57 protein-coding genes (2 of these 57 running past the window's edge) are annotated in these 57,259 nt (G+C 72.2%); 37 read left to right on the top strand and 20 right to left on the bottom strand.

Translation table 11 applies throughout. The features are described from left to right. The 6 genes from tilS to AC0I8G_RS20035 form a co-directional block, all read left to right on the top strand. Positions 1-117: the final stretch of a tRNA lysidine(34) synthetase TilS gene (gene tilS / locus AC0I8G_RS20060; protein WP_471731519.1), read on the top strand. 837 nt of this gene lie to the left of the window's left edge; only the last 117 of its 954 coding nucleotides appear in the window; the start codon falls outside the window, past its left edge; it ends in the stop codon at positions 115-117. A 19-nt stretch (positions 118-136) separates the two neighbouring features. Further along, positions 137-688 carry a hypoxanthine phosphoribosyltransferase gene (hpt, locus tag AC0I8G_RS20055; protein ID WP_328294475.1) on the top strand — a complete coding sequence of 184 codons (552 nt, stop codon included), beginning with the start codon at positions 137-139 and terminating at the stop codon, positions 686-688. A gap of 50 nt (positions 689-738) precedes the next feature. After that, positions 739-1,365, top strand: a complete 627-nt coding sequence (locus AC0I8G_RS20050; protein ID WP_471731511.1) for a nucleotidyltransferase domain-containing protein — start codon at positions 739-741, stop codon at positions 1,363-1,365. Then, positions 1,362-1,790: a hypothetical protein gene (locus AC0I8G_RS20045; protein WP_471731510.1), complete on the top strand. Its 429-nt coding sequence runs from the start codon at positions 1,362-1,364 to the stop codon at positions 1,788-1,790. Before AC0I8G_RS20050 ends, AC0I8G_RS20045 begins: the two co-directional genes overlap by 4 nt. 314 nt (positions 1,791-2,104) lie before the next feature. Continuing rightward, positions 2,105-2,377, top strand: a complete 273-nt coding sequence (locus AC0I8G_RS20040; RefSeq protein ID WP_471731509.1) for a glutaredoxin family protein — start codon at positions 2,105-2,107, stop codon at positions 2,375-2,377. Positions 2,378-2,386: 9 nt separating this feature from the next. Then, the gene (locus tag AC0I8G_RS20035; RefSeq protein ID WP_471731508.1) at positions 2,387-3,181 is read left to right on the top strand and encodes an alpha/beta fold hydrolase; all 795 of its coding nucleotides are present in this window, start codon (positions 2,387-2,389) and stop codon (positions 3,179-3,181) included. A gap of 18 nt (positions 3,182-3,199) precedes the next feature. Here the strand turns inward: AC0I8G_RS20035 and AC0I8G_RS20030 are convergent, their stop codons facing one another. Further along, positions 3,200-3,955 (bottom strand): SDR family oxidoreductase, encoded by a 756-nt coding sequence (locus tag AC0I8G_RS20030; protein WP_471731507.1) that lies wholly within the window; start codon positions 3,953-3,955, stop codon positions 3,200-3,202. A 75-nt stretch (positions 3,956-4,030) separates the two neighbouring features. Here AC0I8G_RS20030 and AC0I8G_RS20025 point away from each other — a divergent pair, with 75 nt between their 5' ends. After that, entirely contained in the window at positions 4,031-4,522 is a 492-nt protein-coding gene (locus AC0I8G_RS20025; RefSeq protein ID WP_471731506.1) for a MarR family winged helix-turn-helix transcriptional regulator, read from the top strand. 10 nt (positions 4,523-4,532) lie between these two features. Here the strand turns inward: AC0I8G_RS20025 and AC0I8G_RS20020 are convergent, their stop codons facing one another. The 4 genes from AC0I8G_RS20020 to AC0I8G_RS20005 form a co-directional block, all read right to left on the bottom strand. Continuing rightward, the gene (locus AC0I8G_RS20020; RefSeq protein WP_471731505.1) at positions 4,533-5,231 is read right to left on the bottom strand and encodes a TetR/AcrR family transcriptional regulator; all 699 of its coding nucleotides are present in this window, start codon (positions 5,229-5,231) and stop codon (positions 4,533-4,535) included. 68 nt (positions 5,232-5,299) lie between these two features. After that, complete coding sequence (locus AC0I8G_RS20015) at positions 5,300-6,373, bottom strand: medium chain dehydrogenase/reductase family protein (protein WP_471731504.1); 1,074 nt, start codon at positions 6,371-6,373, stop codon at positions 5,300-5,302. Between the two features lie 48 nt (positions 6,374-6,421). Then, entirely contained in the window at positions 6,422-6,943 is a 522-nt protein-coding gene (locus AC0I8G_RS20010; protein ID WP_471731503.1) for a nitroreductase/quinone reductase family protein, read from the bottom strand. After that, positions 6,940-7,407, bottom strand: coding sequence for an ester cyclase (locus AC0I8G_RS20005; protein ID WP_471731502.1), 468 nt, complete (start codon positions 7,405-7,407; stop codon positions 6,940-6,942). Before AC0I8G_RS20005 ends, AC0I8G_RS20010 begins: the two co-directional genes overlap by 4 nt. A gap of 578 nt (positions 7,408-7,985) precedes the next feature. Between AC0I8G_RS20005 and ftsH the strand changes: the two genes are divergently transcribed. The 7 genes from ftsH (at position 7,986) to AC0I8G_RS19970 (ending at position 14,784) form a co-directional block, all read left to right on the top strand. Continuing rightward, positions 7,986-9,965, top strand: a complete 1,980-nt coding sequence (gene ftsH, locus AC0I8G_RS20000; RefSeq protein WP_471731501.1) for an ATP-dependent zinc metalloprotease FtsH — start codon at positions 7,986-7,988, stop codon at positions 9,963-9,965. Continuing rightward, on the top strand, positions 9,962-10,573 hold the full coding sequence (gene folE / locus AC0I8G_RS19995; protein WP_471731500.1) for a GTP cyclohydrolase I FolE: 612 nt from the start codon (positions 9,962-9,964) through the stop codon (positions 10,571-10,573). Before ftsH ends, folE begins: the two co-directional genes overlap by 4 nt. A gap of 11 nt (positions 10,574-10,584) precedes the next feature. Further along, entirely contained in the window at positions 10,585-11,421 is an 837-nt protein-coding gene (gene folP, locus AC0I8G_RS19990; protein ID WP_471731499.1) for a dihydropteroate synthase, read from the top strand. Continuing rightward, entirely contained in the window at positions 11,418-11,831 is a 414-nt protein-coding gene (gene folB, locus AC0I8G_RS19985) for a dihydroneopterin aldolase (protein ID WP_471731498.1), read from the top strand. The genes folP and folB overlap by 4 nt, the downstream gene beginning before the upstream one ends. After that, positions 11,828-12,295 carry a 2-amino-4-hydroxy-6-hydroxymethyldihydropteridine diphosphokinase gene (gene folK, locus AC0I8G_RS19980; RefSeq protein WP_471731497.1) on the top strand — a complete coding sequence of 156 codons (468 nt, stop codon included), beginning with the start codon at positions 11,828-11,830 and terminating at the stop codon, positions 12,293-12,295. The genes folB and folK overlap by 4 nt, the downstream gene beginning before the upstream one ends. Beyond that, the gene (locus tag AC0I8G_RS19975; protein ID WP_471731496.1) at positions 12,292-12,756 is read left to right on the top strand and encodes a DUF3180 domain-containing protein; all 465 of its coding nucleotides are present in this window, start codon (positions 12,292-12,294) and stop codon (positions 12,754-12,756) included. Before folK ends, AC0I8G_RS19975 begins: the two co-directional genes overlap by 4 nt. A 204-nt stretch (positions 12,757-12,960) precedes the next feature. Continuing rightward, the gene (locus AC0I8G_RS19970; RefSeq protein ID WP_471731495.1) at positions 12,961-14,784 is read left to right on the top strand and encodes a hypothetical protein; all 1,824 of its coding nucleotides are present in this window, start codon (positions 12,961-12,963) and stop codon (positions 14,782-14,784) included. Between the two features lie 97 nt (positions 14,785-14,881). Here AC0I8G_RS19970 and AC0I8G_RS19965 read toward each other — a convergent pair whose 3' ends face one another. From AC0I8G_RS19965 to AC0I8G_RS19945, 5 genes are all read right to left on the bottom strand, one after another. Further along, the gene (locus AC0I8G_RS19965) at positions 14,882-15,565 is read right to left on the bottom strand and encodes a class I SAM-dependent methyltransferase (RefSeq protein WP_471731518.1); all 684 of its coding nucleotides are present in this window, start codon (positions 15,563-15,565) and stop codon (positions 14,882-14,884) included. A 56-nt stretch (positions 15,566-15,621) separates the two neighbouring features. Then, a complete protein-coding gene (locus AC0I8G_RS19960) occupies positions 15,622-16,419 on the bottom strand; it encodes an aminoglycoside adenylyltransferase domain-containing protein (protein WP_471731494.1) in 798 nt (265 codons plus the stop codon). Between the two features lie 43 nt (positions 16,420-16,462). Further along, positions 16,463-17,497: an endonuclease/exonuclease/phosphatase family protein gene (locus tag AC0I8G_RS19955; protein WP_471731493.1), complete on the bottom strand. Its 1,035-nt coding sequence runs from the start codon at positions 17,495-17,497 to the stop codon at positions 16,463-16,465. Between the two features lie 12 nt (positions 17,498-17,509). Beyond that, positions 17,510-18,733, bottom strand: a complete 1,224-nt coding sequence (locus AC0I8G_RS19950; protein WP_471731492.1) for a glycosyltransferase — start codon at positions 18,731-18,733, stop codon at positions 17,510-17,512. A 100-nt stretch (positions 18,734-18,833) separates the two neighbouring features. Beyond that, positions 18,834-19,988: an ABC transporter ATP-binding protein gene (locus tag AC0I8G_RS19945; protein WP_471731491.1), complete on the bottom strand. Its 1,155-nt coding sequence runs from the start codon at positions 19,986-19,988 to the stop codon at positions 18,834-18,836. 68 nt (positions 19,989-20,056) lie between these two features. Here AC0I8G_RS19945 and AC0I8G_RS19940 point away from each other — a divergent pair, with 68 nt between their 5' ends. Further along, the gene (locus AC0I8G_RS19940) at positions 20,057-20,563 is read left to right on the top strand and encodes a PH domain-containing protein (protein WP_471731490.1); all 507 of its coding nucleotides are present in this window, start codon (positions 20,057-20,059) and stop codon (positions 20,561-20,563) included. Next, on the top strand, positions 20,560-22,050 hold the full coding sequence (locus tag AC0I8G_RS19935; protein ID WP_471731489.1) for a PH domain-containing protein: 1,491 nt from the start codon (positions 20,560-20,562) through the stop codon (positions 22,048-22,050). The genes AC0I8G_RS19940 and AC0I8G_RS19935 overlap by 4 nt, the downstream gene beginning before the upstream one ends. A 6-nt stretch (positions 22,051-22,056) precedes the next feature. Here the strand turns inward: AC0I8G_RS19935 and AC0I8G_RS19930 are convergent, their stop codons facing one another. Beyond that, positions 22,057-22,797 (bottom strand): FadR/GntR family transcriptional regulator, encoded by a 741-nt coding sequence (locus tag AC0I8G_RS19930; protein WP_471731488.1) that lies wholly within the window; start codon positions 22,795-22,797, stop codon positions 22,057-22,059. A gap of 81 nt (positions 22,798-22,878) precedes the next feature. On the opposite strand from AC0I8G_RS19930, the gene AC0I8G_RS19925 reads away from it, so the two are divergent. Together AC0I8G_RS19925 and AC0I8G_RS19920 are read left to right on the top strand one after the other, a co-directional pair. Continuing rightward, positions 22,879-23,805: a proline iminopeptidase-family hydrolase gene (locus tag AC0I8G_RS19925; RefSeq protein ID WP_471731487.1), complete on the top strand. Its 927-nt coding sequence runs from the start codon at positions 22,879-22,881 to the stop codon at positions 23,803-23,805. Beyond that, positions 23,802-25,181, top strand: a complete 1,380-nt coding sequence (locus AC0I8G_RS19920) for an APC family permease (RefSeq protein ID WP_471731486.1) — start codon at positions 23,802-23,804, stop codon at positions 25,179-25,181. The genes AC0I8G_RS19925 and AC0I8G_RS19920 overlap by 4 nt, the downstream gene beginning before the upstream one ends. A gap of 15 nt (positions 25,182-25,196) precedes the next feature. Here AC0I8G_RS19920 and AC0I8G_RS19915 read toward each other — a convergent pair whose 3' ends face one another. From AC0I8G_RS19915 to AC0I8G_RS19905, 3 genes are all read right to left on the bottom strand, one after another. Continuing rightward, positions 25,197-26,678: a SulP family inorganic anion transporter gene (locus AC0I8G_RS19915; protein ID WP_471731485.1), complete on the bottom strand. Its 1,482-nt coding sequence runs from the start codon at positions 26,676-26,678 to the stop codon at positions 25,197-25,199. A 70-nt stretch (positions 26,679-26,748) separates the two neighbouring features. Further along, positions 26,749-26,919 carry a hypothetical protein gene (locus AC0I8G_RS19910; RefSeq protein ID WP_471731484.1) on the bottom strand — a complete coding sequence of 57 codons (171 nt, stop codon included), beginning with the start codon at positions 26,917-26,919 and terminating at the stop codon, positions 26,749-26,751. A gap of 64 nt (positions 26,920-26,983) precedes the next feature. Beyond that, positions 26,984-27,697, bottom strand: a complete 714-nt coding sequence (locus tag AC0I8G_RS19905; RefSeq protein WP_471731483.1) for a methyltransferase domain-containing protein — start codon at positions 27,695-27,697, stop codon at positions 26,984-26,986. Between the two features lie 304 nt (positions 27,698-28,001). Between AC0I8G_RS19905 and AC0I8G_RS19900 the strand changes: the two genes are divergently transcribed. Further along, positions 28,002-29,138, top strand: a complete 1,137-nt coding sequence (locus AC0I8G_RS19900) for a glycosyl hydrolase (protein WP_471731482.1) — start codon at positions 28,002-28,004, stop codon at positions 29,136-29,138. Between the two features lie 101 nt (positions 29,139-29,239). After that, positions 29,240-30,490, top strand: a complete 1,251-nt coding sequence (locus tag AC0I8G_RS19895; protein WP_471731481.1) for a hypothetical protein — start codon at positions 29,240-29,242, stop codon at positions 30,488-30,490. A 150-nt stretch (positions 30,491-30,640) separates the two neighbouring features. Here AC0I8G_RS19895 and AC0I8G_RS19890 read toward each other — a convergent pair whose 3' ends face one another. Beyond that, a complete protein-coding gene (locus AC0I8G_RS19890; RefSeq protein WP_471731480.1) occupies positions 30,641-31,225 on the bottom strand; it encodes a serine O-acetyltransferase in 585 nt (194 codons plus the stop codon). Further along, positions 31,222-32,703, bottom strand: coding sequence for a hypothetical protein (locus tag AC0I8G_RS19885; RefSeq protein WP_471731479.1), 1,482 nt, complete (start codon positions 32,701-32,703; stop codon positions 31,222-31,224). Before AC0I8G_RS19885 ends, AC0I8G_RS19890 begins: the two co-directional genes overlap by 4 nt. Before the next feature lie 489 nt (positions 32,704-33,192). Between AC0I8G_RS19885 and AC0I8G_RS19880 the strand changes: the two genes are divergently transcribed. Continuing rightward, positions 33,193-34,563, top strand: coding sequence for a YveK family protein (locus AC0I8G_RS19880; protein ID WP_471731478.1), 1,371 nt, complete (start codon positions 33,193-33,195; stop codon positions 34,561-34,563). 173 nt (positions 34,564-34,736) lie between these two features. On the opposite strand, the gene AC0I8G_RS19875 is transcribed toward AC0I8G_RS19880, so the two are convergent. Continuing rightward, on the bottom strand, positions 34,737-35,567 hold the full coding sequence (locus AC0I8G_RS19875; RefSeq protein WP_471731477.1) for a hypothetical protein: 831 nt from the start codon (positions 35,565-35,567) through the stop codon (positions 34,737-34,739). A 236-nt stretch (positions 35,568-35,803) separates the two neighbouring features. Here AC0I8G_RS19875 and AC0I8G_RS19870 point away from each other — a divergent pair, with 236 nt between their 5' ends. Beyond that, the gene (locus AC0I8G_RS19870; RefSeq protein ID WP_471731476.1) at positions 35,804-37,405 is read left to right on the top strand and encodes a malectin domain-containing carbohydrate-binding protein; all 1,602 of its coding nucleotides are present in this window, start codon (positions 35,804-35,806) and stop codon (positions 37,403-37,405) included. A 100-nt stretch (positions 37,406-37,505) separates the two neighbouring features. Here the strand turns inward: AC0I8G_RS19870 and AC0I8G_RS19865 are convergent, their stop codons facing one another. Next, positions 37,506-38,471 (bottom strand): glycosyltransferase family 2 protein, encoded by a 966-nt coding sequence (locus AC0I8G_RS19865; protein WP_471731475.1) that lies wholly within the window; start codon positions 38,469-38,471, stop codon positions 37,506-37,508. A gap of 530 nt (positions 38,472-39,001) precedes the next feature. Between AC0I8G_RS19865 and AC0I8G_RS19860 the strand changes: the two genes are divergently transcribed. From AC0I8G_RS19860 to AC0I8G_RS19800, 13 genes are all read left to right on the top strand, one after another. Further along, positions 39,002-40,099: a glycosyltransferase gene (locus AC0I8G_RS19860; RefSeq protein WP_380258181.1), complete on the top strand. Its 1,098-nt coding sequence runs from the start codon at positions 39,002-39,004 to the stop codon at positions 40,097-40,099. Continuing rightward, positions 40,096-41,244, top strand: coding sequence for a glycosyltransferase (locus tag AC0I8G_RS19855; RefSeq protein ID WP_471731474.1), 1,149 nt, complete (start codon positions 40,096-40,098; stop codon positions 41,242-41,244). Before AC0I8G_RS19860 ends, AC0I8G_RS19855 begins: the two co-directional genes overlap by 4 nt. 249 nt (positions 41,245-41,493) lie before the next feature. After that, a complete protein-coding gene (locus tag AC0I8G_RS19850) occupies positions 41,494-42,321 on the top strand; it encodes a glucose-1-phosphate cytidylyltransferase (protein ID WP_471731473.1) in 828 nt (275 codons plus the stop codon). Positions 42,322-42,353: 32 nt separating this feature from the next. Beyond that, positions 42,354-43,403, top strand: a complete 1,050-nt coding sequence (locus AC0I8G_RS19845) for an NAD-dependent epimerase/dehydratase family protein (RefSeq protein WP_471731472.1) — start codon at positions 42,354-42,356, stop codon at positions 43,401-43,403. Beyond that, on the top strand, positions 43,400-43,945 hold the full coding sequence (locus AC0I8G_RS19840; protein WP_328294512.1) for a dTDP-4-dehydrorhamnose 3,5-epimerase family protein: 546 nt from the start codon (positions 43,400-43,402) through the stop codon (positions 43,943-43,945). The genes AC0I8G_RS19845 and AC0I8G_RS19840 overlap by 4 nt, the downstream gene beginning before the upstream one ends. After that, on the top strand, positions 43,942-45,231 hold the full coding sequence (locus AC0I8G_RS19835; protein ID WP_471731471.1) for an NAD(P)H-dependent oxidoreductase: 1,290 nt from the start codon (positions 43,942-43,944) through the stop codon (positions 45,229-45,231). The genes AC0I8G_RS19840 and AC0I8G_RS19835 overlap by 4 nt, the downstream gene beginning before the upstream one ends. 120 nt (positions 45,232-45,351) lie before the next feature. Continuing rightward, positions 45,352-46,227, top strand: coding sequence for a Rossmann-like and DUF2520 domain-containing protein (locus AC0I8G_RS19830; RefSeq protein WP_380258189.1), 876 nt, complete (start codon positions 45,352-45,354; stop codon positions 46,225-46,227). Continuing rightward, the gene (panC, locus tag AC0I8G_RS19825; protein WP_328294515.1) at positions 46,224-47,078 is read left to right on the top strand and encodes a pantoate--beta-alanine ligase; all 855 of its coding nucleotides are present in this window, start codon (positions 46,224-46,226) and stop codon (positions 47,076-47,078) included. Before AC0I8G_RS19830 ends, panC begins: the two co-directional genes overlap by 4 nt. 19 nt (positions 47,079-47,097) lie before the next feature. Next, positions 47,098-48,633: a lysine--tRNA ligase gene (gene lysS, locus AC0I8G_RS19820; RefSeq protein WP_380258193.1), complete on the top strand. Its 1,536-nt coding sequence runs from the start codon at positions 47,098-47,100 to the stop codon at positions 48,631-48,633. Between the two features lie 43 nt (positions 48,634-48,676). Next, the gene (locus AC0I8G_RS19815) at positions 48,677-48,847 is read left to right on the top strand and encodes a hypothetical protein (RefSeq protein ID WP_471731470.1); all 171 of its coding nucleotides are present in this window, start codon (positions 48,677-48,679) and stop codon (positions 48,845-48,847) included. A gap of 119 nt (positions 48,848-48,966) precedes the next feature. Beyond that, positions 48,967-49,326 carry a histone-like nucleoid-structuring protein Lsr2 gene (locus AC0I8G_RS19810; RefSeq protein WP_380258195.1) on the top strand — a complete coding sequence of 120 codons (360 nt, stop codon included), beginning with the start codon at positions 48,967-48,969 and terminating at the stop codon, positions 49,324-49,326. Between the two features lie 245 nt (positions 49,327-49,571). Continuing rightward, the gene (locus tag AC0I8G_RS19805) at positions 49,572-50,543 is read left to right on the top strand and encodes an ABC transporter ATP-binding protein (RefSeq protein ID WP_471731469.1); all 972 of its coding nucleotides are present in this window, start codon (positions 49,572-49,574) and stop codon (positions 50,541-50,543) included. Further along, positions 50,540-51,367 (top strand): ABC transporter permease, encoded by an 828-nt coding sequence (locus AC0I8G_RS19800; protein WP_471731468.1) that lies wholly within the window; start codon positions 50,540-50,542, stop codon positions 51,365-51,367. Before AC0I8G_RS19805 ends, AC0I8G_RS19800 begins: the two co-directional genes overlap by 4 nt. Here AC0I8G_RS19800 and AC0I8G_RS19795 read toward each other — a convergent pair whose 3' ends face one another. Next, the gene (locus tag AC0I8G_RS19795; RefSeq protein WP_471731467.1) at positions 51,368-52,426 is read right to left on the bottom strand and encodes a LacI family DNA-binding transcriptional regulator; all 1,059 of its coding nucleotides are present in this window, start codon (positions 52,424-52,426) and stop codon (positions 51,368-51,370) included. A gap of 33 nt (positions 52,427-52,459) precedes the next feature. Beyond that, positions 52,460-53,578 carry a citrate synthase gene (locus AC0I8G_RS19790; RefSeq protein ID WP_471731466.1) on the bottom strand — a complete coding sequence of 373 codons (1,119 nt, stop codon included), beginning with the start codon at positions 53,576-53,578 and terminating at the stop codon, positions 52,460-52,462. A gap of 54 nt (positions 53,579-53,632) precedes the next feature. Here AC0I8G_RS19790 and AC0I8G_RS19785 point away from each other — a divergent pair, with 54 nt between their 5' ends. Together AC0I8G_RS19785 and AC0I8G_RS19780 are read left to right on the top strand one after the other, a co-directional pair. Continuing rightward, entirely contained in the window at positions 53,633-54,766 is a 1,134-nt protein-coding gene (locus tag AC0I8G_RS19785) for a citrate/2-methylcitrate synthase (protein WP_471731465.1), read from the top strand. 300 nt (positions 54,767-55,066) lie between these two features. After that, a protein-coding gene (locus tag AC0I8G_RS19780) for an ATP-dependent Clp protease ATP-binding subunit (RefSeq protein ID WP_328294524.1) crosses the window boundary here: on the top strand, positions 55,067-57,259 show its 5' portion. It continues 309 nt past the right edge of the window; only the first 2,193 of its 2,502 coding nucleotides appear in the window; it begins with the start codon at positions 55,067-55,069; its stop codon lies beyond the right edge, outside the window.

Genomic DNA, 57,259 nt, shown 5'->3' with positions numbered 1-57,259 from the left:
GTCGACGCCCTCGAGGCGCTGCTCCTGGACTGGCACGGGCAGGGGGCCGTCCACCTGCCGGGTGGTGCGAGCGGTGTCCGCGCGTGTGGCAGGCTCGTGCTCACCCCCCACCGCTGAACAACCACAGGAGATCCGCGTGGACGCCGCGACCGCCGGGACCGACCTCGAGCACGTGCTCCTGACCAAGGAGCAGGTGGCCACGAGGGTCACCGAGCTCGCCGCCGAACTCGACCGGGACTACGCCGACAAGGACGTCCTGCTCGTCGGCGTCCTCAAGGGCGCCGTCATGGTCATGGCCGACCTGTCCCGCGCCATGAACGTCCCGCTCTCGATGGACTTCATGGCCGTCAGCTCCTACGGCTCCGGCACCAAGAGCTCCGGCGTCGTGCGGATCCTCAAGGACCTCGACACCGACATCTCCGGCCGTCACGTCCTCGTCGTCGAGGACATCATCGACTCCGGTCTGACGTTGTCCTGGCTGCTGGCGAACCTGTCCTCGCGCGGCCCCGCCTCGGTGAAGGTGTGCGCGCTGCTGCGCAAGCCCGACGCCGCCAAGGTCGAGGTCGACGTCGCCTACGTGGGCTACGACATCCCCAACGAGTTCGTCGTCGGCTACGGCCTCGACTTCGCGGACAAGTACCGCAACCTCGACTGCGTCGCGACGCTCGCGCCCCACGTCTACAGCTAGTTCCTATCGCTATGGCGATAGCGCTATCGCTATAGCGATAGGTTGCCGGTGTGGACCTGTCGAACCCGCTCCGGACGATCGCCCCCACGGTCGACGCGGACGTCCTCCGGGCGCTCGCCCTGACGCACCGCCCGCTGAGCGGCGCCGTCGTCGCCCGGGTCGCGGGCCGTTCCTACGCACGGACCCGGTCCTGCTTGCACCGCCTGGTCGAGCACGGTCTCGTGTCCGCTGAGGACGCCGGCTCGGCGGTCCAGTACCGGCTCAACCGGGCCCACGTCCTCGCGGGCCCGGTCCTGGCCGCGCTGAACGCGCCCGGCGTGGTCGAGGAGTGGCTGGTCGAGCAGGTGCGGCGGTGGAGCCCGCCGCCCGTTGCGCTCGTCCTCTTCGGGTCCTGGGCCCGCGGGGAGGCCGGTCCCGCGAGCGACCTGGACCTCCTGCTCCTGCGCGAGGACGCGGTCGATGCCGACGACGGGCCCTGGGGTGAGCAGGCGCACCACCTGGGTGAGGGGCTCGAAGCCCTGACCGGCAACCCCGTGCAGTTCCTGCAGGTCAGCCGTTCGGAGCTGGCAGAGGCGGTCGGTGAAGGTCAGCCCCTCATCGCGAGCCTGCGTACGGACGGCCGTGTCCTGCACGGCCCCGGCTTGCGCGAGCTGCTCGGCGCCGGGACGCGCGCGTGAGCGGCCGGGTGACGCGGACCGCCGCGTGCACGGCGGCGGACGCCCGGACCCGGTTGCGGCAGGCGCAGCTGTACCTGGAGGCGGCCGAGCTCGTGCAGTCCGAAGACCTGGCGGAGGCCGCGACCGTCGCCACCGGCAACGCGGTGCTCGCCGCCATCGCCGCCGCCGACGCGATCTGCTGCCACGCCGCCGGCGTCCGATCCCGGGGCCAGGACCACCGGCAGGCCATCGGCCTGCTGCAGGAGGTCACCGGGGACGCAGCCCTGGCGAAGGCCCTGCGTGAGGTGCTGGACCTCAAGGTCCAGCGCAGGGCGCTGGCTCCAGCGGGGCACTACGGGCTGAGCAACGTCTCGTCGACCAACTGCACCGCGGCGCTGCGCCGGGCCCGGACGCTCGTCGACGCTGCGGGGACGCTCGTGCGTTGATGAGGTGGAACCGGATCCGGCGCCGACGACGGCGGTCCGCGGTGAAGCGGTGCTGCAGACGCTCTCACTCGGGGTCGTCCGCCCCGAGCAGCCTCGCGAGGCGGACGGTGGGGTGGAAGTGCTGTTCGAACAGGGCCCGGAGGTCGAGCGGACCGTCCGGCCCTGTGCCCGACGCCGTCGTGGGGCGTCCGGCGACGTCGTCTGCTCTTCCACTGCTCAGACGTCTCGTAGGACAGGACGTGCACCCCGGCGGGGAGTTTCGTCCGTCCGCTCGGCGACACTGGTGCGGACCGATCGATCCTGGGGAGGTTTCCGTGGAACCCGTCGAGACCCGTGCGGCCGGTGGTGAGGCGAGTGAGCTGGTGGTCTACGGCGCCGGGTGGTGCCCGGACGTGCGGCGCAGTCGGACGCTGCTGGAGGCGGAGGGCGTGGCTCACCGCTACGTGGACGTCGAGGCCGATGCGGCCGCGACCGAACTGGTCCGGCGGTTGCAGGACGGGGCGCGGCGCATCCCGACCATCGTCTGGCCGGACGGCTCCTACCTGGTCGAGCCCAGCGACGACGAGTTGCGCGACCGGTTGGGCTAGGTCGCGACGGTGGAGCGGAGGCAGGTCCACCGCGAGGACGTGACGCTGTCGTACCTCGACTCGGGCGGTGCCGGCCCGGTCGTGGTCCTGCTGCACGGCCTGGCCGGCAGTGCCGGTGAGCTCGCCGCCACGGCGGGCGTGCTCAGCGACGCCTACCGCGTCCTCGCCCTGGACCAGCGCGGCCACGGCGGCAGCACCCGCCGTCCGGCCGACACCTCCCGCCGTGCCCACGTGGAGGACGTCGTCGCGCTGATCGCCGCGACGGGTGGTGCTCCCGTCGCGGTCGTGGGCCAGTCCGCGGGCGCCCACACCGCTCTGCTGCTGGCCGCCTGGCACCCGCACCTCGTCCGGCACCTGGTGCTGCTCGAGGGCGGGGTCGGCGGCGGGGCGGTGGACACGTCGGCGCAGCTGGGGAGCTGGTTCGCGTCCTGGCCGGTGCCGTTCCCGTCCCGACGGGCGGCGGTCGAGCACCTCGGCGGGACGGCGACCGCCAGGGCGTGGGCGGAGGACCTCGAGGAACGCGACGGCGGGTTCTGGCCCCGCTTCGACCCCGACGTGGTGCAGGCCGTCATCGCGGCCGTGGCCGGGACCGCGCGCTGGGCGGAGTGGCGGCAGGTGCAGGCGTCGACCCTGCTCGTCCAGGCCGAGCGCAGCTACCTGGACACCACGGAGGTGGAGCAGATGCTCGCCGCCCGCCCGGGCGTCCGCCACGTCGTCGTGCCGGGCACCGGCCACGACGTCCACCTCGACCGACCCCGGGCCTGGGCGCAAGTCCTGCGCCGCTCCCTGGACGCCCGACCGTGACGTGCGGCGCTCCGGCCGTCAGGCCGGGAAGTGGGCGAGCAGGGCGGTGTTGAGTTCCGTGACGAACTCCTGCTCGTCGGGCCCGGCGTTGCGGCGGGAAGCCGCGGCCGCGTCGACGACGACCTCGTCACGCCCCTCGCCCAGCTGGGCGAGGGCATCGCGGACGAAGTCGTCCACGTGGACCGCACTCTCGAAACCCTCCGCGTCGGCGGGGCCGGTGTTGACCCAGGGCGGCAGGACCTCCTGGACCCGCACGCTCGTCCCGCGCAGCACGAACCGCTGCGAGAGGACGTAGGAGTGCAGGGCCGCCTTCGTCGCGGCGTAGACCGCGCACCGTGCCAGCGGCACGAAGGCGAGCGTCGAGGTCGTGTAGACGATCGTCGCGCTGGGCTGGGCCTTCAGGTGCTCCACCAGCGCGCTGCTGACGCGGAGGCTGCCGAGCAGGTTCGTCTCCACGATCCGGACGGCCTGCTCGTCGTCCAGCGGGGCGGAGGGGTCGTCGGTGCCGGACGTGCCGGCGTTGTTGATCAGGACGTTGAGCCCGGGATGGCGCCGGACCACCGAAGCCGCGGCGGAGCGGATGCTCGCCGGGTCGGAGACGTCGAGGACGGCGGTGTCGATGCCGGGTCGCGATCTCGCGACGTCACGGAGGGCGTCCTCCCGCCGACCGGCGACGATCACGGTGTTGCCCAGGTCGTGGAGGGCTTCGGCGAGGACGCGGCCGATGCCCGAGCCACCGCCGGTGACGAGGATGGTGTTCCCGAATAGTTCCATGCTGGAACCATATCAGCGCGGAAAGAAGTGTCTGGGTAGATTCCACGCCAGGCGACCCTGGGATGGAGCAGTTCGATGGACGACGGGGACGAGCTGGCGCGCGGGCGTGAGCGGGTGCTCGACGCCCTGAACTCGTTGTCGTTCGCGCAGAAGGAGTTCGGGCGCCTCTTCGCCCGCAGTCAGGAGATGCACGCCACCGCCGCGGCGGCGGTGGTCGAGATCCTCGTCGCCGAGGATCGTGGCCGACCGCTCTCGCCGGCCCGCCTCGCCGAACGGATCGGGCTGAGCCCCGCAGCGACCTCGGCACTGCTCAACCGCCTGGAGGAGGCGGGGGACGTCGTGCGCACCCGGGAGCACAGGGACCGCCGCATCGTCACCCTGCACGCGACCGCCCAGATCCACGACCGGACCGACGCCTTCTACGAGCCCCTCCACGAGGCGTTCCGCACGGCGATGGCCGACCGCTCCCCGGCCGAGCTCGACCTCGTCGCGGAGGTCGTCGGCCAGCTCCGGGACATCGTCACCGGGTTCCTGGACCGGCCCGTCCGGGACGACCCCGCCGGCTGAGAACCCGGTGCTACCGGTCGCCGTCCGCCGCGGGGACCAGGTGCGCCAGCGGGACCACGAGGCGGTCGACGATGTCCGCGGGCCAGGGGAAGGCGGCGGTGACGACGCGCTGGTGGGCCAGGCCGTGCAGGCCCAGCCACAGGGCGACGGCGTCCCCGCGGGGGTCGTCGCTGCGGGAGCGTCCGGCGGCGACGCAGTCCTGCAGGGCGGTGGCCAGGACCTCGAGGGCGTCCCGGCCGAGGTCGGTGAGGTCGCCGGCGGTGACGTTCTCCTCCGCCAGCGCCCGCTGGGTGTTCCACAGGCCGCCGAACATCACCCGGTAGCGCTGCGGCCGGGTGGCGGCGAAGTCGAGGTAGGCCGCGCAGACCCGGTGCAGGCGGGCGACGGGGTCGTCCTCGCTCCCGTCGTCCCCGGTATCGGCGGCGGCGCGAAGACGGTCGTGGAGTTCGGTGAAGGCGCCCTGCACGACGGCGAGCAGGATCGTCTGCCGGTCGGCGAAGTGCCCGTAGATGGCGGGGGCGCTGATGCCGGCCCGGCGGGCGACGGCGCGCAGCGTCACCGACTCCTCGGTGCCGGACTCGTCGAGCAGGTCGGTGGCGGCGGTCAGGATGTCGTCGCGGAGGCGTCCCCCCTGGCCGCGCGGGTTGCGCTCACGCGCACCGGGGCGGGCCGGGGCGGTGGCGGCGGTCGTCCGGGGAGTGGTGGTCATGGCTCGTTCCACGTGGGCGGTCGTGGCGAGCGGGTTCTGCCGCTGCCACCTCGGTCGGGGTCAGGGTCTCAGGGGACGAGCACGATCTTGCCGCGGACGGTGTGCGACTCGGCCAGCTCCATCGCCTCGGCGGCCGAGGTCAGCGGCAGGCGGGCGCCGATCTGCGCGGTCACGACCCCGGCGGCGAGCAGGTCCAGCACGGCGGTCATGTCCTGTCGGGTGCGGGCCCGGAAGGCGCTGGGGCGCAGGCGGTGTCCGGACCACAGGTCGTAGAAGGAGGCGCGCTTGCCGTTGGGCAGGACCTGCCACACGAGCACCCGGGCCAGAGCGGCCAGGAAGGGGATCCACAGGGAGCCGGGAGCGTCGATCTTCGCGGCGATGGCGTAGCTGACCAGCGTGCCCCGCGGGGCGAGCAGGCGCCACGAGCGGGTCAGGCTCTCCCCGCCGAGGTGGTCGAAGGCGGCGTCGACCCCGCGGGGGACCAGCCGGCGCACCGCGGCCTCGAGGTCGGGGGTGTCGTAGTCGAGGGGTTCGGCGCCCAGGGCGCGCAGGGCCTCGTGGTGGCGCGGGCCGGCGGTGGCGATGACGCGGACCCCGGCGTGGACGGCGAGCTGGACCAGGACGGTGCCGACGCCGCCGCTGGCGCCGTGGACCAGGACCGTCTGACCTCGCCGGACGCGGGCCGAGCGGTGCAGCATCTGCCAGGCGGTCACGCCGTTGACGACGACGGTCTCCGCCTCGGCGGGGTCGAGGTCCGCACGCACGGGGACGAGGTCGGCCGCCGGCAGCAGGACGTGACTGGCCCAGCCGCCGGTCTTCGTCATCGCGGCGACGCGGGTCCCGGTCAGCGCGGCGTCCGCGTCCGGTCCGACCGCGGTCACCGTGCCGACGAGGTCGTAGCCGGGCACGAAGGGGAACGCGGGCTGACCCGGGTAGCGGCCCCGTCGCATGGACCGCTCGGCGAAGGAGACGCCGCTGGCCTCGACCTCGACCATCACCTCGCCGCGCCCGGGGGCGGGCAGGTCGCGGACGCGGACCTGCAGTCCGGAGGGTTCGACGACGCCCGGCAGCACGATCTCGGTCGCTCGCGTGGGGGCAGGTGCGGTGGTGGTCGGTGCGACGGCGTCCTGGGGACTGTTCACGGTGGTTCTCCTCGGGAGGGTTGGGTGTGGGGACTGGACGGTGCGGGGTCAGGTGCCGGGTGCGGGCAGGACCTCGAAGGCGGTGACGAGGTCGGCGGCGGCGGCGAACTGCGCGGGGTCGGCGCTGGTGACGAGGTCGAGGGCCTTGAACAGGCGCACGCCGTCGGGGACGGCGGCCGGGAAGGAGGTCATCAGGCGCCGCCGCAGGTCGGCTTCCCCGGTGCGGTCCAGCTCGCGCAGGAGCACCTGCTCGCTCCGCGGGCCGTCGGTGAGGGTTCCGCGGCCGGCCGCGCGGGCGTTGCGAGCCCAGTCGCCCTCGGGCGTCGGGGCGAGGATGAAACGACGTCCGTCCAGGCTCAGGGGAGAGACCGGTGTGGACCGGGGTTTGCCGCTGGTGCGACCCGGCACCGTCAGGACCTTGATCACCCCGGTGCTCACCCGCCACCGGGACAGGGTCTTCACGACGGCGTTGGTCGGCGCCAGGTACGCGGGCCGCCGACGGCGCCGGGCCGGTCCCGGCTCGAGGGGGAGCCGCGGGGGTCGTGCGTCGGAGCCGGTCGCGGGGTTCACGCGCGGACCTGCAGCTGGGTGAGCAGCAGGAGGGTGTCGGAGTTCACCCAGTACTCGGCGATGCGGCCGTCCTCGGTGCGCAGGACGTCGGTACCGGTGAAGTCGACGACGGTGCCGACGGGGGCCTGGGCGCCCGGTACGCCCCCGGCGTAGGAGCCCCGGGCGCGCCAGCGCACCGCGATCGAGGGGCCGTCGACGATCGGGCCGACCTCGATCGAGAAGGCGAGGTCCGGGACGGCCGCTCGCGTGGACCCGATCCAGCCCACGAGGGCCTGGGGCGAGTCGACGGCCCCGCCGTCGCCGCCGTCCAGCATCGCCGCGTGGAGCCGGAAGTCCGGGGCGACGATCGCGGTGGCGAGGGTGAGGTCGCCGTTCCACAACCGCAGCCACGACTGCACCAGGGTCGTGGCGGGTCGACGGGTGTCGAGGCGGGGTGCGTGCAGGGCGGGAGCGCTGGTGGTCATGGCGACCTCCGGTGAGGTGGTCCGGTGGGCCTGACTAGCTCCCCGCGACGTGTTTACATCCGTAAAGCTACCCCGTCGCTCAACACCTGTAAAGCCATTGTCCCGACCGGTTTCCCCCTCGCCCCGGGGGAGTGGCTCGCCTGGCGTCGTCGTCGTGACCTCCACCCCGGAACACCGTGTCCAGCGGTCCGCCGGAGGTGGGCGTGGGGACGGCGGGCGGTGAGGACGGCCGGCCCGTGCTGCGGGTTCCCCCCGCCACGCACGTCGACCAGGTCGCGCCCGTCTCCTCGACCACCGGCTCGTCGCGAGTGGCCACGGACAGCCGTTCGACGTGCCGGAGGAGGTGGTCTCGGTCGTCCAGTGGCTGCACGTGCTCGTGTCCTGACCGGGGTGCTGCGCGCCCGGAGTTCGCCCACAGCGGATCGGGGCGTCCTGGCCGGAACAGCCCGGCGCTCCCGCCCGTTCGACCAGCGAAGGACCTGCGCAGACAGGACCCGCGGCGGCGTGTCGTTCGCCCGGTGTACCGTCGAACGACAGGCTAGAACGAGCAGGAGGGACAGGGGGCGACCCCTCCACTGATGCCCAACCAACTCAAGCGCATCGTCCGCGGCCCGTGGCTGTGGATCGTCGTCGCGATCGCCGTGGTGGCCATCGGCGCCTCCTTCTTCGCGTCCAGCGGCACCGCCGAGGTCTCCACGACCCGCGCGATCACGCTGATCGAAGAGGGCAAGGTCAAGAGCGCCACGCTCACCGACGGCTCTCAGCGCATCGACCTCAAGCTCAAGTCCGGGGTCACCGAGCAGGGCGCCAGCGCCGTTCGTTCGTACTACATCTCCCAGCGCGGTGGCTCTCTCATCGAGGCGCTGAACACCAACCCGCCCACCGACGGCGTGACCGACGAGGTGCCCCGCACGGGCATCCTGCAGTCCCTGCTGTTCACGGTCGGGCCCATCGTCCTGATGCTGCTCCTCTTCTGGTTCCTCATCTCGCAGATGCAGGGCGGCGGCAGCAAGGTCATGCAGTTCGGCAAGTCCAAGGCCAAGATGATGTCCAAGGACACCCCGAAGACGACGTTCGCGGACGTCGCCGGGGCCGACGAGGCCGTCGAGGAACTGCACGAGATCAAGGAGTTCCTCCAGGACTCCGCCAAGTTCCTGGCCGTCGGCGCGAAGATCCCCAAGGGCGTCCTGCTCTACGGCCCGCCCGGGACCGGCAAGACGCTGCTCGCCCGCGCCGTCGCCGGTGAGGCCGGGGTGCCGTTCTACTCGATCTCCGGTTCGGACTTCGTCGAGATGTTCGTGGGTGTCGGCGCCAGCCGCGTCCGCGACCTCTTCGAGCAGGCCAAGACCAACGCGCCCGCGATCATCTTCGTCGACGAGATCGACGCCGTGGGCCGTCACCGCGGCGCCGGCATGGGCGGCGGGCACGACGAGCGCGAGCAGACGCTGAACCAGCTCCTCGTCGAGATGGACGGCTTCGACGTCAAGACGAACGTCATCCTCATCGCCGCGACGAACCGTCCCGACATCCTCGACCCGGCGCTGCTGCGCCCGGGCCGCTTCGACCGCCAGATCGCGGTGGAGGCTCCCGACATGGAGGGCCGTCACCAGATCCTGCAGGTCCACGGCAAGGGCAAGCCGCTGTCCCCGGACATCGACCTGCTGGCCGTCGCCCGCCGGACCCCGGGCTTCTCCGGCGCCGACCTGGCCAACGTCCTCAACGAGGCCGCGCTGCTCACGGCCCGCGCCGACGCGAAGGTCATCGACAACTCCGCGCTGGACGAGGCGATCGACCGCGTCATGGCCGGCCCGCAGAAGCGCACCCGCCGGATGAACAAGAAGGAACTGCGGGTCACCGCCTACCACGAGGGCGGGCACGCCCTGGTGGCCGCGGCCATGGCCAACACCGACCCGGTCACGAAGGTGACGATCCTGCCGCGCGGCCGGGCGCTGGGTTACACGATGGTCCTGCCGACCGAGGACAAGTACTCGACCTCGCGCAACGAGATCCTCGACCAGCTGGCCTACGCCCTCGGCGGCCGGGTCGCGGAGGAACTCGTCTTCCACGACCCGACGACCGGGGCGAGCAACGACATCGAGAAGGCCACCGGCATGGCCCGCAAGATGGTCACCCAGTACGGCATGAGCGAACGCGTCGGGGCGATCAAGCTCGGGTCCAGCGGCGGCGAGGTCTTCCTCGGTCGCGACATGGGTCACGAGCGCGACTACTCCGAGGGTGTCGCCGGGATCGTCGACGAGGAGGTCCGCCGCCTCATCGAGTCCGCGCACGACGAGGCGTGGGAGGTCCTGGTCGAGCACCGTCAGGTCCTCGACGACCTGGTCGTCGCGCTGCTGGACAAGGAGACGCTGAACCAGGCCGAGCTGGCCGAGATCTTCGCCCCCGTCGTGAAGCGTCCGCAGCGGCCGGTCTGGCTGTCCTCGGAACGCCGTCACGTGTCCGACATCCCGCCGGTCGCCTCGCCCGGTCTCAACGGTCACGTCGGTGGGTTCCAGACGCCGGTGAACGGTTACCAGAACGGGACGCACGAGCAGCCGTGAGCACGGGAGCGCCCACACCGGACGCTCACGCGCCGGGCACGTACGACGGCCCGCGTGCCGAGGCCGCGGTCCGGGAGTTCCTCCTCGCCATCGGGGAGGACCCGGACCGCGAGGGCCTGCGTGAGACCCCCGCCCGCGTGGCCCGCGCCTCGCTCGAACTCTTCGCCGGGTTGCACCAGGACCCGGCCGAGGTCCTCGCCACCGACTTCGGCCTCGAGCACGACGAACTCGTCCTGGTGAAGGACATCGAGGTCCAGTCCACCTGCGAGCACCACCTGCTCCCCTTCCACGGCGTGGCCCACGTCGGCTACATCCCGGGGGAGCACGGCCGGGTGACCGGCCTCTCGAAGCTGGCCCGGTTGGTGGACGTCTTCGCCCGCCGGCCGCAGCTGCAGGAACGCCTCACCACCCAGGTCGCCGACGCCCTCGTCGACAGGCTGCACCCGCGAGGGGTGATCGTCGTCGTCGAGGCCGAGCACTCCTGCATGACCTACCGCGGGGTCCGCAAACCGGGGGCCAAGACCATCACCTCGGCCGTGCGCGGTTCGCTGCGCAACGCGGCCACCCGGGCCGAGGCCATGAGCCTGATCGTGGCGGGGCACCGGTGAACCCACTGCTGGTGCCCGGACCGACCCGGGTCGTGGGGGTCCTCAACGTCACCCCCGACTCCTTCTCCGACGGCGGGCACTTCCTCGCCCACGAGGTGGCGGTCGCGCAGGGGACCGCCCTGCACGCGGCGGGCGCGGCGCTCGTCGACGTCGGCGGTGAGTCGACCCGGCCCGGTGCCGTGCGCGTCGAGGTGGCCGAGGAACTGCGCCGGGTGCTCCCCGTCGTCCACGGGCTGGTCGGCGCCGGGGTCCCGGTGAGCGTCGACACCATGCGCGCGGAGGTGGCCCGGGCCGCGGTCGCCGCGGGGGCGGTCGTCGTGAACGACGTCTCGGGCGGTCTGGCCGATCCGGAGATGGCGGCCACCGTCGCCGAGCTCGGCTGCGTCTACGTCCTCTCGCACTGGCGGGGCTTCTCCGACGTCATGACCTCGCGCGCCGTCTACGACGACGTCGTGGCCGAGGTCTCCGCCGAGCTGCGGGGACGACTCGACGCGGTGACCGCGGCCGGGATCGCACCGGAGCGGATCGTGCTCGACCCCGGTCTCGGGTTCGCCAAGGTCGCCGAGCACGACTGGGCCCTGCTCGCCGGGCTCGACCAGCTCGCCGCGCTGGGCTTCCCCCTGCTCGTGGGGGCCTCCCGCAAACGCTTCCTGGGTGCGCTGCTGACCGGTCCGGACGGGGTCGTCCCGCCGCCGGCGGCCCGCGACACCGCGACCGCCGCCGTCACCGCCCTCGCCGCGGCGCAAGGGATCTGGGGCGTGCGGGTGCACGACGTGGCCCCCTCGGTCGCGGCGGTCCGCGTCGCGCGGGCCTGGGACGCCGCCCGGACCCCGGTGGGTGCGTCGTGACCTCCCTCGACGCCGCCGGGCCCGTGCTCGACGCCCAGGGCCGGGTGCTGGACCGGATCGTGCTGCGCGGGCTGCGCGCCATCGGCCACCACGGCGTCCTGGACTTCGAACGCGCCCAGGGGCAGCCCTTCGGCCTCGACGTCGCCCTGCACCTCGACACCCGCGAGGCCGCCGCCGGCGACGACCTGAGCGCCACCGTCGACTACGGCGCGCTGGCCGGGGAGCTCGTCACGATCCTCACCGGTGAACCCGTCCTGCTCGTCGAGACCCTCGCCGGGCGGATCGCCACGGCTGCGTTGGCCCGGTCCCCGCGGATCGCGGCCGTCGACGTCGTGGTCCACAAGCCGCAGGCGCCGATCCCGGCCTCCTTCGACGACGTCGAACTCGTGGTCCGGCGGACCCGCTCGTGAACGCCGTCCTGTCGCTGGGCGCGAACACCGGTCACCGCGCGGCGAACCTGCACGCGGCGCTCGAGGCGTTGGGCGCGGTGGAGGGGATCACCGTCGACGCGGTGTCCACGTTCGTCGAGTCCGCCCCGGTCGGGACCGTCCGGGACCAGCCCGACTTCCTCAACGCCGTCGCGCTGGTCAGCACGAGCCTCGACCCGCACGCGCTGCTGCGCGCCTGCCACGCCGTCGAGGCGGAGGTCGGGCTGGACCGCAGCACGAAGGTCCCCGACGGCCCCCGTCCCATCGACGTCGACGTGGTGACCTGCGACGGTCTGGTCCTGACCGAGCACGGTCTCGTCCTGCCGCACCCCCGGGCCCACGAGCGCACCTTCGTCCTGGGACCGTGGCTCGAACTCGACCCCGACGCCGAACTCCCCGGCCCGCACGGCGGCCGCGTCGAGACCCTGCTGCAGGCGATCTCGTGAGGCCGTCGCGTCCGGGGCTGCTCGTCGGGCTCGCCGTCATCGCCGGGGTCATCGCCTGGTCCGGGCTGCAGATCTGGATCGCCGGCGGCCACAGTGAACCCGACCTGATGTGGCGCACGACGCTGACCATCGGCCTGCTCGCCGTCGCCGTGTTCGGGGTCGGCTGGCCCGTGCGGCAGTGGGTGAACGGGGACAAGTCCCGCCGCATCGACGCCCTGCGCGCCGCCCGGACCGCTGCCCTGGCCAAGGCCGCCTCCGTCGCGGGGGCGCTGCTGACGGGGATGTTCGCGGGCTGGTTCGTGCACTACCTGCCCACCGCCGACATCGCGGCCCGCCGCTCCGAACTCCTGAGCGCCGGCGCGGACATCGTGGTCTCGGTGCTGCTGTTGGCCGCCGGCCTCCTCGTCGAACGCTGGTGCCGCGTCCCCGACGACGAGGACAGCGACGCCGCACCCGCCTGACCCGGCGCCGGGTGCCGGAAGGCGATCAAGTCGGCCGCCTCACCGGTCGATCTCATCGGCGTGGAGTGGATCACGGGCGGTTCGACCGCACCGGCAGCCCGCGCGGGCCGTCTCGAGGACGGAACCCGGGTGCTGTGGGTGCCCCGGGAGGGACCGACCACGGCTCGCCTGACGTTCCGGGTGGGTGTGGTCGACGAGACCTTCGTGACACGGGGCACCACGCACCTCGTCGAGCACCTCGCCCACACCCGTCTCGGCCTGCCCGCCTACCCGAGCAACGCCTCCGTGGAGGCCCTGTTCACGTCCTTCGACGTGCGGGGGACCCAGGACGAGGTCGCCGAGCACTTCCGCGTCCTCAGCGCCGAGCTGCGGGACCTGCCGGTCCACGGCCTCGCCCACGAGATCGACGTCCTCGAGCTCGAGGCCCACCGCGGTGGACCCAGCGTCTGGGACGAGTTGCGCCGGGTCCGGCACGGGCTGCGGGGCTGGGGCCTGCTGTCCACCGACGAGGTGGGCCTGTTGGCGGCGGACCCGCAGCAGGTGAGCGCCTGGGCCCGACGGGTCTTCACCGCGGACAACGCAGTGCTGTGGGTCCACGGCGCAGAACCGCAGACCTCCTGGTCGACGTTGTCCCGGGGTGAGCGTCTGCCCGTTCCGTCACCGAGCGAGCTACCGGGCCGGCGGGCTGCCTGGTTCACCGGCCGCCCGGCTGTCGTCGCGTTCACCGCCGTGGGTCCGGACGAGCCGGCCACGTGGGCCGCCTGGTGGCGGCTGCACCGCGCGTTGCGTCAGCGCCTGCGCGCGGAGGACGGCAGCGTCTACGACGTCGACGCCTCGGTGCGGTCGACGGGTCCGGGTCGTCTCGAACTCGGACTCTCCGCCCAGACCTCCTGGGACCGCCAGCGTGAGGTCGTGCACGCCGTTCAAGACGTCGTGCGCGACACGTGCGCCGACGTGATGTCCGACTCCGACCTGGAGTCGTGGAAGCGTGGCTGGGTGGAACCCGCCGACGCGGGAGACGCCGCGGACGAGTCCGCCGTGGTGCGGAGCCTGGACGCGACGGCTCGGTCCTGGCTCCTGAGCGCCCAGCAGGAGCCGGGTGAGTTCACGCGGGCGGCGACGAGCGAGCCCCGTGCCGCCGCCGTGCGCCCCGAGCACGTGCACACGGCGTTGCGCGAGCTGATGGGCACGGCGCTGCTGCAGGTGCCGGACGGGGTGGAGGGCCCGGTCGGCCTGACGCCCGTCCCGTCGTTGTCCACCGGGGTCGTCCAGGGGCAGGTGTTCGTCGGCGCCCGCCACCGCGAAGGAGGACTGCGCCTGATCATCGGGCCGCGTGGGGTGACCCTCGAACCAGCGCCCGCCGTGCACCTGACCGTCGCGTGGACGGACTGCGCTGCGGTGTTGCGCCACCCGGACGGCCGGCGGGAGATCGTCGGCAACGACGCGATGGTGCTCTCCTTCGACCCTGCGGACTGGGCCCAGGGGCGGACCGCCCTCGAACTCCTGGACACCCTTGCTCCGTCGACGGTGTCGGTCGACCTGCCCGGTGAGCCGGCCACCATCCGTCGCCCACCGAGGGTCCTGTCAGGGTTGGCGTCGTGGAGCACCAGCGTCCTGGTCACCCTGTCGTTCGCGTTCGTGCTGTTCACGCTCTTCATGGCTCTGGTGTCGCTCGATTCCCCGAACCGGGTGTTCGCGGTGACCTTCACCTCGTTCTGCGCGCTGCTGACCACGGGGTTCCTGGTGGCGCTCGTGCAACGTCTGCGCTTCCCCCGTCGGCAGCGCACCACCATGGACACGCGGTCCCGGACCCACGTGGCCGTGGCGGTCGACCAGGCTCTGGCCCGGGGGAGTCGACGCCTGGCCAGGAACGTGGCGATCGGTGCGTGGGTGGTCACGGTGGTGTCGGTGCTCGTCGGGGCCTGGCACGGCGTCGCCTTCTGGCCGGCGGCCTTCCTGGCCGCGTTCGCCGTTCGGGCTACTCGTGAGACGACTCGTCGCACCCACCGGGGCCACCACGTGGAGTGAGGGATGGGGGTGACGATCTCGTCGCCGGGGCGCCCCGTTCGTCGCACCCACCCCTCACTCCACGTGGTGACACCGATGGGTGTCCCACCCGGGGTGGCTACGGCTTGCGCCACACCGACACGTGCGACGTGCTCGCGGCGGTGAACTCCGCGCGGTCCCACCCGGACCACCGCGCGAACCGTTCCAGCCCGGCGATCCGGGCCATCAGGTCGTACTCGGCGGGCCAGGCGTAGCGGTGGTGGGACTCGAACCGGCTCACCCGGCCGTCCTCGGTGAACCGGTAGTGGTGGGACGTGAGGCGCTGCTCGACGAGGTCGAAGGTGTCGAAACCCAGGTGCTCACGACCGACGTGGAAGGGACGGGCGGTCTCGCCCGGAGGGAGCCGCTGCAGTTCCGGCACCGCGACCTCGACGAGGAAGTACCCGCCGGGTGCGAGGTGGCGGGCGGCGTTGCGGAAGCACTCGACCTGTTCGTCCTGCTCCAGCAGGTTGGTGATCGTGTTGAACACGAGGTAGACCAGACCGAACTCGCCCTCGACCCGGGCGCTCGACATGTCGCCCATCACCAGGTCGATCCCCGCCGCCGCCGAACCGGGGACCATCTTCTCCCGCAACCGTGCCGCCATCGCGGGTGACATCTCGATCCCGGCGACGGGAACCCCGCGCCCGGCCAGCGGGATCCCGACCCGGCCGGTGCCGATGGCGAACTCCAGCGCGCGCCGACCGTCGGCGAGGTCGACGAGCACGTCGCAGGTCGGGCCGAGGAGTTCCGGGGAGAACATCCAGGAGGAGTCCTCGTCGTAGCCGCGGGCGACGTCCTCGCCCCACAGGTCACCGGTCACGGGACGGTCCTCTCCAGCCGGGCGAGCGAGGCGGTGTGGTCGGCGAACTCCCGGGTGGCGGCGACGAGTTCCGGGGCGGGGGCGGTGTGGACGTCGAAACCCCGGGTGCGCCCCTCGAGGGCGTCGGTGAGCAGCGGCCCCCACCGGTCGTCGAGAACGTCCCGCGCCCAGCGCAGGGCGGCCGGTTTCGACAGGACGCGGCCGGTGCGGACGGTGGCGAGCATCCGGGAGAGGGTCTCGACCGCCGTCCGCTGACCCCACTCGATGCTCCGCCAGTCCATCCACGATTCCAGGTCGTCGAAGAACCGGGGGAACCGGGCGAGCGACTCCGCCCGCAACGCGTCCGGGTCGACGGGGTCGACCAGGTCGGCCGCCGGTGGCCCGGCCAGGGTGATCCCGTGCTCGCGCAGGACCCAGCGCACGACGAGGGTGTTGCAGTGCGGGGAGAGTTCCAGCGCCGCGCTGTCCTGGTGGTCCACGAACCACCAGGGTTCCTCCGACGGTCGGCGCAACGACGCGGCGGGGACGTGGGAACCCTCCGTCCCGCGGAACCAGGGCTCGGGCCGGTCGTGGAAGCGGCGGTGGAACTCCTGCAACTCCGCCACCGGGACGTCGGGGGAGCGGGTGACGACCAGCCAGTCCGCGTCGCTGTGCTCGTCGGCGTCGCCGAGGGCGAACGAACCGTGCAGGTAGGCCCCGACGAAGTCGTCCCCGAGCAGTTCCGCGCTGCCCTCGACGAGGACCTGCAACGCGTGCTGCAGGTCGGGCGGGACGTGGGCTGCGTCGCTCGGCACGCCAGCACGGTAGGACCGCCGCAGGGGCCGGCGCGACGGCTTTTCAGGAGGGCCAGGCGAGGTCCGCGACGACGGGGGAGTGGGTGCTCCCCCCGGGGTCGCGTTCGTGGTCGTCGACGGGTTCGAGTCCGGCCACCAGCACCACGTCGACCCGGGCGAAACCGGGGGAGGCACCCCGGGTCAGCCCCGGTTGCGTCCCGACGGCGCGGTGGACGTCGGTCAGGCCGTGGGAGCGCAGCACCCGCAACGGTTCGTTGAACTCCGCGGAGTTCAGGTCCCCCGCCAGCACGACGGCGTTCCCGGCGGCGTGCAGGGACTCCGCGAGGTCACCGTAGCGACGGGCCTCGGCGACCCGGACCCGCGCCGCGTCCGCGGTGTCGCCCGCGGGGTTCAGCGCGGCCTTCGCCGGACTGCAGAACAGGCAGGGGGAGGCGAGGTGGACGGAGATCACCGCGATCCGGCGACCGTCGGCGTCGACGGTGACGACGTCCGCGGGGCGTGCTCCGGTGGGGAGTCCGGTCACCGGCTCCACCGAGACGATGGGGTACTTCGACCAGACCGCGTTCCCGTCGCCCTCGTTGCGACCACCGGTCGCCGTGGTGGAGGTGTAGCTGCGGTAGGCGTACTCCGGCCACTGGTCGCGGTAGCGGGCCTGCTGGGACGGGACGACCTCCTGCAGCAGCACGACGTCCGCCCCGCCGTGACGCATGAGTTCCGTGACCCCGGCGGCTCCGCGCCAGTTCGTGGTGTTGAAGGTCGCGACCCGCAGGTCGGGGCCCGGGTCGCGGGGGTCCAGCCGGTGCAGCGCGTAGGGCCCGAACAGCGTGCCCGCGGCGAGCGCCGGGACGACGACCGCGGCCAGCGTCCGCCACGACCGGAACGCGGTCGCGAAGGGGACGAACACGAGGGCGGGGACCAGCCACCACGTCGCGAACAACCCCAGCACGTAGCTCACGGCGTGCCCGTCGGAGAAGGCGAGGACGACGAGCAGGGCGAGGGTGGCGAGGACGCCGTAGGCGACCGCGAGGGTTCGCAGCGTGCGGCGCCACCAGGGGCGCCGGCTCGGCGTCGGTGGCACCCGGCCATCCTGCTACACGCGGGTACCCGCCCGCTCCGCGACGGGCGTCGTCGTGCTCTGCCGCAGCGCGTAGAGCTCCTCGAAGCGGGCGAGGGTGCGCCGCTCGTCGTGCTCGGACGCGATGGCCAGGCTGCGCGCACCCATCCGGGCGGCGAGGTCGGGGTCGCCCAGCACGAGCGCGAGGCGCGCCGCCAGGGCCGCGGGCCGGCCGTGCGGGAAGAGGAAGCCGTTGTCGCCGTCGCGCACCAGGTGCGGCAGGGCGCAGGCGTCGACCCCGAGGACCGGCAGTCCCGAGGCCATCGCCTCCAGGACGACGAGGCTCTGCAGTTCCGCCGTCCCGGCGTTGGCGAACACGTCGCAGGCCAGGTAGGCGGCGGCCAGGTCGGCCTCGGGGACGAAACCGGTCGAGACGACCCGGTCGGCCACCCCGAGTTCCGCGGCGCGGCGCAGCAACCCGGCGCGGCGGGCGCCGTCGCCGACGAGCAGCAGTTGCGCGTCGAGTTCGGGTCGGAGGCGGCGGACGAGCGCGAGCGCCTCGACGAGTTCCTCGACGTTCTTCTCCGGCGCGAGGCGTCCGACGTAGCCGATGGTCGGGCGGTCGGGTACGCCGTACCGGAGCCGGAACTCCCGTCGCAGTTCCCCGGAGGGGTCGGGCGCGAAGCGGCGCAGGTCCATCCCGCACGAGATGGGCAGGACGGGGCCGGGGATGCCCGCCCGTTCGGCCAGGGCCGCCGCGTAGGGGGTCGGGGCGGTGACGACGTCGGCGCGCTGGAAGACCCCGGCGGCGTCGTTCCAGGCCCACTCGTGCAGCGCGTGCTGGACCCGGTCGCCGAGCGGGACGTGGTGGGTGAGGTTCTCGGGCATGAAGTGGTTCGTCGCCACGACGGGGACGCCGAGCCGGTTCGCCGCGGTCACCAGGGCGCGGCCGACGAGGAAGTGGCTCTGCACGTGCACGACGTCGGGCCGGACGTCGCGCAGGATCCGGGTGGCGGCGCGGACCAGTCCGGCCGGCGGGCAGAACCGCAGGCCGGTTCCGCCGACGAGCACGGGGAAGGACCGCACACGGTGCTCCACGACGCCGGAGGCGACGGTCTCGCGGGTGCTGCGCGGGCCGCGGGCCGGGGCCACGACGTGGACCTCGTGCCGTCCGGTGAGACCGGCGGCGAGGCGTTGCGCGAACGTCGAGGCGCCGTTGACGTCGGGGGCGTAGGTGTCTGCTCCGATGAGGATTCTCATGGGTGGAACTCAACCGCCCCCGACCCCCGTGGGTCATCGCTCCGGGGAACCGCCCCCGGCGGGACCCGGGTCCCTGGGTGGACTACCTCCCCGGTAGGGGTCAGAGGTCGCGCCGCAACGCGGTGTGCACGACGTCGGGGGTGAGCACCCCGAGGAACTCCTCGCCGTCGAGGACGGGCAGGAACCGCAGTTCCTGCGCGAGCAGGGCGGAGAAGGCGCTGCGCAGGGTCTCCCGGGCGGCGATGGTCGTGGGGAACCGGCGGGTGTGGTCGCCGACGCGGGCGCTGCGCGACCCCCGCTGCTCCAGGAGGGGGCCGCGCGCCACCCACCCCAGCAGGCGGCCGTGGTCGAGGACCACGGCCCACGCCCGGCCGTCGAGTTCCAGGGCCGTCGCGGCGTAGGCGGCGCCGTCGGCGGGGGCGAGGACCAGGGGCCGTTCCAGGTCCTCGGGCCGGATCGGGGTCACGGCGAGGCGGCGCAACCCCCGGTCGGAGCCGATGAAGTCGACGACGAACTCCGACGCCGGTTCGGAGAGCAGGGTCGTGGGGGTGGCGATCTGCTCCAGCACCCCGCCGGTGGAGAACACCGCGATCCGGTCGGCGAGCTTGACGGCCTCGTCGAGGTCGTGGGTGACGAAGAGGACGGTCTTGCCCAGTTCCTGCTGGATGCGCCGGAACTCGCTCTGCAGGCGGTCCCGCACGACGGGGTCGACGGCCCCGAACGGTTCGTCCATGAGCAGGACGGGCGGGTCCGCGGCCAGGGCGCGCGCCACCCCGACGCGTTGCTGCTGCCCCCCGGACAACTGCGCGGGGTAGCGGTCGCCGTGGGCCCAGCCGTCGAGGCCGACGAGTTCGAGCAGTTCGTCGACCCGCCGCCGGGTGACGTCGGCGTCCCAGCCGAGCAACCGCGGCACGGTGGCGACGTTCTGCCGGATCGTGCGGTGCGGGAGCAGGCCACCGGCCTGGATGACGTAGCCGATCCCGCGGCGCAGCGCGACGACGTCGGTGTGGGCGGCGTCGCGGCCGTCGACGACGATGCGGCCGGCGCTCGGTTCGACGAGCCGGTTCACCATCCGCAGGATCGTCGACTTGCCGCACCCGCTGGGTCCGACGAGCGCGACGAGCTCCCCGCGCGCGACGGTGAGGTCGAGGTGGCCGACGGCGGGGGAGTCGTGGCGGCCGTAGCGCTTGGTGACGCCCTCGAAGCGGATGACCTCGTCATCCCGCGTGTCCTGTTCCTCACCCTCGGTGATCACACCGGAAGCCTGACCGACGCTCCCGCGATCGGCAACGTGGGTGGGCGCTGCTCTGGCAAGGTGGGGGCATGGCCGAACGGACGACCGTCAGCACCGAGGACCCGTTCGCGCCGGGCGACGTCGTCTGGCAGCGGATCTCCCCGCGCTGGGCCACCGCGCAACGCGTCGGGGGAGGCATCGTCTTCGCCGTCGTCGTCGTGGTCACCGTCGTCCTGGCGGTCCTGCTGACGCCGTGGATCTGGCTGGCCCTCGTCGTGGTGGTCCCGTTGTGGGCGTGGGACTTCGTGTGGTCCGGGCGGCAGGTGAAGGCGTGGGGCTACGCCGAGCGCGACGACGACCTGCTCGTGGTGAAGGGGATCATGTTCCGCTCGCTGGTCGTCGTGCCCTACGGCCGGCTGCAGTACGTCGACGTGGAGGCCGGGCCGCTGGACCGGAGGTTCGGCCTGGCCAAGGTGCAGCTGCACACCGCCTCCTCCGACTCCGACGCCGCCATCCCCGGGCTCTCCCCCGAGGAGGCGGCCCGGCTGCGCGACCGTCTCGCCGCCCGTGGCGAAGCCCGACTGGCCGGGCTGTGACCGACGAGCACCGGACCGAGGAGCCCCGGACCGACGAGCCCGCCCTCGAGGTCCTGCCGGCCGAGGTCGCGGCCAGGCTCGACGCCCCGACCCGCGCCGTCCTCACCGACCCGGGCTGGCGACGGCTGCACCCGGTCACCCCGGTGCTGCGGGCGTGGAAGGTCGTCGCCGCGGTGCTGGCGGTGGTCGTGGGGCAGAACGTCGACAACATCGTCCGCCTGGACCTGCCCGGCTGGATCCTGACGTTGTCGATCGTCGGGGGGATCCTGCTGCTCGCGATCGTCGGCGCCGGCTACAGCGCCCTGGCCTGGCGCAAGACGCGCTACCGGATCGACTCCGAGGCCGTGCACGTCGAGCACGGGATCCTCTGGCGCCAGCAGCGCCGGGCCCAGCTGGACCGGTTGCAGGCCGTCGACGTCGTCCGGCCTTTGCTGGGCCGGCTGTTCGGGCTGGCCGAGCTGCGCCTCGAGGTCGCGGGCGGTTCCGGCAGCAAGGTGTCGTTGGCCTACCTCAAGGAGGAGGAGGCCCAGCGGGTCCGCAACGCGCTGCTCGCGGCGTCCGCGGGGGTCGTCGTCGCCGAGGGTGAGGACGCCCCGGAGGCCCCGCAGCGCGAGGTCGTCGAGGTCCCGCCGACGCGGCTGCTCCTGTCCACGCTGCGTTCGGGCCTGACGATCTGGATGGTCCTGGTGCTCGTGGGCCTCGGCGTCGGCTGCTGGTTCGCGCAGAGCCTCACCCCGCTGTTCGGTTCGTTCGCCGCGGTCCTCGGCGTGGTCTCGACGGTGTGGCAGCGGTTCTCCCGGGGCTTCAACTTCACCGTCGCGGACTCCCCGGACGGGCTGCGGCTCTCCCACGGGCTGCTGGAGCAGCGCTCGCAGACCGTGCCGCCGGGGCGGGTGCAGGCGCTGCGGATCACCCAGCCGCTGCTGTGGCGCAGCGCGGGCTGGTGGCGGGTGGAGGTCAACGTCGCGGGGTACTCCGGCGAGAGCGGCAGCGCCTCCGAGCAGAGCACGACGCTGCTGCCCGTCGGCACCGTCGAGGAGCTCGGGCTCGTGCTGGCGATCGTGCTGCCGGACCTGGGGACGGGCGAGGAGTCCCCGCTCGACGTGGTCCGCGCCGGGCTGACCGGCACCGGCACCGACGGCGGGTTCACCCCCGTCCCGCGGGCCGCCCGCTGGCTGGACCCGGTGAGCTGGCGCCGCCGCGGCTACCGCGTCACCGAGCACGCGTTCCTCTCCCGCAACGGCCGGCTGGTCCGCGGTCTCGACGTCGTCCCGCACGCGCGGACGCAGAGCCTCGGCGTCGCTCAGGGTCCGCTGCAGCGTCGCCTGGGCCTGGCCAGCGTCGTGCTGCACTCGACCCCCGGGCGGGTGAAGCCCCGCGTCGACCACCTCGACCCGGCGACGGCGGCGCGGCTGCTGACGGAGCAGTCCCTGCGCTCCCGCGCGGCCCGCGCCGGTTCCGGTCCCGAACGCTGGATGACCACCTGAGCGTCGTCAGCCGGGCAGGGCACCGCTGCGGGCGAGGGCGGCGGTGAGCAGTTCGAGGTCGATCGCGACGTGCGCGCGGGCGAGGGCCTCGGCCTCGTCGGCGCGGCCGGCGACGATCGCGGCGACGAGGGCGCGGTGCTCGCGCAGGGCCCGCACCTCCATGGCGTGCATGCCCTCCGGGGCACCCCACAGGTGCGCGGGGGCGCCGATGCTGAGCCGGCCCTCGAGCTCGCGCAGGACGCGGCGCAGGGTGTCGTTGTGGGCGGCGTCGATGATCGCGACGTGCAGCGCGCTGTCGGCCTGCTGGGACTGCAGGCCGGAGTCGGCCGCGGCGTAGGCCTCGAGCGCGTCCTGCACGCGCGCGACGTCGGCGGGGGAGCGGTGCTCGGCCGCGGCCCGGCACACCGCCCCGTGCAGACGGGCGATCGCGTCGCACAGGTCGCGCAGCTGGGCGTAGCCCGCCGACAGCGTGCGTCCGACGATCTCCGTCGAGGACTCGGGCCACTGCTGCAGGACGAACGTGCCGCCGTGGCGTCCCCGGCGGGTCTCCACCAGGCCCCGGTCGGCGAGCTGGGCCAGCGCGGCGCGGACCGTCGTCCGCCCGGCACCGAGGACGGCGGCCAGGTCGCGTTCGGCGGGCAGCCGCGAACCGGGCAGGTACTGGCCGGTGGCGATGGCGGTGACGAGCCGTTCCAGCACCGCGGCGACGCGCGAGCCGGGGTCCACCACGAGGTCCGTCCGCGTCATCCCACCGTCCTCCCGTTTCGCACAGGTTAATTCCCCACCAATGGTCTTGTCGGGGACCTTTGAAGTGAGGATGCTCACGCCATGCCCGTCACGACCCACGAACTCCCCGTCCTCGGACACCGCACCTGGGTGCAGGTCACCACCCCGTCGAACCCCCGCGCGGGAGCCCTCCCCCTGATCGTCCTGCACGGCGGACCCGGGATGGCTCACGACTACGTGGCCAACCTCGCCGCCCTGGCCGAGGAGACCGGGCGCACCGTCGTCCACTACGACCAGCTCGGCTGCGGCCGCAGCACCCACCTGCCCGCAGCGCCGCCGGAGTCCTGGACCCCGCAGCTGTTCGTCGACGAGTTCCACGCCGTGCTCGACGGCCTCGGCCTCGACCGGGTCCACGTCCTCGGCCAGTCCTGGGGCGGGATGCTCGGCGCCGAGATCGCCGTCCGGCGACCCGCGGGGCTGGTGTCTCTGGCGATCTGCAACTCCCCGGCCTCGATGCCGCTCTGGGTCGAGGGCGCCGCCCGGTTGCGGGCCGAGCTCCCGCCGCAGGCCCGCGAGGCGCTGGACCGCCACGAGGCCGCCGGGACGACGACCGACCCCGAGTACCTCGCCGCCACCGACGAGTTCTACGCCCGCCACGTCTGCCGGATCACGCCCACCCACCCCGACTTCGCGGCCAGCGTCGCCCAGATGGAGGCGGAACCCACCGTCTACCACACCATGAACGGCCCCAACGAGTTCCACGTCATCGGGACCCTGCGCGACTGGTCCGTCATCGACCGCCTCCCCGACGTCGCCGTCCCGACCCTCGTCGTCGCCGGCGAGTTCGACGAGGCGACCCCGGAGACGTGGGCGCCGTTCGTGGACCGGATCCCCGACGTCAGCGCGCACGTCTTCCCCGGCGCCAGCCACTGCACCCACCTCGAACAGCCCGAGGAGTTCCGCGCGTTCGTCGCGGCGTTCCTCGCGCGCCACGACGACCCCGCCGACACCTCAGGAGCTCCGCGATGAGCGACCAGCAACGCACCCTCGAGTCGTTCGGGTACCAGCAGCAGCTCAAACGTTCCGTCTCCACCTTCGACCTGCTGGTCTACGGGCTGGTGTTCATGGTCCCGATCGCGCCGTGGGCGATCTTCGGGACGGTCTACGACAGCGCGCACGGCATGGTCCCGCTCGTCTACCTCATCGGCCTGGTGGCGATGATCTTCACCGCTCTCGCCTACGGGCAGATGGCGAAGGCGTTCCCGCTGGCGGGTTCGGTGTTCTCCTACGTCGGCCGCGGGATCCACCCCTCGCTGGGGTTCTTCGCGGGCTGGTCGATCCTGCTCGACTACCTGCTCATCCCGACCCTGCTCTACGTCTTCGCCGCCGAGTCGATGGTCGGGATCTTCCCGGGGTCCCCGCGCTGGGTGTGGGCGCTGGTGTTCGTCGCGATCAACACGGTCGTGAACCTGCTGGGGATCAGTTCGCTCAAGCTCGCCAACCGGGTGTTCCTGGCCATCGAGATCGTGTTCGTGGTGGCGTTCGTCGTCATCGCGGCGCGGGCGCTCAACGGCGGGACGATCCCGGGCGCGGAGTGGGGGGCGACCCCGTTCTGGGACTCCTCGCAGGTGAGCGGCCCGCTCATCGCCGGGGCGCTCTCGATCGCCGTCCTGAGCTTCCTGGGCTTCGACGGGATCTCCACGCTCGCCGAGGAGACGACCGGGCGGAAGAACCCCGCGGGCCGGGCGATGATCGTCGCCCTGTTCGTCGTCGCGTTCCTCTTCGTCCTGCAGACCTGGCTGGCCAGCCTGCTCGCCGCGGGGCGCGAGTCCTTCGGCGACGCCGCCGCGGGCAACGCGTTCTTCGACCTCGTCCAGGCCGCGTCCGGCTCGCACTGGAAGACGGCGTTCCTCGTCGTCAACGTCATCGCCGTCGGCATCGCCAACGCGATGGCCGCGCAGGCCGCCACGTCGCGGTTGCTGTTCTCGATGAGCCGCGACCGCCAGCTGCCGGCGTACCTGTCGCGCATCAGCGACCGTCAGGTCCCGATGGCCGCGATCCTCACCGTCACGGGTCTCACCCTCGTGCTGGTGCTGTTCTTCGTCGGGCAGATCTCGCTGATCTCGTCGCTGGTGAACTTCGGCGCGCTGTTCGGGTTCTGCCTGCTGCACGTCTCGGTGATCGTCCACCACCTCGTGCGCGGGAGGTCGAAGAACTACCTGCTGCACCTCGTCGCCCCGGTGCTGGGCTTCCTCATCATCGGCTACGTGCTGGTGAACGCCGACGCGGCCGCGAAGATCGGCGGCCTCGCCTGGCTCGTCGTCGGGGCCGTCGTCCTCGCCGTCAACCTGCGGACCGGCCGCGGGGCCCCGAGCCTGCCCGCGGAGGAGGGGGCGCACCCCTGAGCGGCGGGAGGGCGGTCAGCCGGCGTTGACGTGCCCCGCGAGCCGACCGTGCAGAGCGGCGGTCGCGGGGTTCATCCCGACGATCTCGGCGTGCTTGCCGTGGTCGGCGTACTTGCGGGTGACGGCGTCGAGCGCGGCGATCGAGGAGGCGTCCCACACGTGCGCGTCGCTGAAGTCGATCGTCACCTCGCGCGGGTCGGTGGCGTAGTCGAACTGCGTCACGAGGTCCCCGGAGGAGGCGAAGAACACCTGGCCGTGGACGGTGTAGACGCCGGGGGCGCTCGCGCGGACCTCGACGAGGTGGGCGACGCGGCGGGCGAAGAGGACGCAGGCCAGCAGCGTCCCGCCGAGGACGCCGTAGGCGAGGTTGTGGGTCAGGAGCACGATGACGACGGTCAGCACCATGACCGAGGTCTCGCTGCGCGGCATGGCCTTGAGCGTCGACGGTTTCACGCTGTGCCAGTCGAAGGCGCCGTAGCAGACGAGGAACATCACGGCGACGAGGACGGCCATCGGGATCTGCGCGACGACGCCGCCGAACCCGACGACGAGCACCAGCAGGAACGCCCCCGCGAGGAACGTCGACAGCCGCGTCCGCGCCCCGGAAACCTTCACGTTGATCATCGTCTGGCCGATGACGGCGCAGCCGCCCATGCCGCCGAAGAGGCCGGTGACGATCTGGGCGGTGCCCTGCCCGATGCACTCCCGCGTCTTCGACGAGCGGGTGTCGGTGAGCTCGTCCACGAGCTGGGCCGTCATGAGTGCCTCCATCAACCCCACGAGCGCGACCCCGACCGAGAACGGGGCGATGGTGCGCAGGGTGTCGAGGGAGAACGGCACGTCGGGCAGCCCGAGCGTCGGCAGCGCGTGCGGCAGCGCACCGTCGTCGCCGACGGTGCGGACGTCGACGTGCAGCACGACGGTGAGGACGGTCAGGACGACGACGGCGATCAGCGGTGCGGGGACCGACCTCACGAACCGCGGCACCACGACCAGCAGTCCGAGGCCGACGAGCAGGACGCCGTACCCGGCGACCCCGGCGTCACGCAGGTTGGGCAGCTGGGCGATGAAGATGGAGATGGCCAGCGCGTTGACGAACCCCGTCGTGACGCTGCGCGGGACGAAGCGCATGAGCCGGGCGACCCCGAGCACGCCCAGGACGATCTGCAGCACCCCGGCCAGCAGGATCGCCGCGACGAGGTAGCCGACGCCGTGGCTGTGCGAGAGGGGCGCGACCACGAGGGCGACGGCGCCGGTGGCGGCCGAGATCATCGCCGGCCGCCCGCCCACGAACGAGCTGGTGACGCCCATGACGAAGGACGAGATCAGCCCGATGCGCGGGTCGACGCCGGCGACGAGGGAGAACGAGATCGCCTCGGGCACCAGGGCCAGGGCCACGACGAGCCCCGCCAGGACCTCGGTGCGCAGCACCCGGACCGAGCGCAGCCACTCCGGACGGCGCAGGCCGGCACGGGGAGCAGCGAGGGCGAGGGGCACCCGCGAACTCTAACCACGCGTCAGAGTGGCCCCGCAGCCTCCTCGGCCGCCGAAGCGCGGAACCACCCGATCAGCGTGTCCCGCCGGCACCTCCACGGCCCTTGCCGCGCAGCTGCGACACCGCGTCGGTGAGCTTGCGCCGCGTCGCGGGGTCCTTCGCGGCGCGCTGCGCCTGCTGGCTCAACCGCTTGCCCTCGGGGGACTTGAGGAAGGCCCCCACCTTGCTGATCAGCCCGGCCACGTCGTCCTCCTGGTGTTCGTCTGCGCTCTGACCGCCCAACGGTGGGGCCGGACGGGCGGTTCCGCTACCCGTGCTTGCGCAGGACGACGGCGACGTCGGTCACCGTGAACAGGAAGTGCCCGGCCCGGGCGGCGCTGCGCAGCCCCTCGATCCAGCCCGCCGCGCGGGCGGTGAGGACCGGGTCGTCGCCGGCGGCGGCCAGGATCCCCGTCGCGACCTTCCACGCCACCGAGTCCTCGTCGAAGCGGCGGTGCGGGTCGGCCCAGGAGTGCACCGACTCGACGGTGAACGGACTCCGCGCCGCGTGCCGCAGCAGCTTCCGGCCCGCGAAACCGTCCCCGCGGGCTCCGCCGCCGGGGACGTGGCCGACGAAGCGGTCGAGGAGTTCACGGGTCAGGGCGTCGTCGTCGCTGGTGAACAGCGCGGTGTCCCAGTCGGAGTGGGCGAGGACGGCGGTGCCCCCGGGGCGCAGCACGCGGTGGACCTCGGCGAGGTGCGCCCCCACGTCGGCGAGGTGCTCGACGGCGTTCAGCGAGACGGCGGCGTCGACCTCGCCGTCGCCCAGCGGCAGGTCCTCGAGACCGGTGATGTGGGCGCGCACCCGGGGGTCGAGGAGCAGGTCGTCGTCGAGGCCGGACCCGACGTCGACGGCGTGGACCAGGCGTGGGTCCCGGGTCAGCAGGGCGCGCGTCGTCCGCCCGCTGCCGCACGCGAGGTCGAGTACCACGGCCCCCTCGACGGCCCCGGCCAACGTCGTGACGTTCTCGAACCGACCCACGCCCGAAGCCTACGATCAGGACCCGCGGAGGTCTCGGAGGCCCGGGGCGTCACGGTCGGTCAAACCCTGTTCGGCCCTGCGTCACGAGGCTGATCCGGACGGTCGAAGATTCCGTGCACGAGCACTCTCACGTTGCGTCAAAGTGTCCCGGTCTCACCTACAGTCGGGACCAGCACCAGGGGTGCACGCATGGCCGGGGGGCGGTGCGGTCGATGGTGACGGGGGTCCTGGCGACGTCTGCCCGGCATCAGTGCCGGCAGCGCCCGCGGTCCCCGTCCGAGGGGGAAGGCGGAGCGACGCAGTGGTGGACACGACGCACACGGAGAGCCCCGCGACCGGCGGGTCTCCGGCGCCGCGCAAGCACGGGCGCCGCAAGGTCATCGGGGCGGGCATCGGAGTCCTCGTGGCCGCCGCCGGCGGCGGGGTGTACTGGGCGACCCGGGACACGAGCGAGCCGATCACCTCGACCCCGACGCCGGCCTGGACGCCCAAGGCGCACGTCGCCGCCTCCGACCTCGACACCAAGTGGGTCGGCGTCCAGACCCACGACGTCGCCGTCGCGACGGAGTTCGGCGACTGGCTGGGCCGTCCGCTCGACGTCGTCGTCGTCTTCAACTCCGACGCGAACTGGGCCGCGATCTCCGGACCGTGGTTCGCGATGGTCCCGGGCGAGGGCCAGGACTGGGGCCAGTGGGTCCGCGACGACCCGGACAACCGCACCCTCGTCGTCTCCACCGGGCTCGTGCCCGCCGACCCGCCGGAGGACTGGCGCGCCCGCGGGGCCGCGGGGGAGTACGACGCGCACTGGACGACGTTCGCGCAGAACCTCGTCTCCAAGGGCCTCGGTTCCTCGATCGTGCGCCTCGGCTGGGAGCTCAACGGCGACTGGTACGCGACCCACTACATCGGTGAGTCGAAGGAGGAGCGCGAGCAGTGGAAGACGTACTTCCGCCGCATCGTGCAGACGATCAGCCTGGTCGAGGGTGCGGCCTTCGAGGTCGACTTCAACATCGCCGAGGGTCAGCAGGACTCCGTGACCATCGACGAGATGTACCCCGGCGACGACTGGGTCGACATCATCGGCGTCGACGTCTACGACTCCTACATCTCCCCGATCGACCCGAGCGCGCGCTGGGAGGAGAAGGACGCGAAGGTCAACAGCCTCTCGGCCGTCATCGCCTTCGCCGCCGCGCACGACAAGCCGATCAGCCTGCCCGAGTGGGCGATGGTCGCCGCCGGGGACACCCAGGGCGGCGGGGACAGCCCGGCGTTCGTCGACCAGATCGCCGACGCCGTCGTGAGTGCCGAGGTCCGCTACCAGGCCTACTTCAACGTCCCCGACGGCGGGGTGGGCATGACCCTGGACGACGCACCCGACGGCAAGGCCGCCTTCCTGAAGAGGTTCGGCGCATCGGGTGACGCCGGGCCGACGCAGTCGTGACCGCGGGTAACCTCGGCGACGTGGTGGGGGCGCAGGAACAGTCGTCAGCGACCGGCGACGGTCCCCGGGCCGGTCGCTTCAGCAGGCTCCGCAGCTCCGGGATGACCCGCAGCCTGTGGAACATCCTCGACCAGGTCGTGGCGAGCGCGAACAACTTCCTCATCCAGTTCGTCATCACCCACGCCTTCACCAAGGACGTCTTCGGCGCCTTCGCGATCGCGTTCTCGGTGTTCTCGATCTCGACGGGGTTCTTCCGGGCGCTGTCGACCTCGCCCGTGAGCATGCGCTTCGCCGACGCCGACGACCGCGAGTTCAGGCGCGCGGCCTCCTCGGCGATCGCCCTGACCGGCGGCGGGGCAGCGGTCCTCGGGGCCGTGCTGGTGCTGATGGGTCTCTTCCTGCCCTTCACCGACGCCCTGTCGCACGTCTTCGTCGCCCTCGGCTTCGTCATGCCCGGGCTGATGCTGCAGGACGCCTGGCGCCAGGTCTTCTTCGCCCGGTTGCGTCCGGCCGCGGCCTGCCTGATCGACGTCAGCTGGGTGGTCCTGCAGCTGGCCGGGATCGGCGTCCTGTTCCTCGTCGTCGACACCAACCACATCTCGGCCTTCACCGCGGTCTGGGGCGGGGCCGCCTACCTCGCGTCGGTGATCGGGATGGCGCTGCTGCACCTGCGGCCGCGGCTCTCGCTGGCGATCGCCTGGCTGCGTGAGCAGTACTCGGTGACGCGCTACCTCGTCCCCGAGTTCGTCATCATCCAGACCGGTGGTCAGCTCGCCCCGATCCTCGCGGCCGTCGTGACGACGGTCGCCGCGGCCGGGTCGCTGCGCGGGGCCAACCTCGTGACCGTCCCGGCCACGATCGTCTCGACCGGGCTCATGAGCTTCGCCGTCCCGGAGCTCGTCCGCCGTCGCGAGCGGATGGACCCGCGCAGCTGGGAGCTCGCCGCCGTCGCGATCTCGGGTCTCGTGGTCGCCGTCAGCGTCGTGTGGGGCGCGGTCATGCTGCTGCTGCCGACCTCGGTCGGGGAACTCATCCTCGACGACACCTGGGCGGGGGCCCGCTCCGTGCTGCTGCCGACCATCGTCGGTCAGGCCGGTTCCGCGGTCACCGTCGGCTGCGCCGCGGTCCTCTACGCCACCGAGGGCGCCAAGGTGACGATGCGCCTGCACCTGGTCTTCGCCCTCTTCCTGGTCGTCCTCTCCACGGCCGGCGCGTTCACCTTCGGCGCGCAGGGCACCGCCTGGGGCATCGCCGCCGCGTTCTGGATCGTGGCCCCGTGGTGGTTCGTGTCCGTCCGCAAGCACGTGCGCAGTCCCGGGTTCGGACTGCCGGTCAGCCCGCCCGTCGCCTGACGACCCCGACGCACGCAGGCCCCGTCCCCCGTCCCCGGTCCCCGGGGACGGGGCCTCCTGCGTCCCCCGTGCGTCGGCGCCGCGCGGGCAGCACGAAGCCCCCTCCGGTCGGGACCGGAGGGGGCTTCGCGGGACGTCGGAGGAGACCGGTCAGACGGCGGCGGGCCGGGGCCCGGCGAGCTCGTCGAGGCGCGGGTCCATCCCGGGACGACGCGGACGGGAGACCGCGGGGGCGCCCGTCGCGACGCTGTCGGCGGGGACGTCCCGGGTCACGACGGCGTTGGCCCCGATGACGGCGCGGTCGCCGACGCGGACGCCACCGAGGACGCAGGCCCCCGCGCCGATGGTGACGTCGTCACCGACGACGGGCTGACCCGGCGTCGAACCGTCGCCGAGGGTGACGTTCTGGTAGATCCGCAGGCCGCGCCCGATGCGGACGTCCGGGCCGATGACGATCCCGGTGGAGTGCATGAGGCAGAGCCCCGGGCCGATCTCGGCGAACGGGGAGATCTCCGCCCCGGCCGAGCGCAGGGTGCGCGCCTGCAGCAGGTGCGCCGCCGGCATGAACCGCGGTGCGACGGCCTGGGCGAGGCGCAGCTGCACGACCGCGCGGACCCGCGGCACCAGCGCGACGCGGGCCACCACGTCGGGCAACCAGGCCCCGGTCGAGCGACCCTGCGGTTCGACCATGTGCTCCAGGTCGCCGCGCAACCGGGCGAGGGGACGACGGCTCAACGGGTTCCTCCGGTCGGGGGGCTGCTCGGGATCCAGGGGGTGGGCCGCGCGGTGCGCAGCTCCGTCTCGTGCTCGCGTTCGAGCTGTCGCCTCTCGCGCGTCGAGAGCTCGGTGCGGCGGCCGACGAAGAGCACGGCCATCGGCAGCAGGACGTAGAAGATGTTGGCCGCCAGGAAGCTCGAGCTCGTCACGGCGTTGAGGAAGATCGCGGCCAGCGCGACGGTCGGCGCGGGGGAACGGCGCACGACGGCGACGTAGAGGAACACCCCGGCGAGCACGGAGGCGGGCACCCCGTACTCGAGGATCAGCTTGACCCCGCCGGCGAAGCTGATCGGCAGCCCCGTCGCGGCGAAGATCTGGTCGGAGATGCGGTCGGCCATCCCCGGCCCGAGGCCCGTCACGATCGACCAGGGGTCGCTGGACCAGCGCTGCAGCAGGTACTCGTAGGGCTGCACGAAGCGCAGGCTCCCGGAGGAGTTCGTCTGACCGGCCTCGCCGGTGCGGCTCAGCAGGATCGGCCCGATCGGCGTGAGCAGCGCGACGACCGCGGCGACCCCCAGCACGATCCCGGCGCGCAGCGCCCACAGCCCGCCCCGGCGCAGCGCGAGGACGACGAGCCCGAAGCCCAGGACCATGAACCCCGTCCCGGTGACGGTGCAGACCAGCGCGACGCCGAAGACGAGGACCCGCCAGTACTGGCGGCCCCGGCTCAGCACCGAGAGCAGGGCCAGGGCCAGGAACTGCGAGAACACCGACGGCTCGACGAACACGAACGCGTTGGCCTTGATGACGGGGGAGCCGTACTCGATCGGGTACGACGTGTTGTAGCCCTGGAAGAGCAGGTTCCCCGGGACGACCTGGCGCACGTAGTCGACGTAGCCCCAGACCCCGGCGAACTGCGTCAGCATCTGCAGGACGCCGATGACGGCGAAGACGAGCATGAACGTCTCGAACCGCTGCTGCACCCGCGGGAAGAGGTGCAGGCGACGTTCGTCGACCCGGAAGCAGAGGGCGGCCCACGTCACCACCAGCAGCATCAGCGAGGTCAGGGCCCCCGTCCCCCGCCAGACGACGTCGACGAGGGCGAAGACCGCCAGTGCGGTCATGGCCAGGACGTAGGTGCGCACCGCGGCACCGTTGTCACGGACCAGACCGTGGTAGGCCAGGTAGCCGAGGACGGCGGCGACGATCGGGATGGTCACCGGGACCGGCGAGCCCAGGGGCAGCGCCACCCGCTGCAGCACGGTGAGCGCCACGATCACGATCGTCATGCCGACCATCACGCGGGCGTCGGCCGTGCTCGTCGTGCGGGGGCCGTCGGAGCGGCGCCGGCGCACGAGACGGGCGTCGGGGTCGAGCGCGTCCGCCGTCGCGGCGGGTACACCCGGGGTGACCCGACGCGGCAGGCCCGGCTGGGCCGGGCGCACCGTCGGGAAGGCCGGCGTGACGCCGGTGCTCCGCTGCAGCGCGTCGCTCACGCGGTCACACCGGCTGTCTGCTCGCTCACGCGTCGTCCCCCCCCGTTCCTCCGGTGCGCCCCCCGACGCAGCCGTTCGCGGTCCCCCCGCGATGCCTCATGCTAGGCGGCGCGACGTCCGGCGAGGGTCGCCTCGGGCCGGTCCGCGCGCCCGTCGGTGGGCCCTCCGTGACAACTTCACACGTTCGCAGCAGTGCCCTCACCCCCGTTCGGCCGCCCGCGTGACAACGCCCGACAAGCCCCGGTGGGAGGTGCAATAGTGGCGCGCGCAGCGGTCGTCGTGTGCCTGATCACACGACGTAGGGGGCACTCAGCACCGGGTAACGGGCGGTGGGGGCCGCGGGTGAAGCCGGGTCGTTGCGTTGAGGGGGGCGCAGTCCTTGCGTCACGTCTGGGAAGGGACTGGTAGTCGGTGACAACGAGCTCGCACGTCCGGAGCGGTTCTGGTGCGTGGGGTGCCATCAGCCGTCAACGCTGGAAGATCCTGGTGGTGGCCGTCCTCATGGCCGTCCTCGGCTACGTCCTGCCGTCGCAGTTGTTGACCCCGTCGTACGCGGCGACGTCGACCATCACGCTGTCGAAGGACCGGCCCTACGACCCGACGACGTCGAACGCGTCCTCGCTGGGCGACCCCACGAAGTGGGCGACCCTGCAGGCCGCGGTCGCCAGCTCCGAGACCGTCCTCTCCGTCGCCCAGGGCACGCTGGCGACCGATCTGCGCTCGACCTTCAAGGACGGCCTCCAGATCGTCGCCGTCGACGAGTCGAACCAGATCACCGTGACCGCGACGGCCACGGACCCCCAGGACGCGGCGACCATCGCCGACGCCGTCGCGACCGCCTACCAGACGGTGAACACGCAGAAGGTGCAGCAGGCCACGACCGCCGCGCTGACCGCCGTGGGCACCGACCGGGCGCAGCAGCAGACGATCAACCTCAACGCCAGCGCCTACGGCAACGGCATCTCGGTGCTCGACGCCGCCACGGTGCCGACCGCCGCGGCACCGCCGTACGCCTGGCAGATCGCGGCCCTGGCCTTCCTCGTCGGCCTCTTCGCCGCCTCCGGGGCCGTGGCGTGGCGCGCGCACCTCAACCAGCGCGTCGACACCCCTCCGCTGGAGGGCATCGCCGAGCTCGGTCGCTGGAACGCCGTCCCGCGCGGTCGCGGCATCGGCGACCAGAACTCCGTGGAGTCCCGCAACGCCGGGATCGTCCTCGTCGGCCTGCAGCACCTGGGCCACCTGCGCACCCCGCGCCTGGAGGTCTCCAGCGTGCTGGTGACCGCCGCCACCGGGAACGCCGGGGCGCTCGCGACCGGTCTGGCCGCCTCCGCGGCCCGGGCCGGGCGCCGGGTCGTGCTGGTCGACGCCGACGAGGGCGGTTCCCGTCTGGCCGCCTTCGGCGCCCCCGTGGCCGGCACCGAGCAGCGCATCCTGCCCGAGCGTCGCTGGAGCGACGAGATTCACCCGTGGGTCATCGGCGGCGGTGCCGTCGTCGGCGTCCTGCCGCTGGACGCCCGCTCGCTGCAGCCGCACGTCGTCGGCGCCGGTGTCCGCCACCTCGTCGAGGCCGGTTACCTGGTGATCTTCGTCGGCGGGTCCGTCGTGAACTCCCCGGTGGCGTTCGCCGTCGCCGGCGAGGTCGACGCCGTGCTCGTCCAGATCGAGGCCGAACCGCGCGCCGAGGTCATCAGCAGGACCCTCGCGCAGCTCTCGATCGCGGCCCCGGCCGTCGTCGCCCAGGTCGTCGTCGGGGACACCGGCAACGGGACGCCGGCCTCCGGCGAGCGCAGCGAACCGCTGCGTCAGCGCCCCGTCGCCCCGCCGCAGCCCCAGACCCCCGAGGTCTCCCGCCGCGGCTGAGCCGTGACGCCCGAAGGGCCCGGTCCCACCTGATCCAGGTGGGGCCGGGCCCTTCGTCGTGCGCCCGGTGGGGTCGGGATCGTTGGCGCCAACCGTGTCACTGAGCGGGATGGTTGGCGCCAACGGTGTCACTCGGCGGGATGGTTGGCGCCAACGATCCCCACCCGCGCGGCTCAGGAGGGGGCGCCGGCAGCAGCGATCTCCTCCCACGGGCCGGGTGCGATCCAGCCGAGCTCCATGTGGGTGGCCAGAGCGGGCTCGGCGCCCAGCAGCACCCGCCGCCGCGAGGGGCGGCGCAGCGAGCGCAGGTCCACCGCCGCGCGCATCCCGAACAGGTACCCGCGCCGCAGCGCCGACCTCCACGCCGCCGTCCCCTCGGCCGGGTCGTGGTGCTCCAGCAGCTCGCGCAGGGTGAAGCGCCGCCGGCCCTGCAGCGTCAGGCAGCTCGCGTAGTCGAAGTTCCCGCCCGAGAGCGCGCACAGCTGCAGCAGCCGCTCGTCCTCGCGGACGGCGCCGACGCGGGCCGCGAAGGTGCTGGTGGTGCTCACCAGCGGCGTCCAGCGCCCCGGCAGGCCCGTGTCCTCGACCTCCGCGCCGTAGGGCGCGAAGTAGTCGGCGTGGGCGTTCGCGGGGTCGCTCACGGCGTCGACCAGGGCCACCAGCGCCTCCGGCCGCCACAGGTAGTCGTCCTCGGCGAGCAGCAGGACGTCCTGCGCCGCCCAGGAGCGGCGACGCGGCAGCGCCAGCGCCGCCAGGTAGCTGCGCCGGTTGGAACCGCCCTCGAAGCCCACCGGGTCGCCCCAGAGCTGCATCAGCTCGAGGCGGTCGCCCGGGACGGGACCGTCGTTGAGGAACACCACCTCGACGTCGGCGTCCGGACGCTGCGCGCGGACCGCGGCCACCGCGGCGCAGAAGGACGCGAGTCCCACCCGCTTGCTGTACCAGGACGGGCGACCCTTGCTGTTCTCCCCGCCGTGCGAGCGGTAGACGACGTGAAGTCTCACCGTCCGATGGTACCGATCAGGGACGTCCCGACGGGGCGCGCGCTCAGCCCGTGATCACCGGACGGGCATGCTCATCGCTGCCCCGGGCCCCCGCGTTACAGGTTCCGGGAAAACTTCTCCTCAAGGATCCCGCCACTCGCACCGATGGGTCAGGTGTCACCCCGAACGGGCCAACACGGTTCCTCCGCCCCCCTCCTGCGGACGGCGCCATGACCACAGCGAGGTTGATCCACCCCATGAGCAAGGTTTCGAAGTTCCTGTTGTCCACGGCCGCCGTCGCCACCGTCGCGAGCGGTCTCACCGCCGCCGGCGTCTCCGCCGCGAACGCGGCCGACAGCGGTGTGGTGCGCGTCAGCACCCTGAAGAGCGCCTTCACCGACTCCGCCGGCAAGGTCTGGAACGCGGACAGCGGTTTCGCCGGCGGCTGGCAGAACCCCAGCACCACCGGCGCCGACATCGCGGGCACCACGAACGACAAGCTGTTCCAGTCCGAGCACTACGGCATGACCGGGTGGAGCGCCCCCGTCGCCAACGGCACCTACAAGGTGACGCTGAAGACCGCCGAGACCTACTGGTCGCAGCGTGGCGCCCGCGTGTTCTCGGTCACCGCGGAGGGTCAGAACGTCATCTCGAACCTCGACATCTTCGCCGAGGTCGGCAAGAACGTCGCCCTGAACAAGTCCTTCACCGTCAAGGTCGACGACGGGACCCTGAACCTCGGGTTCTCCCAGACCCGCAACTACGCCGCCGTGAGCGCGATCCTCGTCGAGAACTCCGGTGCGGTGAGCGCGACGCCGCGCCCGTCGAACTCGACCCCGACGCTGCCTCCGGTGACGACGCCCCCCGTGACGACGCCCCCGGTGACGACGCCCCCGGTGACGACACCTCCGGTGACGACACCTCCCGTGACGACGCCCCCCACCACTCCTCCCGTCACCTCCGGTCCGACCCGGAACGCCTCGGGCCACGAGTGGATGTCCGGTTCCTCGGGCGTCGGTGCGGCCGACGGGCAGTTCGGGAACTGGCGCGGCAGCAACCTCGACATCGTCTCCAGCTGGGCCGGCAACGCCGACAACTCCGCGAACTTCTACACGCTGTGGAAGGGCGCCGAGTACGGGAACTGGAACGGTTCCATGGACATGGCCGTCGGCGGGATCGACTCCGGCGAGACCTGGTCGCAGGCCGCCAGTGGTCGCTACGACGCCCGCTGGGCGGCCTCGCTGACCAAGCTGAAGTCGCTCTGGGCCGGTCGCCAGGGAACCATGTACATCCGCTTCGCCCACGAGATGAACGGCTACTGGTTCTCCTGGAGCGTGAACAAGAACAACTACCAGGACTTCATGGCCTCCTGGAAGCGCTACCGCGCTCTGCAGCAGCAGATCTTCCCCGAGGCGAAGCTCGTCTTCTCGGTGAACAAGGAGTCCAACGGACCGGGCATGAACTGGACGAACTTCTTCCCCGGCAAGCAGTACGTCGACGTCCTCTCGGTCGACTACTACAACAACTGGCCCTACGCGGCCACCGTGGACCAGTTCAACGCCCAGTCCTGGGACAAGGACGGCTACGGCGCCCCCAAGGGCATCAACGCCCACCTCGCCTTCGCGAAGAGCCAGGGTCTGCCGCTGTCGGTGTCGGAGTGGTCGGGCAACGCCGACGACGGTGACTCGCCCGGTTTCGTCCAGGGCATGTACGACTTCTTCAAGACCAACGCCGGGACCGGCGCCGGTCAGCTCGCCTACGAGGTCCAGTTCAACTGCGACATCGACAACCACCGCTGGCTGCTCAACGGCGGATCCCGCATGCCGAACTCGGCGGCGAAGTACAAGGAACTCTTCTGAGTCCTGCCGCGGCGGACCGTCGTCCGACGTGAGAGCGCCCCCGTCGACCAGGGAGACCTGGTCGACGGGGGCGCTCCTGCGTTCCCGGCGGACGCAGCGGTTACTTCAGCCGTTCCATCACGACGCGACCGGCGACACTGGCGCGACCGGTGGTCACTCCCTTGACGTAGGCCCAGTGCTGGTCCGCGCGGTCGGTGCGGCGCAGCGCCCGGCACTGCACGGTCCGCACCGCGTAACCGAGGGCGAGGACGGAACTGATCCCGTTCACGGTCGCGGCGCCGTGGTGGCGTCCGAGGTAGCGACGCATGGCGGCGCCGCGCAGGCGCAGCATCTCCAGGGACGGGGCGCCGGACCCCCCGGCGGCGTGCGGGACGATGACGTCGGTGCGCAGCTTCTCGCGCAGGCCGGCGGCGCGGGCGCTGCGGCCGAACATCATGTCCTCGTTGTAGACGTAGAAGTCCTCGTCGAAGCACCCGAGCGCGAGGAACGTGCTGCGTCGGACGGCCATGCACGCACCCGTCGTCCAGTCGACCTCGAGGAGTTCGCCGGGGGAGGGTTTCGCGTAGAGCCCGGCCCGGGGGAACACCTTGTGCAGGCCCGCGGCGTGGACCAAGGCGCGGGCCGCGGTGGGTTCCCAGCCGCCGACGCCGAGTTCCACCTTCCCGTTGACGCCGGCCATCGTCGCGGCCGAGGCGGCCAGGGTCGCGTCACCGGCGACGTCGGCGACCAGGGTCTGCAGGTGCTCCAGGGTGGGGCGGGAGTCGGGGTTGCCGAACACCACGAACTCGTGGGTCGAGGTCCGCGCCCCCATGTTGGCGGCACGGGCGAAACCCTTCCCGCCGCCGGAGTCGACGTAGCGGGTGTTGCGGCGCTGCGCCGGCAACTGCGACAACCCGTCCACGTCGGAGGCGTTGTCGACTACGACGACGGGGAGCTCCTCGGGCAGGTTCTCGAGGAGGGCGCGGATCTGGTGGGCGCTGCGGTAGCTGACGAGCACCAGTTCCACGTCGTGGGTGAGCACCCCTCCATCGTTCTCGCGGCCCGCGCTCTCCGTCGTCCTGTCCATCGTCCCGCCCCTGGTGTGCGTCACGTCCGAGCTCACGTTCGTCCCCGTCCCCATCGAATCCCCACCGAATCCCCACTCGTCGATCCCCCGTGCCCGCGCGCCGGTGTTCGGCACCCGGGACCGGATGCATCGTCGCCGAGCAGGGCGCCGCGATCCAGTGTGGACCCCCCGGACGGGGACCCGTGAGGGTGACGCAGGGTGGCGAACGGGTGGTTCTGCGAATTCTTCGGCCGGGGTTCTTCTAGAAGAATTAACTCGCTGTAAAACATGTCTCACGCTTTGTCATGGCCTGCGGCGGAACGCTCTCGGAAACGTCGTGAAACTACTGTGCGTGATGAGTAGAACACGTAAGCCGTTGTTGCCTGGCCGGGACGCCCTTGCAAGAATGCGCCGATCACCCCGCGACCAGCGTGGGGACCACGGGGGTGGTGAGGGGGGTCCGACGACCGGCACGGTCGACGGGTCTCACCGGCCTCGACGGCTGTCTTTGGGGGGAACCACGCGTGAAGCTGCGTCGTCCGAGTCCTGCGGTGGGAGCACTCACCGTCATGTCCTTCGCGGGGCACGTCATGTACCCGCTGTACCTGCTGGCCAGCGAGCGCCTCGCGCCGCGCAGTCCGTACCGCCCGAAGCCCGGTGAGGCCGACTGGACGTGGGACGACGTCGACGTCCTCATCCCGGCCTTCGGTGAGTCGAGCATCCTCGCCGAGACCGTCCCGCAGCTGCTGGGCGAGGGCGTGCCGCTGGACCGCATCACCATCGTCGTGGACGAGGACGAGAAGACCCGCGCCGTCGCCGAGGAACTCGGCTGCCGGGTCGACTGGTCCGCGCAGCGCGCCGGCAAGGCCGCCGCGGTCAACCGCGGCATCGAGAACTCCAAGGCCGACATCGTCGTCCTGCTCGACGCGAACGCCTTCGTGCCGGGGGAGGGGCTGCGCGCGCTCATCGACCGCGTCGCCACCGACCTGCACCTCGCGTCCGGGGTCCGCAAGGAGTCCGGGGCCCAGGACGAGGGTCTGTACTGGCGCTACGAGAACTGGATCAAGCAGACCGAGGCCGGTCGCGGTGGGTCCCTCGCGCTCGTCGGTGAGGCCGTGGCGCTGCGTCGGGAGTCCTTCCGGCCCATCCCGAGGTCCGTCCTCAACGACGACCTCTTCCTCGCCTTCGACTTCGCCCGTCGTGGGCTGAACGTCGGCGTGGTGCCGGAGTGCGTGGCCGTCGAGGACTCCGCCCCGCGCAACGACCAGCTCGAGCGCCGCGTGCGCATCATGAGCGGGCAGCTGCGGCTGTTCTGGGGTTTCCGCCGTTCGTTCGTGTCGGGGGACGACAAGTTCCTGCACTTCGCGATGCACAAGGGGTGGCGTTCCACGCTGGGCCCCGCCGCGCAGCTCACGCTGACCGCGGCCTGCCTGGCCCGGCCCCGGAGCCGGTTCAGCCAGGCGTTCCTGCTCGCCGAGGCCGTCTCGGTCGCGGCCTACCTCAAGGGCGACAAGCTCCAGGGCAGGGCGGCGGCTCCGTTGCGGGTCCTCGGTCAGGCCGTCGGGATGCCGCCGGTCATCTTCGCCCTGTCCATCCCGCGGGCGCTCGGCCGTTCGCGCAGCGGAGCCTGGAAGAAGCGCAGCAGGTGAGTTCTCCCCGCACCGCCTGGGTGGTCGCCAAGCAGCTCCCCGCGAGCACGGACTCCGGTGGGCGCCAGCGCATCCGGGCCGTGATCGACGTGTACGCGCAGGTGTTCGACGAGGTCCACGTGGTGGGTTTCGACACCTGGCCCGGGTGGCGCGAGGTGCTGCCGGGGCACGTGACGGTCCACGAGGTCGCGGCCCCGCGGCCCACGCCCGCCGCGGTCCTGAAGGGCTCGCTGTTCGCGGGGAAGTGGTTCTCGCGCCGGATCCACGACCTGCTCGCGATCGGTGTCCGCTCCGGCGACGTCGTGCACGTCGACTTCCCGCAGATGGCGGTCAACGTGCCGGCCGACGTGCGCATCGACGTCCTCGACCTGCACAACGTCGAGTCCGACCTCATCGCCCGCAGGTTGCGCACCGAGAAGCCGCTCGCGGCCAGGGTGCTCGCCCCCGAGGTGGCGCGCTTCGCCCGGTTCGAGTTCGCGACGGCGCGCCGCGCCGAGCACGTCACGGCCTGCAGCCGACGGGACCAGGAGGTCCTCGCCGCCCGCGGGATCGCCAGCACCTTCGTGCCCAACGGCGTCACGAGCGCGCGGCACGTGCCGACGCTCCCGCCGGGTGCGCGGACGGCGCTGTTCGTCGGTGCCCTCGACTACGGCCCCAACAAGGCCGCGCTGCGCTGGTTCCTCGACGAGGTCTGGCCGAAGGTCCTGGCCGGCGTCCCGCAGGCGAGGTTCCTCGCGGTGGGTCGCGGGCTGAGCGCCGCGCACCCGCGTCCGGCCGGTGAGCCGGACGGGGTGGAGTTCCACTCCGACGTCGCCTCCGTCGACCCGTTCTACGAGCAGGCCGACGTGTGCGTCGTGCCGTTGCTCTCGGGGGGCGGGACGAAGATCAAACTCGTGGAGGCGCTGTCCCGCGGCCGGGCCGTCGTCACCACCAGCCTGGGGCTGGAGGGGCTGGAGGAGCACCGTGCGGTGCTCCGCGTCGCCGACGGTGCGGACGCGTTCGCCGCGGCCCTGGTCGAGTTGTTCACCGACCTGGAGCAGGCGGCCGAGCTCGGCGCGGCCGCCGCCGACGTGGCGCAGTCGTTCTCGTGGGAGACCGCGATGACTCCGCTGCGTGACGTGTTGTCTGCTCTTCGTGGTGTTTGAGGCGCAAGAGAGGGGCGTTAGCCCACTCCGGCGAAGTTCACGCTCCGTGTTCGTGGTGCTGTAGTAGCCTCGCGACAGCACCTCGACGGGGAAACCGGTGGCACGGATTCGTGGGGGGTTCGGACCGCCACCGGTGAACGTTCCCCTCGCACCACGGGTGACTTCCCCCACGTGTGACGCCGCCTCCCCGACGAGGTGGGGCAGGCGTCGACGAGACGCAACCGATCCGGTTCCGAGTGAGGGAAAGACATGACCGAAACCGCCAGCACGTCGCAGACGCCCGTGTCCGAGATCCCCGTCGTCATCCTCTGCGGTGGCATGGGCACCCGACTGCGCGAGGCCAGCGAGAAGCTGCCGAAGCCGCTGGTGGACATCGGCGGTCGCCCGATCCTCTGGCACATCATGAAGCTCTACAGCTCCTACGGGTTCCGCAAGTTCGTCCTGTGCCTGGGCTACAAGAGCGACATGATCAAGCGCTACTTCCTCGACTACCGGCTCAACGCCGGTGACTTCACGCTGAACCTGTCCACCCAGGACGACCCGACCTTCCACACCAACGGTGTGCAGGAGGACTGGGAGATCACCTTCGTCGAGACCGGTCTGACCACCGCGACCGCGGCCCGCATCAAGCGCGTCGAGCAGCACCTGACCGCCGACAAGTTCGTCCTGACCTACGGCGACGGCCTCGGCGACGTCGACATCGCCAAGACCCTGCGCGACCACGAGGCCGGCGGCCGCCTGGCCACCGTGACCGCGGTGCACCCGAGCTCCCGCTACGGCGAGATGCACGTCACCGGCGACACCGTCACCGAGTTCAACGAGAAGCCGACGCTGGCCGACGGCTGGGTCAACGGTGGGTTCTTCGTCTTCGACCGCGCCTTCGCGGACAAGTACCTCGAGGACGACCCGGACATGATGCTCGAGCAGAAGCCGCTGCAGACCGTCGCCCGCGACGGTCAGCTGACGGTCTCCCACCACGAGGGCTACTGGCTGGGCATGGACACCTTCCGGGAGTGGACCGAGTTCAACAAGCTCTGGGACTCCGGCAAGGCGCCGTGGAAGACCTGGGAAGACTGAGAAGCCCCCCTTCTAGGAACCGGAGAACTGCTGTGAAGATCGTCGTCACCGGGACCGAGGGTTACCTCGGCGCCCTGCTCGCCCCCACCCTGCTCGAGTCCGGCCACTCGGTGCTCGGCATCGACACCGGCTACTACAAGCAGGGCTGGCTCTACAACGGCGTCACCGCCTCGGTCGAGACCCTGGCCAAGGACATCCGCCACGTCACCGTCGAGGACCTCGCGGGCGCCGACGCCGTCGTGCACATGGCGGAGCTGTCCAACGACCCCCTCGGTGAGCTGATCCCCGACGTCACCTACGTGGTGAACCACAGGGGCTCGGTCCGCCTCGCCGAGATCGCCAAGCAGGCGGGGGTGCAGCGCTTCGTCTACATGTCGAGCTGCTCCGTCTACGGCGTGGCCGAGGACACCGTCGACGAGACCTCCGCGGTCAACCCGCAGACGGCCTACGCCGAGTGCAAGGCCCTCGTCGAACGCGACGTCGCGCCGCTGGCCGACGACGACTTCTCGCCGGTGTTCATGCGCAACGCGACCGCCTACGGCGCCTCGCCCCGTCAGCGCTTCGACATCGTGCTGAACAACCTCGCCGGCCTCGCCTACACCACCGGCAAGATCGCCATGACCTCCGACGGTTCGCCCTGGCGCCCGCTGGTCCACGGCCTCGACATCGCCAAGTCGATCCGCGCGGTGCTCGACGCCCCGCGCGAGGCGATCCACAACCAGATCTTCAACGTGGGCGACTCCGAGCAGGTCTACCGCGTCCGCGAGATCGCCGAGGCCGTCGGCCGCGCGCTGCCCGAGGCCGAGATCACCTTCGGCGCCAGCAACAACGGCGACAACCGCAGCTACAAGGTGAACTTCGACAAGATCCACTCGACCCTCGAGGGCTTCTCCTGCGACTGGAACGCCGACAAGGGCGCCCAGCAGCTCATCGACGTCTTCAAGGCGATCGACCTCGACGAGGCGACCTTCACCGGCAAGGGGCACACCCGCCTCAAGCAGCTCGAGCACCTCATCCGCACCGAGCAGCTGGACAAGGAACTCTTCTGGCGCACGCAGCCGGTCTCGGGGATCGCCAAGTGAAGATCCAGACCACGCACATCGAGGGCGTCGCGATCATCGACCTCGAGGAGCGCGCGGACGACCGCGGGTTCTTCGCCCGGTCCTTCTGCCGCGACGAGTTCCTCGAAGCCGGCCTGAACCCGGCCGTCGAGCAGTGCAACCTGTCCTTCAACCACAAGGCCGGGACGCTGCGCGGGATGCACACCCAGGTCGACCCGGCCCCGGAGGCGAAGCTGGTGCGCTGCACCGCCGGCGCCATCCAGGACATCATCGTCGACCTGCGCCCGGACTCCCCGACGCGGTTCCAGCACGTCGCGGTGGAGCTCTCCGCCGCGAACCGTCGTGCGCTCTACGTCCCGGAGTACTTCGCCCACGGGTACCTCACGCTGACCGACGGCGCCGAGGTCACCTACCAGGTGAGCCAGAGCTACACCCCGGGCACCGAACGCGGCCTGCGCTTCGACGACCCCGAGCTCGCCCTGCCCTGGGTGCGCGACGTGGCCGTCATCAGCGACAAGGACGCGTCCTGGACGCTGCTCGCGGACGGGGCGGTGCTCTCTTGATCATCGTCGACAAGGCGCTCCAGCAGCGCCAGGCCGAGGGGCGCCCCATCCGGGTCGCGCTCGTCGGTGCCGGGTTCATGGGCCGGGGCTTCGTCAACCAGGTCGTGAACTCCGTGCCCGGCATGGAACTCGTCGCGATCGCCAACCGGACCGTGTCGAAGGCCCGTGACGCCTACGAGCAGGCCGGGGTCACCGGCGTGGTCGAGGCCGACGACGCCGCCGCCGTGGACCGGGCCATCTCCCGGGGTCAGGCCGTCGTCTCCTCCTCCTACGAGGCCGTCGTCGACGCCGGGCAGGTCGAGGCCGTCGTCGAGGCGACCGGGAACACCGAGTACGGCGCGCACGTCGTCGTCCGCGCGATCGAGGCGGGCAAGCACATCGTCCTGCTCAACGCCGAGGTCGACGGGACCGCCGGCCTCGCGCTGCGCACCCGAGCCGAGAAGGCCGGGGTCATCTACACCGGCTGCGACGGCGACCAGCCCGGCGTCCAGATGAACCTCATCCGCTTCGTGCGCTCCATCGGCGTCACGCCGCTGGTGTCGGGGAACATCAAGGGCCTGCAGGACGAGTACCGCAACCCCACCACCCAGGAGGGGTTCGCCAAGCAGTGGGGTCAGGACCCCTACATGGTGACGAGCTTCGCCGACGGCACGAAGGTGTCGTTCGAGCAGGCGCTGGTCGCCAACGCGGCGGGGTTCTCGATCGAGAAGCGCGGCATGCGCGGGGCCGACCACCGCGGTCACGTCGACGAGCTGACGACCATGTACGACGTCGACCAGCTGAAGGAACTCGGCGGCGTCGTCGACTACGTCGTGGGGTCCAAGCCGGGCCCCGGCGTCTACGTCCTCGGCACCCACGACGACCCGAAGCAGCAGCACTACCTGAACCTGTACAAGCTCGGCACCGGGCCGCTGTACTCGTTCTACACGCCGTACCACCTGTGCCACTTCGAGGTCCCCCTCACGGTGGCCCGCGCGGTGCTGTTCGCCGACGCCACGATCGTCCCCGGTGACGAGGTGAAGGTCGAGGTCGTCACCACGGCCAAGACCGACCTCGCCGCGGGCCGGGAGATCGACCGCCTCGGCGGGTACGACACCTACGGGGTGGCCGAGACCTACGCGGCCACCAGGGCGCAGAACCTGCTGCCGATGGGTGTCGCCGAGGGCTGCGTCCTCAAGAACGACGTGAAGAAGGACCAGGTCCTGACCTACGACGACGTGATCCTGCCGGAAGGCCGTCTCATCGACGCCCTCCGCGCGGAACAGGCCGCCCTCCTCGGGAACTGACCCCCGTCGGCCCCGGGTTCGGGTCGTGGACGCATCGTGCCGAACCTACGGGTGCGGTGCGTCCACGACCCGAACCCGGGGCCGTCGTGCGTCCGGGGCCGGAGGGTTAGGGTTCCGGACGTGAACTCCGCAGGCAGGCTCGACGTCGCCGTGGTCGGCGCAGGCCGGGTCGGGCCCGTCCTGGGGGCCGCGTTGCGGGCCGCGGGACACCGGATCACCGGCATCTCCGCGCGGACCCGGGCGAACGCCGAACGCGTCGAGGCCCTGCTGCCCGACGTCCCCTGGATCGAACCGGCCGACGCGTTCGCGGCCGACCTCGTCCTGTTCGCCGTGCCCGACGACGTCCTCGGACCGCTCGTCACCCGGCTCGCCCGCAACGTCCGGGCCGGTCAGCTCGTCGTGCACACCAGCGGTCTGCACGGCACCGGGGTCCTCGACCCCGCCGCCGCGAACGGGGCGCTCCCGCTCGCGCTGCACCCCGCCATGACCTTCACCGGGACCTCGCTGGACCTGCAACGCCTCCTCGGGGCGGCCGTGGCGGTCACCAGCTCCGCCGTCCTCGCGCCCGTCGCCGACGCCATCGTCCGCGAGTGGGGCGCGTCCCCCGTCGCGGTCGCCGACGCGGAACGCGCGCTCTACCACGCCGCCCTGGCCCACGGGTCGAACCACCTGGTCACCCTCGTCGCGCAGGCCCTGGACGCGGCCCGCGCCGCGGTGGGCGACAACGCCGAACGGGTCCTGCGCCCCTTGCTGCAGGCCGCCCTCGAGAACGTGCTCGCCCACGGCGACGAGGCCCTCACCGGCCCGGTCGCCCGGGGCGACGCGGGGACCGTCGCGACCCACCTGCGGGTCCTCACCGACCACGACCCGCGGACCGCGGCCACCTACGTCCAGCTGGCGGGGGTCGCGACCGACCGGGCGCAGGCGTCGGGCAGGCTGACCGCCGCGCTCGCCGACGCCGTGCGCACGCAACTGCACCGAACTGGAGAACCGTGAGCCTCACCGTCACCCGGACCCGTGCCGAACTCGCCGCGGCCCGCTCGGCCCTCGACGGGCCCGTCGCCGTCGTCATGACGATGGGCGCGCTGCACGCCGGGCACGCGGAGCTCATCGCCGAAGCTCGCCGCCGCGCCCCGTCCGTCCTCGTCACGATCTTCCTCAACCCCCTGCAGTTCGGGGCGGGGGAGGACCTGGCCCGCTACCCGCGCACCCTCGACGACGACCTGCGCCTGGCCGAGGCGGCCGGTGCGGACGTCGTGTTCGCCCCCGGCCCCGACGTCGTCTACCCCGACGGTGACCCCGGCGTCCGGGTCGCCGCCGGACCGCTCGGCACGGTCCTCGAGGGAGCGAGTCGTCCCGGCCACTTCGACGGCGTCCTGACCGTCGTCGCGAAGATGTTCCACCTCACCCGCGCCGACCTCGCGTTCTTCGGTCAGAAGGACGCCCAGCAGTTGCTGCTCGTGCGCCGGATGGTGCGCGACCTCGACCTCGGGGTGGACGTCGTCGCCGTCCCCACCGTGCGCGAGGGGGACGGTCTGGCCATGTCGAGCCGCAACCGCTACCTGACCCCCTTCGACCGCGAGGTCGCGCTGGTGTTGCAGAAGGCGCTCACGGCCGGGGCGGCCGCCGCGAGCGAGGGGCCCAGTGCCGTCCGCCGGGCCGCGCGCGACGTCCTCGTCGCCGAACCCGCCGCCCGTGTCGACTACCTCGCCCTCGTCGACCCGCTCGACCTCGCCGACGTGCGCGAGCACTACCGCGGGGACGCGCTGCTCGCCGTGGCGGCCCGGGTGGGTTCGACGCGCCTGATCGACAACGTCCCCCTCGTCGTGGGCCGACCCGACAACTGATCCCGACTAACCTGGAGGCGTGAGCGACACGCAGGCCCCGGACCAGACCGACGCGGCGCAGGGTCCCGACGAGGACTTCGACGACGCCCCCGAACAGGTGCGGGTCCGGCGGGAGAAGCGCGACCGCATCCTCGCCGCGGGAGGTGAGGCGTACCCCGTCTCGGTGCCCCGCACCGGTTCCCTCGCCCAGCTGCGCGAGCAGTACGCCCACCTCGAGGCGGGCGAGGAGACGACCGACCAGGTCGGGATCACCGGGCGCGTGGTGTTCCTGCGCGGCACCGGGAAACTGGTGTTCGCGACCCTGCAGGAGGGGGACGGCACCCGGCTGCAGGCCATGGTCTCGCGCGACGGCGTCGGCGAGGACGCGCTCGCGGCGTGGAAGTCCGACGTCGACCTCGGCGACATCGTCTTCGTGCACGGCAACGTCATCTCCTCCAAGCGGGGGGAACTCTCGGTGCTCGCCGATTCCTGGCTGATGGCCTCGAAGTCGTTGCGTCCCTTGCCCGTCCTGCACAAGGAACTGTCCGAGGAGACCCGCGTCCGGCAGCGCTACGTCGACCTCATCGTCCGCGAGGCGGCCCGCACGAACGTCCGGGCGCGCTCGAACGTCGTCCGTGCGGTGCGCCGGACGCTGGAGGACCGCGGGTTCCTCGAGGTCGAGACGCCGATGCTGCAGACCCTGCACGGCGGGGCCAGTGCGCGCCCGTTCGTGACGCACTCGAACGCGTTCGACACCGACCTCTACCTGCGCATCGCGCCGGAGCTGTTCCTCAAGCGCTGCGTCGTCGGCGGCATCGAACGCGTCTTCGAGATCAACCGGAACTTCCGCAACGAGGGCGCCGACTCCACCCACTCGCCCGAGTTCGCGATGCTCGAGACCTACCAGGCCTGGGGCGACTACGACTCGATCGGCCGGCTCACGCAGGACCTCATCCAGAACGCCGCCACCGAGGCGTTCGGGACCCAGCAGGTCACCCTCGCCGACGGTTCGGCCTACGACCTCGGCGGGGAGTGGGCCGCCATCTCCATGTACCCCTCGCTCTCGGAGTCCCTGGGGGAGGAGATCACCCCGGAAACCTCCCGGGAACACCTCCTCGCCGTGGCGGAACGCCTGGGAATCAGCGTCGACGCGGTGCGCTGGACCCACGGAAAGCTCGTCGAGGAACTCTGGGAACACCGGATCGCTGATTCCCTGCATTCCCCGACGTTCGTCCGCGACTTCCCCGTCGAAACGTCGCCGTTGGTGCGTGCGCACCGGGAGCTCCCAGGTGTCGTGGAGAAGTGGGACCTCTACGTCCGCGGATTCGAGCTCGCCACCGGGTATTCCGAGCTCGTCGACCCCGTCGTGCAGCGGGAACGGTTCGTGGAACAGGCCCGCCTCGCCGACCTCGGCGACGACGAGGCCATGCGCATCGACGAGGACTTCCTGCAGGCCCAGGAGCACGGGATGCCGCCGACGGGCGGCATGGGCATGGGCATCGACCGCCTCCTGATGGCCTTCACCGGCCTCGGGATCCGCGAAACCATCACGTTCCCGCTGGTCAAGCCCCGCTGAACGCAGGACGCCGGAGTGGCCCGGCGGACGTAAGCTTGCGGTCGTGGACTACCTCGCCGCCCTGCTGCCGTCCGTCGGGCTCTGCGCCCTGTTCGCGCTGCTGATGCGGTCGATCCTGCACGCCGACCGGCGTGAACGGGCGGCCGAGGCGAAGGTCCGGGCCGAGGGCCGCGCGAAGGCGGAAAGCGCGAACGGCGCCGACCGGCCTTCCTGAACGTCTTTTCCCTTTCTCGCGAGTTGATTTGACCCGGTGCGTCGGAATGCGTCAGAGTGACGCAGGTCCCGCGCACTTTCGCGTTCGGGCGCTGATTCTTCGTGAAAGGTTGCCCACTCATGGCGCAGAAGGTGCAGGTCCTCCTCGTCGACGACATCGACGACGGTGACGCCTCGGAGACGTTGACCTTCTCCCTCGACGGGGTCAACTACGAGATCGACCTCTCCGACGAGCACGCCTCGGCGCTGCGCGAGGCCTTCGCCCCCTGGGTCGGGCACGCCCGCCGAGTCAGCGGTCGCGCCGCCGGCGGTCGCCGTTCGAGCACGCCGCGTCCCGCCGCCGCCGCGAAGCCCGCCGGCAGCGGTCCCGACCGCGACACCGGCGAGGTCCGCACCTGGGCCCGTGAGAACGGCTACACGGTCTCCGACCGCGGCCGCATCTCCGCCGAGATCCTCCAGGCCTACGACGACGCCCACTAGCAGGGAGCGCCGCTGACGCGCGGCGCCCCACCCGTTCGAACGGAAGGCTCCCGCCCTCGTGCCGCGCACGGGATCGGGGGCCTCCCGTCGTCCGGCGCACCGCCGGGCCACCCTGCGGTCGGGGCCAGGGGCCGCGCCCGCACCTTCGGCAGGACGGGTCCCGCACCCATCGGTGGATGCCGGGGCCGGTCACGGCCCGTGAGGATGAGGGACGTCAGCACGTCCACCCCCAGAAGGGTCATCCCATGATCGAGGCGGTCGGCCTGCGCAAGGTCTACGGCAAGAAGGTCGCGGTGCACGACCTCAGCTTCACCGTGCGCCCAGGCATCGTCACCGGGTTCCTCGGGCCGAACGGCTCCGGCAAGTCCACGACGATGCGCATGATCGTCGGCCTGGACCGCCCGACCGCCGGTCAGGTGCTCGTCGACGGCAAGCCCTTCAGCGCGCACAGCGCGCCGCTGTCCTCGGTCGGGGCCCTGCTGGACGCCAAGGCCGTGCACACCGGCCGCTCCGCGTACCGGCACCTGCAGGCCATGGCCGCGACCGCGGGCATCGGTACCTCCCGCGTCGACGAGGTCATCGACCTCGTCGGTCTGCGCGAGGTCGCCCGCAAGCGCGCCGGTGGGTTCTCCCTCGGGATGGGGCAGCGCCTCGGGATCGCCTCCGCGCTGCTGGGTGACCCGAGCACCGTCATGTTCGACGAGCCGGTCAACGGCCTCGACCCCGACGGCATCCTCTGGATCCGCAACCTCATGAAGGAGCTCGCCCGTCAGGGCCGGGCCGTCTTCGTGTCCTCGCACCTCATGAGCGAGATGGCGCTGACCGCCGAGCACCTCGTCGTCATCGGCAAGGGCCGGCTCATCGCCAACGAGACGGTGCGCGACTTCATCGCCCGGGTCCAGCCACGCGGTGTGACCGTCCGGTCCCCGCAGGCCGAGCAGCTGCGCGACCTGGTCACCTCCGGTGGCGGGACGCTCACGGCCCGGGAGGACGGCAGCTGGGACGTGCGGGGGATGTCCGCGCAGGCCGTCGGCGACGCCGCGGCCGCCCGCGGGGTCGCCCTGCACGAACTCACCACCGTCAAGGCCTCCCTCGAGGAGGCGTTCATGGAACTCACCGCGGGCGCCGTGGAGTACCAGGCGCACGGACCCGCCGGTCCCGGGGACACCGCCGCCGTTCCCGAACCCGCCCAGAGCCGACAGGAGGTGTCGCGGTGAGCGCGACCGTCGAGGTCCAGCAGTTCCGCCCCGTCGAGCACCGGGTGACCTTCCCCGGGCTGGTGCGTTCGGAGTGGATCAAGTTCTGGAGCGTCCGTTCCGTCGTCATGACGATGGTCGCGTCGTTCCTCGCCACGATCGGCATCGGCGTCGCGTTCTCGTTCGCGGCGCGCTCGATCATGAGCTCGGCCGACCCGACGCAGGGCCCTCCGGGCCTCGACGCACTGGCCGCCAGCACGACGGGTGCGCAGATCGCCACCCTCGTCGTCGCGTCGGTCGGGGTCATCGTGATCGCAGGGGAGTTCTCGACCGGGATGATCCGCACGTCCTTCGTCACGGCTCCCGGCCGGCTCGGGGTCTTCTTCGCCAAGGCCCTGGTGCTCGCGGTCACCGTCGCGGTGGTCCTGGGCGTCGCGGTGTTCGTGGCGTTCTTCCTGGGTCAGGCGATCCTGAACACCCGGGACTTCGGGATCTCCATCGGCGACGCGGGAGTGCTGCGGGCGCTGCTCGGAACCGTCGCCCTCCTGGTCGGTGTCGCCCTGGCCGGCCTCGGGCTGGGCGCGCTGATGCGGAACTCCGCCGGCGCGATCTGCACGGTGGTGGCTGCGATCTTCGTCGTCCCGCCGTTGCTCCAGCTCGTCCCGGACAGCTGGGGTGGCGACACCGTCAACGAGTACTTCTTCACCAACACGACGAACAACCTCGTCGCCGTCTCCGACGCCCCGGGTTTCCTCCCGCCCGGCGCCGGTCTCGCGGTGTTCGCCGTCTGGGTCGCCGTCCTGCTCGGGATCGGCGCGCTCTCGGTGAAGACCCGCGACGTCTGATCAGTTCCCGGAGGAGGCCCGGACGACGAGTTCGGGCAGGTAGACGACCTGCCGGTCGTGGTGCACGACCGGCAGGTCCCCGTCGTCCTCTCCGCGGTTCTCCGCGCCGTCCTCCGCGTCCAGGGTCCCGTTCAACAGCATCCGGATCGCCGAGCGGCCCAGGACGTCCTTCGGTGTGCGGACGGAGCTCAGGGGAACCGTTGCGGCGGCGGCGAAGTCGATGTCGTCGTAGCCCACGATCGCGAGGTCGTCGGGCACCTTGAGACCCCGCTGCACGACCTCCTGCAGGACGCCGATGGCGACGAGGTCGTTCAGGCAGAACACCGCGGTGGGGCGGTCCGGGGGTGACCAGTCGGCCAACCGGATCCCCTGCCGTCGACCGTTGTCGATGTCCAGGCGGTCCACGACGATCTCGACGAGGGTCTCCGGGGGCAGGCCGGCCGCGGCCACCGCCCGTCGGGCGCCCTCGAAGCGCTGGTCGACCTGGGTGAAACCGCGTGGTCCGCCGACGACCGCGATCCGGCGGTGACCGGACCCGAGCAGGTGCGCGGTCGCGAGAAGGCCGCCCTCGACGTCGTCGACCGACACCGAGCGGGTCGTCCCGTCGGGATCGTCGCGGTCGACGAGGACGAGCGGGACGTCGAGCGTGCGGAGTTCGGCGAGGCGTCCCTCGGAGGTGTCGACGGGGGAGAGCGCGATCCCGGCCACCCGCTGCTGGCGGAGCATCTCGAGGTGGCGGCGTTCGCGCTCGACGTCCTGGGCGCTGCTGCAGAGCAGCAGGGTGCGCCCGCCCGCCTCGGCCGTCTCCTCGGCTCCGCGGGCGAGTTCGGAGAAGAAGGGGTTGGCGAGGTCGAGGACGACCAGCGCGATGAACCGGCTGCGGCCGACGCGGAGCTGGCGGGCGGACTCGTTGCGGACGTAGCCGAGGGTGCGGATCGCCTCGAGGACCTTGATCCGGTTCGGCTCCGACACGGACGAGGGCCGGTTGAGCACGTTGCTGACGGTGCCGATGGACACCCCGGCCCGGGCGGCGACGTCCTTGATGCTCACGCCCGACATGGCACGAACCCTAGCTCAAAGCTTCTAGAAAGATCACTCTCCGTGTAAGCCTCGTACACGGAAACGGAGAGCTGGGGCGGCGTACTCCTCGAGGGCGTGCGCCATCCACCCCGCACAGCGCGCCACCTCGAAGAGGAGCTCGCCCACCTCGCCCGCCAACCCGTGGGCGTGGGTGAAGGCCGCGAGACCCAGGTCCACGTTGGGGAAGGCGCCCGCACCGTGGACGCGGACCACCCGCTCCAGCACCGCGGGCAGGACCTCCGCGACGGGGGAGGTCGGCCACGCCGTCAGCACCGTCGCCAGCAACTCCTCGGCCCTCGGGTCCGACGTCGCGTGCACCACGTGCCCGAACCCGGGAGGGCGCACCCCGGGCTCCACGACGAGGGACCCGCCCACGGCGTCGGCGAGGAAGCGGTGGGCCCCCGAGGCGGCCCCCGCGTGCAGCGGCCCGTCCGCCGCACCGAGAGCCGCCGACAGCACCGACGTCAGGGGTGCCCGGGCGCTCGCCGCCACCCGGGCCGCGACCGTCGAGACCGCGAGGCCGTGGTCGGCCAGCAGGACCAGCGGCGCGTCCAGGCGCACCCCGGGGGCGCCCGCCGCCGCCGCGAGCCCCTCACCCACGGACGGCCCCGGGGCCAAGGCCCCCAGGACCGAGCCGAGGACGACCTCCGGGGAGCTCAGCGCACCACCGGGCGCACCCCCGAGCGCGCCCACGACGCTCACCGCGACGCGGAGCCGGTCCGGCAGCCGGCACCCCGCCGGCAGGGCGTCGAGCACGACACGCGCCTGCCGGCTGAGCTCCGCGTCCCCCGCGAAGGGACCCGGCGTCGCGGTGCCGGACCACAGCAGCCGCGCGACGGCCTCGAAGGAGTGCCGGCGGGAGAGCTCGACCGCGTCGTGGCCGCGGTAGCGCAACCGGTCGCCGTCGATCGAGGTCAGCGCGCTGCGGACCGTCTCCACGGCCCCCACGGGGCGGCGGCCGCTGCGTCCGCGCCCGGCCAGCGCGTCGACCTCGGCCGCGTCGAACCGGCTGCCCCGGCCGTCGGTGGCGGCGTGGGAGAGCAGCTGCCCGCGGCTCACGTAGGCGTAGAGCGTGGCGACCTTCACCCCGAGGCGGTGCGCCGCCTCGGCGGTCGTCAGCAGTTCACCCACGGTTGATCGGATCAACGTTGACGCCGCCACGTCAAGGCGCGGACGGTGACGGGCATGACGCTGACGAGCGAGGTCCCCGCAGGGTTGCGCGGTGTGGTGGTCACGACGACCGCGCTCGGTGACGTGCGCGGCGACGAGGGGTTCTTCCACTACCGGCAGTACTCGGCCATCGACCTGGCCCGCCACCGCAGCGTCGAGGACGTGTGGTTCCTGCTGCACCGCGGCGCGCTGCCCACGCCGCTGGAGGCGCAGGGCTTCCTGGCCGAGGTCGCCGCCCAGCGGCACCTGCCCGCGGTGCTGGTGGACGCGCTGCCGGTCGTCGCGGCCGCCGGGGGTCCGCTGCTGAGCGGGCTGCGCACGGCGCTGTCCCTGCTCGGCGCCGCCGAGGGGTTCCGGCCCGTCTACGACCTGGACCCCGCCGCCCGGGCCGCCGACGCGCTGCGGGTCTGCGCGCTGACCCCGACCGTCCTGGCCGCCCTGCACCGCCTCCGCTCCGGGGCGGAGCCCGTGGCCCCCCGTGAGGACCTCGACGCGGCGGCGAACTGGCTGTGGATGCTGACCGGTCGCGAGCCCGCACCCGAGCACGTCCGGGCGATCCGTCGCTACCTGGTGAGCACCGTCGACCACGGCTTCAACGCCTCGACCTTCACCGCCCGCGTGGTCGCCTCCACCGGGGCAGACGTCGCCGCCGCCGTCGTGGCCGCGCTCGGAGCGTTCTCCGGGCCGTTGCACGGGGGTGCCCCGGACCGGGCCCTCGCGGCGCTGGAGGAGATCGGCACGCCGGAGCGCGCCGAGCCGTGGGTGCGCGACCAGCTCGCCGCCGGCGGCCGGGTCATGGGGTTCGGCCACGCCGTCTACCGGACCCGCGACCCCCGCGCCGTCCTGCTCCGCGAGACCGCTCTCGAGCTCGGCGGGGACCTCGCCGAGCTCGCCGCGGCGGTGGAGGACCGGGTCGTGGCGGTGCTCGCCGAGCTCAAGCCCGGCCGGTCGCTGCACGCCAACGTCGAGTACTACGCCGGGGTCGTGATGGCCCAGGCGGGGCTCGTCCCGTCGCTCTTCACCCCGACCTTCGCGACCAGCCGGGTGATCGGCTGGTGCGCCAACGTCCTCGAGCAGGCGCAGGACCCCCGCATCATCCGGCCCGCCGCGCGCTACGACGGGCCGCCGGCGCCCTCGCCCCTGCCCTGACGGGAAGGTCGGCTCCACCCGCCGGCCGCGGGGGCGGGGTCCACGACGGCCGCCCCGGACAGCGACTCCCGGCCGCTCGACGGCGTTCCTGAGGGGTTCGCGGGCATTGCGCCAACGGCGAACGAGGTGGCGGAACACCCTGTGCGGGGCGCAAGTTGGACAGGACAACCGGGTCACGAACGCCTCACGAACCTCCGCAGGACGCGGACGGGAGTGAACGTGTCGGAGCTCGGGTCTAGCATCGGAATGGTTCGTGGGGGACTTGCTCCCGCGGACTCGACCACCCGCGAGGAGCGCCGCATGTTCGAGAGGTTCACCGACCGCGCCCGACGGGTCGTCGTCCTGGCCCAAGAAGAGGCCCGGATGCTCAACCACAACTACATCGGGACCGAGCACATCCTGCTCGGCCTGATCCACGAGGGCGAAGGCGTCGCGGCCAAGGCTCTCGAGTCGCTGGGCATCTCCCTGGACGCGGTCCGCGAGCAGGTCCAGGAGATCATCGGCCAGGGCCAGCAGGCCCCGTCCGGTCACATCCCCTTCACCCCCCGCGCCAAGAAGGTCCTCGAGCTGTCGCTGCGCGAAGCGCTGCAGCTGGGCCACAACTACATCGGCACCGAGCACATCCTGCTCGGGCTCATCCGCGAGGGCGAGGGCGTCGCCGCCCAGGTGCTCGTCAAGCTCGGTGCCGACCTGAACCGCGTGCGGCAGCAGGTCATCCAGCTGCTCTCGGGCTACCAGGGCAAGGAGCCCGCGACCGCCGGCGGTCCGCAGGAGGGCACCCCGTCCGGGTCGCTCGTCCTCGACCAGTTCGGCCGCAACCTGACCCAGGCCGCCCGCGAGGGCAAGCTCGACCCGGTCATCGGTCGCGACCCGCAGATCGAGCGCGTCATGCAGGTCCTGTCCCGACGCACCAAGAACAACCCGATCCTCATCGGTGAACCGGGGGTCGGGAAGACCGCCGTCGTCGAGGGGCTCGCGCAGTCCGTCGTGCGCGGCGAGGTGCCGGAGACGCTGAAGGACAAGCAGATCTACACCCTCGACCTCGGCGCGCTCGTGGCCGGTTCGCGCTACCGCGGTGACTTCGAGGAGCGCCTGCGCAAGGTCCTCAAGGAGATCCGCACCCGCGGCGACATCATCCTGTTCATCGACGAGATCCACACCCTCGTCGGGGCCGGTGCCGCCGAGGGCGCGATCGACGCGGCCTCGATCCTCAAGCCCATGCTCGCGCGCGGTGAGCTGCAGACCATCGGGGCGACGACCCTCGACGAGTTCCGCAAGCACATCGAGAAGGACCCCGCGCTGGAGCGTCGCTTCCAGCCGATCCAGGTCCCGGAGCCGACGCTGGCCCACGCCATCGAGATCCTCAAGGGTCTGCGCGACCGCTACGAAGCGCACCACCGCGTCTCGATCACGGACGCTGCGCTGGTCGCGGCCGCGACGCTGGCCGACCGCTACGTCAACGACCGCTACCTGCCCGACAAGGCGATCGACCTGATCGACGAAGCCGGCGCCCGGTTGCGGATCCGTCGCATGACCGCACCGCCGGACCTGCGCGAGTTCGACGAGCGCATCGCCGACGTCCGCCGCGAGAAGGAGAGCGCGATCGACGCGCAGGACTTCGAGAAGGCCGCGTCGTTGCGCGACGGCGAGAAGAAGCTGCTGGCGCAGAAGGGCGAGCGCGAGAAGCAGTGGAAGTCCGGCGACATGGACGTCATCGCCGAGGTCGACGAGGAACTGATCGCCGAGGTCCTCGCCACCGCCACGGGCATCCCGGTCGTCCGGTTGACCGAGGAGGAGTCCACGCGTCTCCTCCACATGGAGGACGAGCTCCACAAGCGCGTCATCGGCCAGAACGACGCCATCAGGGCGCTGTCCCAGGCGATCCGGCGCACCCGTGCGGGGTTGAAGGACCCCAAGCGTCCCGGTGGTTCGTTCATCTTCGCCGGCCCGACCGGTGTGGGTAAGACGGAGCTGGCAAAGGCGTTGGCGGAGTTCCTCTTCGGTGAGGAGGACGCCCTCATCCAGCTGGACATGTCGGAGTTCTCCGAGAAGCACACCGTCTCGCGCCTCTTCGGTTCGCCCCCCGGCTACGTCGGCTACGAGGAGGGCGGTCAGCTGACGGAGAAGGTGCGGCGCAAGCCGTTCTCGGTGGTCCTCTTCGACGAGGTCGAGAAGGCGCACCCGGACATCTTCAACTCGTTGCTGCAGATCCTGGAGGACGGTCGCCTGACCGACTCCCAGGGCCGGATGGTCGACTTCAAGAACACCGTGATCATCATGACGACGAACCTGGGGACGCGGGACATCTCCAAGGGCGTCGGCACCGGGTTCGCCGCGGGATCGCAGACCTCGCAGACGAACTACGACCGGATGAAGTCGAAGGTCAACGACGAGCTCAAGCAGCACTTCCGGCCCGAGTTCCTCAACCGCGTCGACGACATCGTCGTGTTCCCGCAGCTGACGCAGGAGGAGATCGTCCAGATCGTCGACCTG

The sequence above is a fragment of the Kineococcus sp. AC630 genome, assembly GCF_979255925.1.
Note: the sequence above shows the minus strand (reverse complement) of the source record. Positions and strands in the feature narration are given on the sequence as shown.

Bases quoted from the DNA above. Each gene is read 5' to 3' on its own strand.
- AC0I8G_RS19895 (WP_471731481.1), top strand. From the start codon at position 29,240: ATGACCCGCAGCCTGTGGAACATCCTCGACCAGGTCGTGGCGAGCGCG.
- AC0I8G_RS19965 (WP_471731518.1), bottom strand. From the start codon at position 15,565: ATGTTCTCCCCGGAACTCCTCGGCCCGACCTGCGACGTGCTCGTCGAC.
- AC0I8G_RS19870 (WP_471731476.1), top strand. From the start codon at position 35,804: ATGAGCAAGGTTTCGAAGTTCCTGTTGTCCACGGCCGCCGTCGCCACC.
- AC0I8G_RS19795 (WP_471731467.1), bottom strand. From the start codon at position 52,426: ATGTCGGGCGTGAGCATCAAGGACGTCGCCGCCCGGGCCGGGGTGTCC.
- AC0I8G_RS19950 (WP_471731492.1), bottom strand. From the start codon at position 18,733: ATGAGAATCCTCATCGGAGCAGACACCTACGCCCCCGACGTCAACGGC.
- AC0I8G_RS19930 (WP_471731488.1), bottom strand. From the start codon at position 22,797: ATGACGCGGACGGACCTCGTGGTGGACCCCGGCTCGCGCGTCGCCGCG.
- AC0I8G_RS20005 (WP_471731502.1), bottom strand. From the start codon at position 7,407: ATGACCACCAGCGCTCCCGCCCTGCACGCACCCCGCCTCGACACCCGT.
- AC0I8G_RS19940 (WP_471731490.1), top strand. From the start codon at position 20,057: ATGGCCGAACGGACGACCGTCAGCACCGAGGACCCGTTCGCGCCGGGC.
- AC0I8G_RS19865 (WP_471731475.1), bottom strand. From the start codon at position 38,471: ATGGACAGGACGACGGAGAGCGCGGGCCGCGAGAACGATGGAGGGGTG.
- AC0I8G_RS20025 (WP_471731506.1), top strand. From the start codon at position 4,031: ATGGACGACGGGGACGAGCTGGCGCGCGGGCGTGAGCGGGTGCTCGAC.
- AC0I8G_RS20030 (WP_471731507.1), bottom strand. From the start codon at position 3,955: ATGGAACTATTCGGGAACACCATCCTCGTCACCGGCGGTGGCTCGGGC.
- AC0I8G_RS19810 (WP_380258195.1), top strand. From the start codon at position 48,967: ATGGCGCAGAAGGTGCAGGTCCTCCTCGTCGACGACATCGACGACGGT.
- AC0I8G_RS19850 (WP_471731473.1), top strand. From the start codon at position 41,494: ATGACCGAAACCGCCAGCACGTCGCAGACGCCCGTGTCCGAGATCCCC.
- ftsH (WP_471731501.1), top strand. From the start codon at position 7,986: ATGCCCAACCAACTCAAGCGCATCGTCCGCGGCCCGTGGCTGTGGATC.
- AC0I8G_RS19920 (WP_471731486.1), top strand. From the start codon at position 23,802: ATGAGCGACCAGCAACGCACCCTCGAGTCGTTCGGGTACCAGCAGCAG.
- AC0I8G_RS19925 (WP_471731487.1), top strand. From the start codon at position 22,879: ATGCCCGTCACGACCCACGAACTCCCCGTCCTCGGACACCGCACCTGG.
- AC0I8G_RS19785 (WP_471731465.1), top strand. From the start codon at position 53,633: ATGACGCTGACGAGCGAGGTCCCCGCAGGGTTGCGCGGTGTGGTGGTC.
- AC0I8G_RS19805 (WP_471731469.1), top strand. From the start codon at position 49,572: ATGATCGAGGCGGTCGGCCTGCGCAAGGTCTACGGCAAGAAGGTCGCG.
- AC0I8G_RS20020 (WP_471731505.1), bottom strand. From the start codon at position 5,231: ATGACCACCACTCCCCGGACGACCGCCGCCACCGCCCCGGCCCGCCCC.